The organism is Paenibacillus beijingensis (genome assembly GCF_000961095.1).
GTDB lineage: Bacteria > Bacillota > Bacilli > Paenibacillales > Paenibacillaceae > Paenibacillus_O > Paenibacillus_O beijingensis.
Map to the genome: position 1 here is coordinate 2,817,501 of NZ_CP011058.1, position 57,671 is coordinate 2,875,171.

33 protein-coding genes, 11 tRNA genes, 1 rRNA gene and 3 pseudogenes (2 of these 48 cut by a window edge) are annotated in these 57,671 nt (G+C 47.5%); 43 read left to right on the plus strand and 5 right to left on the minus strand.

What is annotated here, in order from left to right; genetic code table 11:
* The 34 genes and pseudogenes from VN24_RS12870 to VN24_RS28580 all read left to right on the plus strand — a co-directional run.
* Nucleotides 1-1,470, plus strand: a 23S ribosomal RNA gene (locus VN24_RS12870); it begins 1,462 nt to the left of the window's first position.
* 111 nt (nt 1,471-1,581) lie between these two features.
* Nucleotides 1,582-1,657, plus strand: a tRNA-Asn gene (locus VN24_RS12875).
* Nucleotides 1,658-1,660: 3 nt separating this feature from the next.
* Nucleotides 1,661-1,736, plus strand: a tRNA-Thr gene (locus tag VN24_RS12880).
* A gap of 17 nt (nt 1,737-1,753) precedes the next feature.
* Nucleotides 1,754-1,828: transfer RNA gene (locus VN24_RS12885), tRNA-Glu, on the plus strand.
* A 57-nt stretch (nt 1,829-1,885) separates the two neighbouring features.
* A tRNA-Val gene (locus VN24_RS12890) sits at nt 1,886-1,961 on the plus strand.
* Nucleotides 1,962-1,973: 12 nt separating this feature from the next.
* Nucleotides 1,974-2,048, plus strand: a tRNA-Gln gene (locus VN24_RS12895).
* A 7-nt stretch (nt 2,049-2,055) separates the two neighbouring features.
* Nucleotides 2,056-2,131: transfer RNA gene (locus VN24_RS12900), tRNA-Lys, on the plus strand.
* A 28-nt stretch (nt 2,132-2,159) separates the two neighbouring features.
* Nucleotides 2,160-2,239, plus strand: a tRNA-Leu gene (locus tag VN24_RS12905).
* A 923-nt stretch (nt 2,240-3,162) separates the two neighbouring features.
* Nucleotides 3,163-3,237, plus strand: a tRNA-Gly gene (locus tag VN24_RS12910).
* A 3-nt stretch (nt 3,238-3,240) separates the two neighbouring features.
* Nucleotides 3,241-3,317 (plus strand) — tRNA-Arg (locus VN24_RS12915).
* An 18-nt stretch (nt 3,318-3,335) separates the two neighbouring features.
* Nucleotides 3,336-3,412, plus strand: a tRNA-Pro gene (locus tag VN24_RS12920).
* 10 nt (nt 3,413-3,422) lie between these two features.
* A tRNA-Gly gene (locus VN24_RS12925) sits at nt 3,423-3,496 on the plus strand.
* A gap of 541 nt (nt 3,497-4,037) precedes the next feature.
* Nucleotides 4,038-6,842 carry a phosphoenolpyruvate carboxylase gene (gene ppc / locus VN24_RS12930; RefSeq protein WP_045670740.1) on the plus strand — a complete coding sequence of 935 codons (2,805 nt, stop codon included), beginning with the start codon at nt 4,038-4,040 and terminating at the stop codon, nt 6,840-6,842.
* 145 nt (nt 6,843-6,987) lie between these two features.
* Complete coding sequence (locus tag VN24_RS12935) at nt 6,988-7,902, plus strand: EamA family transporter (protein WP_045670741.1); 915 nt, start codon at nt 6,988-6,990, stop codon at nt 7,900-7,902.
* A complete protein-coding gene (sigW, locus tag VN24_RS12940; protein ID WP_082083745.1) occupies nt 7,899-8,471 on the plus strand; it encodes an RNA polymerase sigma factor SigW in 573 nt (190 codons plus the stop codon). Before VN24_RS12935 ends, sigW begins: the two co-directional genes overlap by 4 nt.
* 116 nt (nt 8,472-8,587) lie before the next feature.
* Complete coding sequence (locus VN24_RS12945; protein WP_045670743.1) at nt 8,588-9,214, plus strand: zf-HC2 domain-containing protein; 627 nt, start codon at nt 8,588-8,590, stop codon at nt 9,212-9,214.
* Between the two features lie 144 nt (nt 9,215-9,358).
* Nucleotides 9,359-10,198: a diadenylate cyclase CdaA gene (gene cdaA, locus VN24_RS12950; RefSeq protein WP_045670744.1), complete on the plus strand. Its 840-nt coding sequence runs from the start codon at nt 9,359-9,361 to the stop codon at nt 10,196-10,198.
* Nucleotides 10,191-11,627, plus strand: coding sequence for a CdaR family protein (locus VN24_RS12955; RefSeq protein WP_045670745.1), 1,437 nt, complete (start codon nt 10,191-10,193; stop codon nt 11,625-11,627). Before cdaA ends, VN24_RS12955 begins: the two co-directional genes overlap by 8 nt.
* A gap of 123 nt (nt 11,628-11,750) precedes the next feature.
* A complete protein-coding gene (glmM, locus tag VN24_RS12960; protein WP_045670746.1) occupies nt 11,751-13,097 on the plus strand; it encodes a phosphoglucosamine mutase in 1,347 nt (448 codons plus the stop codon).
* A gap of 704 nt (nt 13,098-13,801) precedes the next feature.
* Nucleotides 13,802-15,634, plus strand: coding sequence for a glutamine--fructose-6-phosphate transaminase (isomerizing) (glmS, locus tag VN24_RS12965; RefSeq protein ID WP_045670747.1), 1,833 nt, complete (start codon nt 13,802-13,804; stop codon nt 15,632-15,634).
* Between the two features lie 215 nt (nt 15,635-15,849).
* Nucleotides 15,850-16,194, plus strand: coding sequence for a helix-turn-helix domain-containing protein (locus VN24_RS12970; protein ID WP_045670748.1), 345 nt, complete (start codon nt 15,850-15,852; stop codon nt 16,192-16,194).
* 423 nt (nt 16,195-16,617) lie between these two features.
* Nucleotides 16,618-17,445, plus strand: coding sequence for a heteromeric transposase endonuclease subunit TnsA (locus VN24_RS12980; protein WP_045670750.1), 828 nt, complete (start codon nt 16,618-16,620; stop codon nt 17,443-17,445).
* Nucleotides 17,446-17,450: 5 nt separating this feature from the next.
* On the plus strand, nt 17,451-19,646 hold the full coding sequence (locus tag VN24_RS12985) for a Mu transposase C-terminal domain-containing protein (RefSeq protein ID WP_045670751.1): 2,196 nt from the start codon (nt 17,451-17,453) through the stop codon (nt 19,644-19,646).
* A complete protein-coding gene (locus tag VN24_RS12990) occupies nt 19,643-21,313 on the plus strand; it encodes an ATP-binding protein (RefSeq protein ID WP_045670752.1) in 1,671 nt (556 codons plus the stop codon). Before VN24_RS12985 ends, VN24_RS12990 begins: the two co-directional genes overlap by 4 nt.
* A gap of 10 nt (nt 21,314-21,323) precedes the next feature.
* Nucleotides 21,324-23,096: a TnsD family Tn7-like transposition protein gene (locus tag VN24_RS12995; RefSeq protein WP_082083746.1), complete on the plus strand. Its 1,773-nt coding sequence runs from the start codon at nt 21,324-21,326 to the stop codon at nt 23,094-23,096.
* Nucleotides 23,084-24,697, plus strand: a complete 1,614-nt coding sequence (locus tag VN24_RS13000; protein ID WP_045670754.1) for a Tn7-like element transposition protein TnsE — start codon at nt 23,084-23,086, stop codon at nt 24,695-24,697. Before VN24_RS12995 ends, VN24_RS13000 begins: the two co-directional genes overlap by 13 nt.
* 580 nt (nt 24,698-25,277) lie before the next feature.
* Complete coding sequence (locus tag VN24_RS13005; RefSeq protein WP_052702919.1) at nt 25,278-26,408, plus strand: sigma-70 family RNA polymerase sigma factor; 1,131 nt, start codon at nt 25,278-25,280, stop codon at nt 26,406-26,408.
* Nucleotides 26,409-26,412: 4 nt separating this feature from the next.
* Complete coding sequence (locus VN24_RS13010; RefSeq protein WP_052702920.1) at nt 26,413-29,667, plus strand: DEAD/DEAH box helicase; 3,255 nt, start codon at nt 26,413-26,415, stop codon at nt 29,665-29,667.
* Nucleotides 29,668-29,790: 123 nt separating this feature from the next.
* The gene (locus VN24_RS13015) at nt 29,791-31,329 is read left to right on the plus strand and encodes a restriction endonuclease subunit S (protein WP_238590896.1); all 1,539 of its coding nucleotides are present in this window, start codon (nt 29,791-29,793) and stop codon (nt 31,327-31,329) included.
* Nucleotides 31,316-32,839 (plus strand): class I SAM-dependent DNA methyltransferase, encoded by a 1,524-nt coding sequence (locus tag VN24_RS13020; protein WP_045670756.1) that lies wholly within the window; start codon nt 31,316-31,318, stop codon nt 32,837-32,839. The genes VN24_RS13015 and VN24_RS13020 overlap by 14 nt, the downstream gene beginning before the upstream one ends.
* Nucleotides 32,829-34,187: a restriction endonuclease subunit S gene (locus tag VN24_RS26320; protein WP_052702921.1), complete on the plus strand. Its 1,359-nt coding sequence runs from the start codon at nt 32,829-32,831 to the stop codon at nt 34,185-34,187. Before VN24_RS13020 ends, VN24_RS26320 begins: the two co-directional genes overlap by 11 nt.
* Before the next feature lie 17 nt (nt 34,188-34,204).
* Nucleotides 34,205-37,342, plus strand: coding sequence for a type I restriction endonuclease subunit R (locus VN24_RS13035; protein WP_045670757.1), 3,138 nt, complete (start codon nt 34,205-34,207; stop codon nt 37,340-37,342).
* A gap of 70 nt (nt 37,343-37,412) precedes the next feature.
* Complete coding sequence (locus VN24_RS13040) at nt 37,413-39,980, plus strand: AAA family ATPase (protein WP_045670758.1); 2,568 nt, start codon at nt 37,413-37,415, stop codon at nt 39,978-39,980.
* A 280-nt stretch (nt 39,981-40,260) separates the two neighbouring features.
* Nucleotides 40,261-40,353: pseudogene (locus tag VN24_RS28580) on the plus strand (heteromeric transposase endonuclease subunit TnsA); the annotation flags it as partial.
* A gap of 33 nt (nt 40,354-40,386) precedes the next feature.
* On the opposite strand, the gene VN24_RS13045 reads toward VN24_RS28580, so the two are convergent.
* On the minus strand, nt 40,387-41,115 hold the full coding sequence (locus VN24_RS13045; RefSeq protein WP_238590897.1) for a DMT family transporter: 729 nt from the start codon (nt 41,113-41,115) through the stop codon (nt 40,387-40,389).
* A 280-nt stretch (nt 41,116-41,395) separates the two neighbouring features.
* Between VN24_RS13045 and VN24_RS13050 the strand changes: the two genes are divergently transcribed.
* Complete coding sequence (locus VN24_RS13050; RefSeq protein WP_045670759.1) at nt 41,396-42,289, plus strand: LysR family transcriptional regulator; 894 nt, start codon at nt 41,396-41,398, stop codon at nt 42,287-42,289.
* Between the two features lie 498 nt (nt 42,290-42,787).
* A pseudogene (locus tag VN24_RS13055) lies at nt 42,788-43,177 on the plus strand (DUF5946 family protein); the annotation flags it as partial.
* Between the two features lie 150 nt (nt 43,178-43,327).
* On the opposite strand, the gene VN24_RS13060 reads toward VN24_RS13055, so the two are convergent.
* On the minus strand, nt 43,328-43,663 hold the full coding sequence (locus VN24_RS13060) for a DUF1904 family protein (protein WP_045670761.1): 336 nt from the start codon (nt 43,661-43,663) through the stop codon (nt 43,328-43,330).
* Nucleotides 43,664-44,261: 598 nt separating this feature from the next.
* Between VN24_RS13060 and VN24_RS13065 the strand changes: the two genes are divergently transcribed.
* Together VN24_RS13065 and VN24_RS13070 are read left to right on the plus strand one after the other, a co-directional pair.
* Nucleotides 44,262-45,560, plus strand: coding sequence for a sugar ABC transporter substrate-binding protein (locus VN24_RS13065; protein WP_045670762.1), 1,299 nt, complete (start codon nt 44,262-44,264; stop codon nt 45,558-45,560).
* Between the two features lie 151 nt (nt 45,561-45,711).
* Nucleotides 45,712-47,412, plus strand: coding sequence for a glycoside hydrolase family 13 protein (locus tag VN24_RS13070; protein WP_045670763.1), 1,701 nt, complete (start codon nt 45,712-45,714; stop codon nt 47,410-47,412).
* A gap of 31 nt (nt 47,413-47,443) precedes the next feature.
* Here VN24_RS13070 and VN24_RS13075 read toward each other — a convergent pair.
* The 3 genes and pseudogenes from VN24_RS13075 to VN24_RS13085 all read right to left on the minus strand — a co-directional run bounded on the left by VN24_RS13075 (nt 47,444) and on the right by VN24_RS13085 (nt 49,882).
* Nucleotides 47,444-48,605: pseudogene (locus VN24_RS13075) on the minus strand (MFS transporter).
* A 20-nt stretch (nt 48,606-48,625) separates the two neighbouring features.
* Nucleotides 48,626-49,021: a MerR family transcriptional regulator gene (locus tag VN24_RS13080; RefSeq protein WP_045670764.1), complete on the minus strand. Its 396-nt coding sequence runs from the start codon at nt 49,019-49,021 to the stop codon at nt 48,626-48,628.
* Nucleotides 49,022-49,084: 63 nt separating this feature from the next.
* Entirely contained in the window at nt 49,085-49,882 is a 798-nt protein-coding gene (locus VN24_RS13085) for an AraC family transcriptional regulator (RefSeq protein ID WP_052702922.1), read from the minus strand.
* Between the two features lie 147 nt (nt 49,883-50,029).
* Here VN24_RS13085 and VN24_RS13090 point away from each other — a divergent pair, with 147 nt between their 5' ends.
* The 5 genes from VN24_RS13090 to VN24_RS13110 form a co-directional block, all read left to right on the plus strand.
* Entirely contained in the window at nt 50,030-52,288 is a 2,259-nt protein-coding gene (locus tag VN24_RS13090) for an FAD-dependent oxidoreductase (RefSeq protein WP_045670765.1), read from the plus strand.
* 165 nt (nt 52,289-52,453) lie between these two features.
* On the plus strand, nt 52,454-53,476 hold the full coding sequence (locus VN24_RS13095) for a LacI family DNA-binding transcriptional regulator (RefSeq protein WP_045670766.1): 1,023 nt from the start codon (nt 52,454-52,456) through the stop codon (nt 53,474-53,476).
* 171 nt (nt 53,477-53,647) lie between these two features.
* Complete coding sequence (locus tag VN24_RS13100; protein ID WP_045670767.1) at nt 53,648-55,120, plus strand: MGH1-like glycoside hydrolase domain-containing protein; 1,473 nt, start codon at nt 53,648-53,650, stop codon at nt 55,118-55,120.
* Nucleotides 55,121-55,144: 24 nt separating this feature from the next.
* Entirely contained in the window at nt 55,145-56,890 is a 1,746-nt protein-coding gene (locus tag VN24_RS13105; RefSeq protein WP_045670768.1) for a right-handed parallel beta-helix repeat-containing protein, read from the plus strand.
* 12 nt (nt 56,891-56,902) lie between these two features.
* A protein-coding gene (locus VN24_RS13110) for an ABC transporter permease (protein ID WP_045670769.1) crosses the window boundary here: on the plus strand, nt 56,903-57,671 show its 5' portion. 125 nt of this gene lie beyond the right edge of the window; 769 of the gene's 894 nt are visible here — the first part of the coding sequence; the start codon lies at nt 56,903-56,905; the stop codon falls past the right edge of the window.

Sequence of the window (57,671 nt, forward strand, 5' to 3'; positions counted from 1 at the left end):
CTATGAGCGATGGGGTGACGCAGAAGGGTAGTGACGCGAGCTGATGGAAGTGCTCGTCCAAGCAGTGAGGCTGGTTGATAGGTAAATCCGTCAACCGTTAAAGCTGGGCTGTGATGGGGAGGGAAAATTACAGTACCGAAGGTCATGTGCTCCGGCTGCCGAGAAAAGCCTCTAGCCAGGAGAAGGTGCCCGTACCGCAAACCGACACAGGTAGGCGAGCAGAGCATGCTAAGGCGCGCGGAGTAACTCTCGTTAAGGAACTCGGCAAAATGACCCCGTAACTTCGGGAGAAGGGGTGCCTCGGTAGGGTGAATAGCCCGAGGGGGCCGCAGTGAAAAGGCCCAAGCGACTGTTTAGCAAAAACACAGGTCTGTGCGAAGCCGTAAGGCGAAGTATACGGGCTGACGCCTGCCCGGTGCTGGAAGGTTAAGGGGAGCGGTTAGGAGCAATCCGAAGCTGTGAACCGAAGCCCCAGTAAACGGCGGCCGTAACTATAACGGTCCTAAGGTAGCGAAATTCCTTGTCAGGTAAATTCTGACCCGCACGAATGGCGTAACGACTTGGGCGCTGTCTCAACGAGAGATCCGGTGAAATTTTAATACCTGTGAAGATGCAGGTTACCCGCGACAAGACGGAAAGACCCCATGGAGCTTTACTGCAGCTTGATATTGGACTTGGGTACGATCTGTACAGGATAGGTGGGAGCCTAGGAAGCCGGAGCGCCAGCTTCGGTGGAGGCGCCGTTGGGATACCACCCTGATCGTACTTGAGTTCTAACCCGCTACCGTGAAACCGGTAGGGGGACCGTGTCAGGCGGGCAGTTTGACTGGGGCGGTCGCCTCCTAAAATGTAACGGAGGCGCCCCAAGGTTCCCTCAGAATGGTTGGAAATCATTCGCAGAGTGCAAAGGCATAAGGGAGCTTGACTGCGAGACCTACAAGTCGAGCAGGGACGAAAGTCGGGCTTAGTGATCCGGTGGTACCGAATGGAAGGGCCATCGCTCAACGGATAAAAGCTACCCTGGGGATAACAGGCTTATCTCCCCCAAGAGTCCACATCGACGGGGAGGTTTGGCACCTCGATGTCGGCTCATCGCATCCTGGGGCTGAAGTAGGTCCCAAGGGTTGGGCTGTTCGCCCATTAAAGCGGTACGCGAGCTGGGTTCAGAACGTCGTGAGACAGTTCGGTCCCTATCTGTCGTGGGCGTAGGAAATTTGAGAGGAGCTGTCCTTAGTACGAGAGGACCGGGATGGACGTACCGCTGGTGTACCAGTTGTTCCGCCAGGAGCACCGCTGGGTAGCCAAGTACGGACGGGATAAGCGCTGAAAGCATCTAAGCGTGAAGCCCCCCTCAAGATGAGATTTCCCAGTATGTAAGACCCCTGGAAGACGACCAGGTTGATAGGTTCGAGGTGGAAGCGCGGCAACGTGTGCAGCTGACGAATACTAATCGGTCGAGGGCTTATCCTAATTGGTTTTCCAAGTGAGGAAAACCGCAAGGCATATGAATCAGCTAAGGAAGCACAAGCAATCTTTCGCATCCGGTTTTCAAGGTGTAAACCTTGAGTATTACACTCCTATTCCCTGATAGCTCAGTTGGTAGAGCACTCGACTGTTAATCGAGTTGTCACAGGTTCGAGTCCTGTTCGGGGAGCCATTTGCTCTCATAGCTCAGTAGGTAGAGTGCATCCATGGTAAGGATGAGGTCACCGGTTCGATCCCGGTTGAGAGCTCCATTTTATTTTTGAAATATGGCCCGTTGGTCAAGGGGTTAAGACACCTCCCTTTCACGGAGGTAACAGGGGTTCGAATCCCCTACGGGTCACCATTCCCTCAATTTTTTTCATCATTTACATAAGGAATAGGTTGCAGGGAACAATATTATGGACGCTTAGCTCAGCTGGGAGAGCATCTGCCTTACAAGCAGAGGGTCGGCGGTTCGATCCCGTCAGCGTCCACCATCATTGAATTGTTGGGGATTAGCCAAGCGGTAAGGCAACGGACTTTGACTCCGTCATGCCTAGGTTCGAATCCTAGATCCCCAGCCATTTACATGAGCCATTAGCTCAGTTGGTAGAGCACCTGACTTTTAATCAGGGTGTCGAAGGTTCGAGTCCTTCATGGCTCACCATTTTGTTCACTAAAGGACAAACCTATGCGCGCGTATGGCGGAATTGGCAGACGCACCAGACTTAGGATCTGGCGGGAGACCGTGGGGGTTCAAGTCCCTCTACGCGCATTCAATCGTGCTAACCTTGAGGAATCAAGGCTTTTTTTGTTTTTAAGGCTCCTTTTCCTTTCGGTTAATGTCTCCTTGCTAACGGTATTGCTAACATGCTCCAATTTAACCATCCAGTTTAAACTCAAGACACATTGAGCGCGCTAGTTCCCCAATGCTCACTCCATTCATGATGTTCTCCGTCAAAAGAAATCGAATCGAGTACACTCGGACAATAACAGAGAATGACTGTTCATTTTTTGTGACGGTATATGTCCTCTGACGTTATACGTCCAGAGACAGTTCAGACGGCCTCTAATCCGCCTTGTTGAGAAGATAAGGGTTATTTAGAGCCCTAATGTGCCCGAAGAACATAGGTGGCTTAACGCGTATAAGGGGCCTGTTCCTTGGCTTATACGACCGGAGATAATGCCTAGTAGAACGATCCTGAAAAGCCAAAAGCCGTATCATAACGGGTTGTTCTTGGCTGCTAACGGAAGCAGTGGACGTTATTCAGCTCATGTTGTTCGATTTGAAAATCTAACGGAAGTATCGGACCTTATTTCTGTTTTTCTGTCTGAAAATATACCATTTTAAAGTGATTAAGAGCTGTCAGTTCCGTTAGATATCCAAACGGGCTCATAAATGCAAAATAAGAGCACTCAGTTCCGTTAGATCATTAAATGGTAACGGTATTTTCGGAGAGATCTGACTAGTGTTAATCCTGTCTCTGGCTTGGCAAGTGAAGCGGGAAATCACTAATTGAAGGAGCTGCATACCTTGTAAGTACGCCACGCTGCGCTTCTTTCCCGTGTCGATCAACACGTTTACAACCGGACGTAAAAAAAGTTTTAAGTTTTTTAATAAAAAAGCTTGCATTGTGGGCGAATAGCTGATATATTATTACTTGTCGCGCTGAACAAAACCTTGGTGCGAAACAATATGCGGAAGTGGCTCAGCGGTAGAGCATCGCCTTGCCAAGGCGAGGGTCGCGGGTTCGATTCCCGTCTTCCGCTCCATATGTGCCCGTAGCTCAGCTGGATAGAGCGTTTGACTACGAATCAAAAGGCCGGGAGTTCGAATCTCTCCGGGCACGCCATTTAAACAATAAACACTTCGGGACGTAGCTCAGCTTGGTAGAGCACCTGGTTTGGGACCAGGGGGTCGCATGTTCAAATCGTGTCGTCCCGACCATATTTAAATTGCGGGTGTAGTTCAATGGTAGAACTCCAGCCTTCCAAGCTGGTAGCGTGGGTTCGATTCCCATCACCCGCTCCATAACATTACGTATCCAAGCTCTTCGCTTCTTGCAGCGGAGAGCTTTTTTGCACATTAACAGCGAGGAATGTAAACAGCCCGCTTTTGCAATGTATCGCATTTTAATTGGAAGGAAATTTTCCCGCACCGGATGAAACATATCTTTCGCCCTCCAAGCAAATGCTTAGAAGGACGGTATTATCGGTTTATTATTGTTGTACAGGAGACATTTTCCGGTGCTGCACAACGTGACATTATTCCGTAAGGTCTTCAACATGTTTCAATTTTGTAGTATGATGGTGAAAGTGAGGAAATACACTGCGGGGGCGCGTATTTTGATACAGCAGCGGTTTAAAGGATCAAAGTATAGTTGAGTCTTGAACTGGACTGCGACCGTTATTGGCGCAGATCGCGATTGCCGGCTGGCTTTGCCGAGCCGAGCGCAGCGGGTTTTGCGACGGCGAAACCGGGCGTATGCTTAACAACGGGTATTGCTTAAGGCAAATCAGAGAACTTGCTTACGAAACGGCTTTGCCTTCGGTAAACCTAAAGGAGGATCAGTATGTCGGAACAGGCTGTAACGACCCAGACAACAAATAGGCCGCATTCGAACAACTTACTGCGTCGGGATGTACGGTTTCTGGGAAACATTTTAGGAGAAGTTCTTGTTCATCAGGGAGGGCGCGAGCTGCTCGATGTGGTGGAGAAAATCCGCGAAACGAGCAAAGCGCTCCGTGCGGAATTCATTCCCGAGCTTTTCGAAGAATTCAAAAGCACGATTACGTCGCTTAATCCCGAAATTCGCCATCAAGTGATTCGCGCTTTTGCGATCTATTTTCAGCTGGTCAATATTGCCGAACAAAATCACCGTGTTCGCCGCAAGCGCGATTATGAGCGTTCGGTTGGCGAAACGGTGCAGCCGGGCTCGATCGAAGACGCGGTCCAAACGCTTAAAGAGCGCGGGATTGCCGTCGGAGAGGTCAACTCGATGCTGGAGGGCATTTCGCTCGAGCTTGTCATGACCGCTCATCCAACGGAAGCGACACGCCGCGTCGTTCAAGATATTCACCAGCGGATCGCAACCAATCTGATGGAACTGGACAATCCGATGCTGAGCTACCGTGAGCGGGAGAAGCAGCGGGAGAAGCTGCTGAACGATGTGCTCATTTTGTGGCAGACCGACGAGCTGCGCAATCGCAAGCCTACCGTTATCGACGAAGTGCGCAACGGCTTATTTTACTTCGATGAGACGCTGTTTGAAACGCTGCCGAATGTTTATGAGGAGCTGGAGCGTTGTCTTAGCAAATACTACCCGGGAGAACAATGGCACGTTCCGGCTTACCTGCGCTTCGGTTCATGGATCGGCGGCGACCGCGACGGCAACCCTTCCGTAACGGCCAAAGTGACTTGGGAGACGCTAAAACTGCACCGGCAGCTGGCCATTCGCAAGTATGAAGAGATTTTGAAGGATTGGATGGGGCTGCTGAGCTTCAGCACGAACATCGTCAGCGTGCCGGACGAGCTGCTGGAATCCATCAGCGCCGATCAGAGCGAAGTGGAGCTTAAAGGCATCGACATTTGGCGCAACTCCAAAGAGCCTTATAAAGTCAAGCTTTGCTACATGCTGGAGAAGCTCGCCAACACGCGCGACGGGTCGCTTAAAGGAACGCGCAAGCGTTACAACAGTCCTGCCGAGCTGAAGGAGGATCTGCTGCTGATCGACCGCAGCCTGCGGGCCCATTATGCCGATTACACGGCGGATTCGGTTGTGCAGAAGCTGATCCGTCAAGTCGAGCTGTTCGGCTTCCATATGGCCGCGCTGGACATTCGTCAGCACAGCAAAGAGCATGAGAACGCCATGGCGGAAGTTTTGGCGAAAAATAACATTGAGAGCGACTTCTCGGCCCTTTCGGAAGATGAGAAAATCGCACTGTTGGAACGTTTGCTCGCCGATCCCGGCAAGCTCACCTCGGACGATGCCGAATACTCCGAATCGACACGCGAATGTCTGGATGTGTTTCGTACGGTTTACGAGGCTCAGCAGGAATTCGGGACCGGCTGTATTACGAGTTATCTGATCAGTATGGCACGCGGCGCCAGCGATATGCTCATGGTGATGGTGTTTGCCAAAGAGTTCGGCCTGTTTCGTCAGGAAGAGGACGGTTCCGTCATCTGTTCGCTGCAGTCGGTGCCGCTTTTTGAAACGATTGACGATCTGCACGCGGCGCCGGGCATTATGAAACGGCTCTTTGACCTCCCCCTGTACCGCAAAGCGGTGGAAGCCAGAGGGGAAATGCACGAAATTATGCTTGGCTATTCGGACAGCAACAAAGACGGCGGCGTTGTTACTGCCAACTGGGAGCTGAAGCTGGCGCTTAACGAAATAACGGCTGCCGCAGCCGAGTACGGCGTGAAGCTGAAATTTTTCCATGGGCGGGGCGGAGCGCTCGGCCGCGGCGGAATGCCGCTGAACCGCAGCATTTTGGCGCAGCCGCCGCACACGATCGGCGCCGGTATCAAAATTACCGAGCAGGGCGAGGTGCTCTCTTCGCGGTATTCGATGCAGGGCATCGCCTACCGCAGCCTGGAGCAGGCGACATGGGCGCTTATTACGGCAGCCCGCCTGGTCAAATATCCGGAGCAGGAGACGGATCAGGAATCGGAATGGAACGAAATTGCCCGCAGCATGTCCGAGACGGCTCAGACGAAGTATCAGGACCTTATTTTCCGCGATCCGGATTTCATGACGTTCTTCAAGGAATCGACGCCGCTGTCGGAAGTAGGCGAGCTGAACATCGGCTCCCGGCCGTCCAAGCGCAAGAACAGCGACCGCTTTGAAGATTTGCGGGCGATCCCATGGGTATTTGCCTGGACGCAAAGCCGCTATCTTCTGCCGGCATGGTATGCGGCCGGAACCGCATTTGAGCAGTTTGTGCAGAATGATCCTGCCAAGCTGGATAAGCTGCGGGAAATGTATAAAGGCTTCCCGTTCTTCCGTCAGCTGGTGGACAATTTGCAGATGGCACTCGCAAAAGCGGATTTGAACATTGCCCAGCAGTATGCCGGAATGATCAGCGACGCCGAGGTGCGCGACCGCATCTTTAATCAGGTGAAGGAAGAGCACGCGCTCACGTTAAAGTTCATTCTCGACATTACGGGGCAGCAGGATATTCTGGATAACGTACCGGTTATTCAGGAGTCGATCCGCCTGCGCAATCCTTATGTGGACCCGCTCAGCTACATGCAGGTGGAGCTGCTGACGGAGCTGCGCAAGCTGCGGGAGCAGGAAGGCGACGATACGGAGCTGCTGCGTGAAGTGCTTTTGACGATTAACGGCATTGCAGCAGGCCTTCGCAATACGGGCTGATGCCAGGGGAGCAGCTCTTGTTAACGAAGCGTTCCCGATATATGTAACGGAGCCGGACAGTGCATACGCCGACGGGGCGTCTGCACTGTCCGTTTTTTGTAAAAAAAAGTATAAAGGTTCACGCTTTTCGAAAGGAGATGCGTAAGTGAAGCGCTCGTCTTCATACTGGTTGTCGGTTGTGCTTGTGCTGATCGGTGCTTCCAGCTTCGGGGTTATGTCTCCGGTGATCAAGCAGGTTTACGACCGCGGCTTCTCATTTGAGCAAGTGACGGTTCATCAGGTCGGAGCGGCAATGGTTCTGCTGTGGCTGCTGGTGCTCTGTTTTCCGAAGCAGCGGCGCAACCCGCTGCGCGGTTCGTGGCTGATGCTGGCGCTGACCGGAATCGCGGGGCTTGCTCTCTCCACCATCTTATTTAATAAGGCGCTGCAAAAACTGGATGCTTCGCTGGCAACCGTCTTGCTTTTTCAGTTCACGTGGATTACCATTTTGCTAGATAGTTTGCGGAATCGGAAAGTACCGGCAAGGAACCGGCTCTTGGCGGTCGTCATCGTCCTGATCGGTACGGTGCTGGCAGTGGGCCTCCTGGAAGGGCGGCTCGAGCACAATGATCCGGCCGGCATCGGATACGGATTGGCTGCCGCGGTTACATACAGCCTCTTTCTATCGCTGACAGGAAGCGTGAAGTCCAGTCTCGGCGTGCTGATGGACTCGGCGGTTATGCTGACGGGCGGATTTGTGTTTGTCATGCTGCTGATGGGAAGTGAGGCGTGGGCCGGAGAACGGGAGCCTTCCCTGCTGCTGTGGGCGCTGCTGCTAGCGCTGCTTGGACAGGTCGCCCCTGCCGTGCTGTTCAATGCCGGCATCCCGCGCATCGGCAGCAGCCTGGCGGCGCTGCTCGGTTCGGTTGAGCTGCCGGTCGCGTCCGCTGCGGCCTGGCTCATCGGAGGGGAAACGTCCAGCATCGTGCAGATCGCTGGCGTTATCCTTATCCTTGCGGGGATTGTACTGGCGCAGAGAACGGGCAATACGAACGATAAACCGGCAAGTCTGGAGGAATGACGTTGAAATCATTGGAAGCAAACCTACTGCGGATGTCGCTTAAAGGCGATCAGCGGGCGTTTGCGGAGCTTGTAGGCATGTACCAGGATAAACTGTACCATATGGCTTACCGGATGCTGTATAACCGCCAGGAAGCGGAAGATGTCGTCCAGGAAACATTCCTGCGCGTCTATAAAAATATGGAGCGTTACGACGAAAGCCAAAAATTTTCGACATGGATTTACCGGATTGCCACCAATCTGTCCATTGATCGGCTGCGCAAGCGCAAGCCGAGCTATTCGCTGGATGCCGAATCAAACGACCATGAAGGGCTGGACGGTTATTCGATGATTCCAAGCGATGACCGGACGCCGGAGAGCGAGCTTGTGCTGTCCGAAACGCAGCGGACGATCCACCAGGCGATTGAGACGCTTCCTCCGAAGTACAAGTCGGTCATGGTTCTCCGTTATTTGCAGGATATGTCGCTGCAGGAGATCGGAGAAGTGCTCGATATGCCCGTTACGACCGTGAAGACGCGCGTTCACCGGGGCCGGGAGTTTTTGCGCAAGCGGCTGGAGCACAAGCTGTAGAAGCGGACTAAAGCCCGGATAACCATTTTTGAAAAAAATGAAACATCGTCAGCGTAAATACGTATCGTATAACATGAGCATGATGTGCGAGCATTTTGAAGAAAGGACTGGCTGCCATGAATTGCAACGTCGCCATCGTATGGATTCGCGATTATATGGACGGGGAACTGCCGCGGAAAGACATTTTGACGCTGAAATCCCATCTGCTATCCTGTCCGGCCTGCCGCTCCCGTTTCGAGCAATTGGAACGGACGGAAGCGCTTCTGTTCACGGCCATGAAAGAAGAGCCTTACGCGACCGATCAAGCCGCCTCCGAGGCGCTGAACCGGCGCATTATGGAATCTCTTCCGAAGCCGAAACGGCAGCGGACCTGGACCCGGTGGGTCAGGCGGCACCCGGCGGCAGCGGCAGCGGCTGTATTCGTTCTCGTGATGCTGGCAAGCTTCACCTCCTCCTGGGACAAAAGCTCCGAGCTGATCGTAAGGGGAAGCGATCTGCAGCAGGTTGTCATTAACGGCGATACGGTTACGGTTCCCGAGGGCGTAAGCGTAAACGGCGATTTAACGATAGAGAACGGAACGGCGGATGTTCGAGGAGATGTGAACGGCAACGTCACCGTCATCGACGGCTCGCTGTATACCGCTTCAACGGCGCATATTGCCGGACAGACGAAAGAAATTGACCGGGCGCTGGACTGGTTTTGGTATAAAGTGACCCAGACGTTCAGCGGTTTAACGAATTGAATGCCCCTCTCCCTCCCGGGGGAGTTTTTTTTTGAAAAAAAAAGGATTCTGAAAGGTCATTCTAGAAAAGAATAAGGTTGATAAAATGCAGGTAGGGGTACTTCAATTGTGATTTCCGCATCACCGGAAGCTGGGGGTTGGCACATGAATTATTTTGCCGATACGACTTGGAAAGACTGGATTAAAGACTTAATCGACGTCGGTATCGTCAGTTATATTATATATAAGCTTATTTTGCTCGTGCGGGGCACACGCGCCGTGCAGCTCATTAAAGGGATATTCGTTTTGATCGCCACCTGGGCGGTCAGTACGTGGTTCAACCTGTATACGCTTAAATGGTTGATGAACCAGATGTTTACGTTCGGCGTCGTCACGGTGCTCATTATTTTTCAGCCGGAGCTGCGGCGGGCGCTGGAGCAGCTTGGACGCGGAAAGCTGTTTGCGCGCTCGACGTCGCTGGAGCGGGATCAATTGAATGACCGGATATCGGAAATCATTAAAGCGGTTCAATATATGTCCAAGCGCAAAATCGGAGCTTTAATCGTCTTTGAAAGAAGTACGGGGGTTAACGAACTGATTGAATCGGGCATTCCAATGGAATCGAAAATCAGCTCGGAGCTGCTGATCAATATTTTTATTCCGAATACGCCGCTGCATGACGGGGCGGTCATTATAAGAGGCGGACAGATCATGGCCGCGGCCTGCTATTTGCCGCTATCGGAAAATCCGTTCATCAGCAAGGAGCTTGGCACCCGTCACCGCGCCGCCATCGGCGTAAGCGAAGTGTGCGACGCCGTAGCCGTCGTTGTATCGGAAGAAACGGGACAAGTCTCGCTTGCGGTGGGCGGCATGATTGTGAGGGATATTAAGGAAGAGTCGCTCATCTCCAAACTGTTTGAGGAATTGAACCAAACGAACGGCACCAAGAGCAAATCGAAAGCGAAGGTTCCGTTCTGGAGACGGAAAGGAGAGAACCATGGATAAATGGCTGAGCCATCCCACGGCGCTCAAAATTTTGTCTGTCGTCATCGGCCTCCTGTTGTGGGGAGTCGTTCACTTCGATCCGACGAGCACGCCGAACACGGTGGCTTCGACGCTGGAAACGAAGGTCATTGAAGCGGTCAAAATTCAACCGGTCGGTCTGGACGACAAATCGTATTCGCTGAGTCTCATTGAGCCCAGCGTCGTCCGCGTCATGGTGAGAGGAACCCGCAGCGATCTGCTGTCGGCGTCGGACGGCGATTATACGATCAGCGTCGATCTGAATGGGCTGACAAACGGAGAGCATCTGCTGCCGCTCAATGTTAGCTTGCCGCGCGGGCTGCAGCTGTTAAGCTTGTCGCCGACCCAAGCTAGGGTTACGATCGACAGCCTGGATACAAGCACCTTTGAAGCGGGAGTCGTCACGCAAGGGCAGCCGGCGAAAGGGTATGAGGCGGGTGCGCCGACGGTAAGCACGAGCCCGCTTGTAAAAGTCACGCTGCCGGAGATGGAGATGAAACAGGTCGGATCGGTAAAAGTATTTGTTAACGTTTCCGGCGCCGACAAGCCTGTGACCGAGCGAAAAGCGAAAGTGAAAGTGTTCAGCAACTCCGGCGATGAGATGACGAATGCGGTCGTATCGCCTTCCACTTTGGAAGTAAACGTCCCGGTGACGATGCCAAGCAAGGTCGTGCCGCTCGTCATCGGTTATAAAGGAAATTTGCCGAGCGGGATAAGTATCCAATCTATCCATACGGACACGAAGGAAGTAACGGTAAGAGGAGCCAAAGAGCTGCTCGATAAGCTGGATAAGCTGGAAGCGGATATCGATCTGTCGAAAATCGAACAGTCCGGCGATGTGACGCTGGAGCTGCAGCCGCCGGACGGATTGTCCGCCGTAGAGCCGAATACTGTTACAGTAACGGTGTACGTCGTTACATCGGCGACCCGAACGATTAACGTCCCCGTTTCATTCGACAATGTGCCGAAGGGATTAAAGGCATCCGTCGTCTCGGGCGTTGGGGACGGCAAAGTGCCGCTGCAGCTTTCCGGCCCTCCGGGAGCGCTGCAGTCCGTTACAGCCGCCGATATTGCGGCTACAGCCGACTTGACGAATCTACCGGAGGGCCGGCATTCGGTCGGCTTAACGCTGTCGCTCCCCCCGAACGTAACGGCAGCGGGCGGAGAGGCGCCGCAGGTGACGGTGGATTTGAAGGCCGAAGAGGAGGCAACCGCGCCGCCTGCGGAAGACGGGACGACCGAACCCGGCGGCGGGGATACGGGGGCGTCCAACGATGCCGGCTCCGGCAGTGGGAACTCGCCGGGTAACGGCAGTGAGGACTCACCGGGAGCGGGCAGCAAGCCCGGATCGGAAAGCCCGGGCGGCCAGGGAGGCACTGGCAGCTCCGGAAACGGCATTGCCGCCCCGTAATAGATAATGCAGAAGGTGTTACCAGTTGTCGAAACCTGACAGATCAGGTAAAGTGTATTGAGGACATTTTAATACGACATGCATAAATATAATAGACTGAACAGAAATGGGGTACCTGTTTCAATGGGAAAATATTTCGGAACCGACGGAGTGCGCGGGGTAGCGAACCGCGAATTGACGCCGGAGCTTGCCTATAAAATCGGACGCTGCGGCGGCTATGTTCTTGCCGGCCAAGCGGACAAACCAAAAGTCGTTATCGGGCTCGACACCCGTATCTCCGGGCCGATGCTGGAGGCGGCGCTTATTGCCGGTCTGCTCTCCATCGGCGCCAGCGTCGTACGGCTCGGCATCGTATCGACGCCGGCAGTCGCTTACTTGACGCGCGAACTGAAAGCGGATGCCGGCGTCATGATCTCCGCTTCTCACAATCCGGTTGAAGATAACGGCATCAAGTTTTTCGGAGGCGACGGCTTTAAGCTTTCCGATGAGACGGAGCTTGAGATTGAGCGGCTGATGGACGCCGAGCACGATGAGCTGCCAAGACCGGAAGGCGGAGAGATCGGCACCGTTTCGACGGATGAAGCTGCGAAGCGGCGCTATCTCGATCATTTGAAGACGACCGTTGACACGCGGTTCGACGGGCTGCGCATTGTGCTGGACTGTGCGAACGGATCCGCTTATGAGCTGGCGCCGCAAATTTTCCGCGAATTGGGTGCCGAGATCGTTACGGTCGGCGCTTCTCCGGACGGACGGAACATTAATGACGGCGTCGGCTCGACCCATCCGGAATATTTGCGCGAGCAGGTGCTTGCGCATAACGCCAACCTCGGTCTTTCGTTCGACGGCGACGCCGACCGTCTGATCGCGATCGACGAGCAAGGCAACGAAGTGGACGGCGATTACATCCTCTGTATTTGCGGCGAAGCGATGAAGCGGGCGGGCAAACTGAACGGCGATACGATTGTGACGACGGTTATGGCGAACATTGGCTTTTTCAAGGCTGCTGCACGTTTGGGTCTGAAGACGGCAAAGACGGCGGTTGGCGACCGGTACGTGATGGAGGAGATGCGCCGCGGCGGTTTTAACCTGGGCGGCGAACAGTCCGGCCACGTTATTTTTCTCGATCATAACACGACCGGCGACGGCATTCTTACTGCTTTGCAGCTGGTGAACACGATGGTCCATTCGGGTAAAAAACTGGGCGAGCTGACGAGGATCATGCGCAAATATCCGCAGGTGCTGGTCAATGTGCGGGTAGCCGACAAAACGATGTACAACGATAATCCGGCGATCGCCGCAGCCATTACGGAAGTGGAGAAGGAGCTTGGCGATAACGGCCGTGTGCTCGTCCGCCCTTCCGGCACCGAATCGCTCATTCGCGTCATGGCTGAAGGACCGGATAAAGGGCAGATTGAAACATTCGTGGATCAAATTGTTAATGTGGTCAAAGTTGAACTTGGTGCAGGCTAAAGATTGACTACGTTAACCGTTGACGATGCCAGCTGATGACGGCAGATCATGTTATTCAGCTTAAAGCGGGGCGTTAATGGTTTAGGGGACGAATGAACCGGCGGTTTTTTTGCATATGGGTAAAAATCGCCGGTTCAGCTGTGCCATTAACAAACATTGGATGTTTTCGAGGTTGCGTGGACGGTTTAAATTGAATATGATAAGAAGTATGATTTCGGAAGGAAAGCGAGGGTAGAGGTATATTTTAGCAGTATAAGCGCCAGAGCTTGCTCGTAACGAGGGGCATCGCTTGAGTCATACCAAAACTCCCGTCTGTGAAGCGGGACTAAGTAATCGGAATGAAGCTTTTGCCTCTGAGCAAGGCAGCCGGGAGGGCGTGCCTTAGCAGAGGGAACAACAAAAGAATTTCATTTCTCCGTATGACCTGAGGCGATGGAGAGCAAGCTGACGAGGTGAAGGTGTTCGAATTATTCGGCGGGGACCTTCCGGTTAAGCATTCAAGCCGTAAGCCGATATGCGAAAAGGACGCGGGCAACCGGTCTCACAACCATTCGGCGGAATGCGTTATATTCATCCCGCTATGTCCAGGGTGACGCGTAAAGAGCGCCGCAAGGGCATGGAACAGGATTCATAGACCAGCCCGGCCGCGCCACGCGGACATCCGTACAGGCGGAATTATAACGTATACGGAGGTCTATTTCATTATGTGTGGAATCGTTGGCTATATTGGGAAACGGGACTCGAAAGATATTTTGATCGAAGGGCTGAAGAAGCTGGAGTATCGCGGATATGATTCCGCCGGTATTGCAGTCTTCACCGATCATGGACTGGAAATTCGCAAGTCGAAAGGCCGTCTGGCCGTTCTGGAAGATAAATTGCGTGACGAGCCGATCGAGGGTTCTGTGGGCATCGGGCATACGAGATGGGCGACGCACGGCAAGCCGTCGGATGTCAACTCACATCCGCATACCGACAATTCCCATAAATTTTCGGTCGTGCATAACGGCATTGTCGAAAACTATCTGGATCTGAAGGAAGAATTGGCGGAAAAAGGACACCGCTTCCTGTCCGAGACAGACACGGAAGTGATCTCGCACCTGATCGCCGACGAATACGACGGAGATATCGTTAAAGCGGTGCAGCGCGCAGTGAAGAGAATGCGCGGCGCTTTTGCGCTCGGCGTTCTGACCGAATATGAGTCGGACCGGCTTGTTGCCGTCCGTTTTGCCAGCCCGCTTATTATCGGAATCGGCGAAGGCGAGAATTTTATCGGCTCGGACATTCCGGCGATTTTGGAGCATACACGCAATGTGTATATTCTGAATGACGGTGAAATGGCCGTGCTGCGGCGCGGAAGTGTCGAGCTGATGACGACCGATGGCGAAATTATTTCCAAGGAAATATTTCATGTCGATTGGGACTTGGTCACGGCAGAAAAAGCCGGATTCGATCATTTCATGCTGAAGGAAATTCACGAACAGCCGCAAGCTTACCGCGATACGATGATGGGCCGCATTTCCGAAGACGGAAAATCGGTCGATTTGAAAGAGGTCGAAATGACCGACGAGCAGATCAAAGCGATCTCCAAAATTCACATTGTCGCTTGCGGTACGGCTTACCATGCCGGACTGGTCGGCAAAACCGTTATTGAAAGCTTGGCGCGCATTCCGGTCGAAACCGATGTCGCATCGGAATACCGCTACCGTTCGCCGATCATTACGCCGGACACGCTTGTCATCGTCGTCAGCCAATCCGGCGAGACGGCCGACACACTGGCGGCGCTGCGTGAAGCGAAGCGCAACGACGCCCGCGTACTCGCGATTACAAACGTCGTGGGCAGCTCCATCGCGCGCGATGCGGATGATGTCATTACGACATGGGCCGGTCCGGAAATTGCGGTCGCTTCCACCAAAGCCTATTCGTCGCAGCTGATCGCTTTTTATCTGCTGGGCTTATACCTGGCGCAGGTGCGCGGCACGAAAACGCAGGATGAAATTACCGAGGTCATCGATGCAATGAAGCAGCTGCCTGAACAGGTCGAACGCATTTTGGAGCAGAGCGACATTTACAAGCAGGTGGCGGAAGCCGTGTCGAAGCATAGCAACCTGTTCTTTATCGGACGCGGTCTCGACTTCGCGGTTGCCCAGGAAGGCTCCTTGAAGCTGAAGGAAATTTCCTACATCCACTCCGAAGCTTATCCGGCAGGCGAACTGAAGCACGGCACGCTGGCGCTGATCGAGGAAGGCATTCCGGTCATCTCGCTCGTTACGCAGGAAGAGCTGTACGAGAAGACGCTCAGCAACATCAAGGAAGTGAAAGCGCGCGGCGCCCATGTGCTGGCAATCGCCAACGCCGGCAGCGAAGCCGAAGTCGGCCGCTCCGTCGACGAGCTGTTCGCCATTCCGAAGACGCTGCCGATCCTGACGCCCGCTCTGTCGGTCGTCCCGCTGCAGCTGCTCTCCTACCACGCTTCTCTGGCCCTCGGCCACGACGTGGATAAGCCGCGAAATTTGGCGAAGAGCGTGACGGTGGAGTAAGTGGGTTAGGAATAGAGTGAAGGTTGTTCAGTGAAAATAAAGTATTAGACTGAAAAATAAAGTATTAGACTGCGAAAATAAAGGTTTAGACTGAGTAAATAAAGTATTAGACTGCTGGGTGAGACAGCATTTACTCCGAATAACAGACATCATGAGGTTGAACCCCGTAATTGTAACTAATTACGGGGTATTTTTGTTTTCTGGAGCTGATACAGATGAACCTAGGTGAGAAAGTCAGATTTATCCGAAAATCAAATGAGTTAAATCAGAAGGAATTTTCGGTCAGGATTGAAGTTTCTCAAGGAACACTGAGTGACATTGAACGCGGTGTTTGTCTCCCGTCATGCGAAACGATTATTGCTCTAAGAAATAAATTTAAATGCGATTTGAATTGGCTGCTTACAGATGACGTTGAGTCCTCTTTCATTCAAACCGATGTATCAAATGAAGAATTGGAACTGCTCGACAGCATCCGATCTCTCCCTGCTCGCGAAAAAAATGAATTGTTTGAAATCATACATATCAAGCTAAGGAAAAATAAATATCCGTTTACGGATTAAAAAATCCGAAAAGTGCAATCATGGTAACATTACCGAAAAATGCGGGGTGTTACCTTGGAAGAAGATAAATTGGATATAGGAATCGTAACTCCAAGCGGGATCTGGTTTGATGGGAAAATCTATTCTTGCTCTTGGGCTGTTCGACATCAATGGTTTAAGCATGCTGAGTTCATTGGAGGCTGGCCAGTATCCGTAAGAAGTCACGAGGAGCAAACAGATCAAATAGATGTCTTATTGGATGATGGCAATTCTGTCGTGTGCATAAGAATAGATCACATACCTGTTAATTCAGCGATACTCGATGCGTACTATCTGGAGTTTCAAAGGTTAGTGACTTTAAGGAAACAGCGGCAGGCTGTGAAAGAAACCATTCCAGAGGATCAGAGACATTCGGATGAGCCTACTAACAACTGAGGTGAATGAATGGCAAAACGAAAAAGGCAACTAACCGAAGCGAAAATTGAAAAGATGATCAAGGAAGGCAGAGGTCAAGGTACCGGTAAAGACTATCTTCCTTGGCTCAAGATTCAGGACGTTCCATCGGAAGGCAGAGCAACTCGTGGCGTAGGCTGGACTACAGGCCGAAGACACGAGCTTCTTTCGGATATTGAGCGTGATTATTGCTATCTGCTTGACTATGCAGATGAGGTTTCAGATATCCGTGAACAATTCCCGCTATTGCCACTTGAAGAAACCTTAATGATTGCGGAAAAAATCGGAGTAAATCATCCGTGCGATCCTAAGACTAACGTTCCAATTGTGATGACTACTGATTTCCTAATCACCCACGTAGACAAAGATGTTGCTAGGACTGTGAAGCCCTTTAGTGAAATGGAAGATGAACGAACGATAGCCAAGTTTGAGATTGAGCGGGTCTATTGGGAAACGCGTCATATAGATTGGGGCATTATTATTGACCGTGATTTACCTGATGTGCTGATTAGAAATATTGAGTGGGTCCATAAGGAGTACCATAACGAGGACGTATCTAATCTAGGTGTGTTTACTATTCGCAATTTAGAACAAATGCTCGCTGCCCGTTTAGACGAAGGGGAGGCAATATCGAAGGCTTGTTTAGCTTGCGATGAACGATTAGGACTAGAAGTTGGAACATCTCTTGCATTGTTCCGTCATTTTGTCGCGCGTAAAAAGTGGTCTGTAAATATGAATGAAAGAATCATTCCGACTCTCCCAGCGAAAGAGTTTATGATAGCAACTCCTGAATATAGATTTGAAGCAAAAGGCGGGTGATTATAATGCAGGCTATTTATGAAAATATGGTCGTGGAATGGATATCGTCTGATTCAGAGGATCGGCATTTAGAACGTATATTATGGATTTCCCCTTCTAACGACGTGGTCTTCAGTATTGCAATGGAAGATGACAAGGCTTTCCCCATCATGAAAACATATTTTGAGTATATTACAGGCTTCGAATCAAATCTTTGCAAGACAGTCGAATGGATAAATGGAAATATTCCTTTACTGGATAAGGACATTAATGAAGAGTATCTGACCATTAGAGATAAAGCTTGGGACGTAATTAAAGACATCGTTATGGATGAACCGGGCTGCTTCGATAAGAATTTCCGAGGCTCACGAGTAAGAGAATCGCAGGAGCGAACCGGATTACATAAAAGTACGATTTACCGTTATTTACGAAGGTATTGGCAAGGTGGAAAGATGAAGAATGCTCTTCTACCACACTTCAATAATAGTGGTAGTTATGGAACTGAGAGATCACCGGGAGATGTGAAGCGCGGTCGTCCGCGAAAGTTTGAAGATGAACCGGTAGGCATAAATATCGACGAGGAGACAAAACAATTACTACGGTCAGGCATCCGACTGTTCTATAACAATAAGCAGAAAGCTCCTCTCAAACATGCGTTCCAAAAAACATTGGAGAAGTTCTTTGCTAACGGATTTCGACAAGATGGACAAGCGTTGGTGCCGATCCTTCCTCCCCCTGAGAAGCTGCCGAGTTTTGGGCAGTACAGGTACTGGTTCAAGAAAGAAATGAATTTAGAGGATACGCTCAAAAGTCGGCTTGGAGAAAAACGTTATGCATTAGATTATCGGCCTATTCTTGGCAGCTCCACGTTTGAAAGTTTTGGCCCAGGGTCTAGGTTTCAGATTGATGCGACCGTTGCAGATGTGTATTTGGTCAGTGAGTACCGCCGGGAGTGGATCATTGGTCGCCCGATCATTTATATCGTTATTGATGTCTTCAGTCGCTATATTGCAGGTATTTACATTGGACTTGAAGGTCCAAGCTGGATTGGTGCAATGATGGCTTTAGCGAATACAACGGCCGATAAGGTAAAGTTTTGTGCCCAATATGGGATAGATATCGAACCTGAAGAATGGGTATCCAGTCATTTACCGCAGAAACTGACGGCAGATCGTGGGGAACTTGAAGGGGAGAAACCCAGTCACTTAATTGATGTGCTTGGTGTTGATGTGGAAAATGCCCCACCGTATCGTGCCGACTGGAAAGGCATCGTTGAACAGCAGTTCAGATTGGCGAACCTACGGAGCATTCAATTCATTCCTGGAGCGATAAAAGAACGCTATAGAGAACGTGGACAACGAGATTATCGTTTGGATGCAAAGTTAACGCTTCGAGAGTTTACAAAGATTATGATTCAAACTGTCCTTTATCATAATAATGATCATCACATGCTGTGGTATGACCGGAATGAGTTTATGGTGGCTGACGAAGTATCTCCTATTCCAAGAGACTTGTGGCACTGGGGAATCATTAATCGTAACGGTAGGCTTAAGAAACAACCGGAGCATATCGTTAAGCTAAATCTCATGTATCAAGGTGAGGCAACAGTTACTGCTGCTGGTATCCAGTTCAAAGGTATGCACTATAGTTGTGAGCTGGCTATGCGGGAACAATGGTTCGTAAAAGCAAGGGCAGGCAAGACTTGGCGAGTTAAGGTCTGCTACGATCCTCGATCCACGAATGAAATCTATTTATGGTTGGACGAAGGGCACCTTTTCGAGACTTGTATTCTACTAGAACGTGAAGAGCGGTACCTCAATAAGAGAATCGAGGAAGTTGAAGATTTGCTTGAGATTGAGCGGTACCAAGGACGACATCAGGAAGTGAACAACATGCTATCCAAAATTGAGCTCGATGCACAAACAAAGGCTATCGTTGATGAGGCAACCAAGAAAACGGATGCAGCCATCCAGCAAAGCGAGGAAAGCAACAGTATGCGTGTTAAAGGCACCAGACAGCGGCGTTCTAACGAGAAAGCGTCTAATCGTGAACAAGAAGCATTTCAGTTGTCTGAAAAAGTCTCGACACCAAGCAATCCAACAAACAACGTAGTTCCGTTGAAACTCGACGACAAGGCAGAGACCAAACAAGCCTATGTTCCTCCAGCGGACAAGTTATCTAAAATAAAAGCTTATTTGCTTGAAGATGGTGATGATGAATGAGCGAATTTGATGTCCCGTTATTCCATTTCAGCCGCGGCGAGTTTGTAGAAGCCGATTACCAAGATCCGCTTCTTGAAGATTATCGAAATAACCCACTGCTCGAAGCTCTCCCGCCGATTTGGGATGATAAGACGGTTGTGAACAAACTGGCGTCCAAGCCAATCTTCAATGCCTCGGAGCGTGACCTTCCCGTTCATCTCCGATTGCACTGTGTTCAACGTATATCACGCGACTTCTTTCGACCGTTATCCAGACATCTGGAGCTTCAGCAAAGCATTTCAAGGCTTATTCGTGACGGTTATGTGGGACGTAACCCTCTAACTCCAAATTACGCTTTAAGAGCTCGCAAAGACGCCTATGAGCTCATTATGCAGGGCAATACAAGTGGTTACCCAGTGAATACTCCTACCTCTGCTGGGTTTGCCTTAGTTGGCATATCCGGGATTGGTAAGTCCAGTAGTTTGTTGCGAATCCTGCAAATGTATCCGCAAGTCATTCTGCACCGCAAATATAGAGGGCAGGATATGCCTGCTCCTTTTCAAATTGTTTGGTTGAAGATGGATTGCCCTCATGATGGATCCATAAGAGGACTATGTCTAAACTTCTTGTTAGCAGTAGACAGCCTCGTCGGAACAAAATATTACAAGAAAAATGTAACCAAAAACCCGGATGAGTTACTTCCTCTGATGGCACAAGCTGCGGCAGTCCACTGCCTTGGGGTGCTTGTCATTGATGAAATTCAGAATCTTCAAGAAGCCAAGGATGACCGCGCTGCTCAAATGCTTAATTTCTTCGTTCAATTAGTTAATACCATTGGGCTGCCGGTTATTCTTGTCGGAACCTACAAAGCTCTTCCTGCATTGAACGGCGAGTTTCGTAATGCTAGACGGAATAGTGGTCAAGGAGATGCCACATGGCATCACTTCAAGAAAGATGAGGAATGGACCTGGTTGCTTCAGGGGTTGTGGAAGTACCAGTGGACGGACAAGAAAGTGGAGCTGGATCAAGAGTTCATTGATGTCATGTATGAAGAATCACAAGGCATATCGGATATTGCCATTAAGCTATTCATGCTAACGCAATGGAGAGCTTTGGATAAAGAACTCGAATCGGTTACGCCGGGGCTAATTCGCTCCGTGGCAAAGGATCGACTCACCTTGATTAGGCCAGCTTTAGAGGCTCTACGCTCAGGTAAGAAAGCTCAGATCCAGAAATTCGCTGATATTTATGATAGTGTTTCCATCGACGATTATTTGGATCGCATTGAAGCTGAACAAAGGCAAGCAGAGCGATTAGAAGTGATTCGAACAGAACTTGGCTATGACGTCACTGAACAGACGATAAACGAAGTCAGTGCATGGCTAATCGAGGCTGGTGTGACACAAGCCATAGCTTCTCAAGCTGCGGAAGAGGTAACGAAAATTCATCTTCATGAATTGGATGAAATCGATCTTCATAAAGAGGCGCTAAAAGTGGCATTGCAGAAGCAAAGTGCTTTGGTGAATAAATCATCGCAACAGCGTAGTAAGACGAAGCCAAAGGTCATACCGTCGAATCCAAACGACTTGCGGCTCATTGTAGCACAAGGCCGAAAGAAGAAAATGTCTGCTTACGATTCGTTGAAGGCTGCGGATTATATTAAGAATCCAATGGAGTTTCTCGGATAGGTGATGAAAGTTGAGTAAATGGTGTGCACTTCCAATCCCATACCCTGACGAATTGTTGTACAGTGTAATCGCCAGGTATCACATCAGATCAAATAATACGAGTCCCAAATGGACACTTAGAGAAGTTTTCGGTACTGACAATGTCATTCCTACGATCGATCTTCCGAGCCATCTGGATGCATTGTCAAGAAGAAACGTAGTTCAGATCATGGCTGATGAATGGATTAGGAAGCACACCTTTTATTCTTACTATGCCCCTTTCTTACCGGACTCCCGCGCTATGCGGGTTAAGGCACTTATGAGAAGCAGTGATGGATCGGGCATTCATGCTTTAGTAGGCATAACGGCAAGCACGATTGATCGGACGGATCGATTGTGGCTTTGCCCTTCCTGTTACGAACAAGACATTCAATTTTATGGTGAGCCCTACTGGCATCGAGTTCATCAATTACCAGGAGTATATCTCTGCCCTCATCACCGGAAAGTTCTACATAAGCTAACGAGTCCATTGTCGGATAGACATGGCTTAAATGTTTTGCCGATTTCTAGACATATGTTTCGCTCGATTGCTGTCATTGAAGATTTACCTGATAAACTAATTGATCGCCTGTCAGATATTGCTGAAGACATTCATTTACTCGTTCAGCTGGACAATCTGCCGGCTTTATATGACTTAAGACAGGCTATCCTGCCACGATTAGCAGAGAAGGGTTATGTTACTGTATCATCGCGTATCCGCCAACAGAAGCTTTGCGAGCAGCTTGTGCTATTCTATGGTCGAGAATTGTTAGATCTAATAGATAGTGACCCGACAGAAAGCAGATATTCGTGGTTAGAGCAATCAACGAGAACAGCGCGGCGAGCTATTCATCCTTTACGTCAGTTGCTTCTCATTCGCTTTCTATATGGATCATTTCGTGAATTTCTTGATCGCACTGACGGTACAATCGCTCCGTTCGGCAATGCACCTTGGCCCTGTCTAAATAAGGCAGCTGAACATTATAAGGAATTAGTTATTACGCAATGTGATATCACCCGTTGCTCAGATACGGGGCGACCTGTTGGCACCTTTGTATGTTCATGCGGATTCTCCTATTCTCGTCGTGGTCCTGATAAATCTGAGGCTGACAAGTACTACCGAGGAAGAATCAAGACTTTCGGCCCGATATGGTCAGATAAGCTAAAGCAGTACATGCAAGATGGGATGTCCTATCGCTCTGCTGCTGAGAGGCTTGGGGTGGATACGAATACTGTCATCAAGTATGCCAACGGTAAATTGCCTGAAAGAAGTGGTCCACTTAAACAAAAGCACGTTAAGAAGGCTACAGCAGCTCCTTCCTCGATAAATATAAGGAAGTCGCCTCGCATACGTGTTGACTGGGAGAAACGTGATTTGGAGCTAAGCTGGTTGGTTGAACAGGTATGTAAGGCCATCTTGGCCGAAAGTGACGCCAAACCTGTTCGCAATACAATTACTTTGCTTGGCAAGAGAATCGGGAAGCTTAGCTGGCTAGAGAAGTATCAACATAAGCTTCCAGTAACGATGAGTATTTTAACTTCGTATGTAGAATCTGTCTCCCAGTTTCAGATACGAAGAGTACGTTGGGCTGCGGAACGTTTGTCTGGAGAGTGGCCAATTAAAAGATGGAAGCTGGAGAAGCTTGCAGGACTAAGACCTGACTATTCTCAGGAAGTATTAGACGAAATTAATCGATGCATTGGTCAAAGCCGACTATTGCAACCATTCACATCACCAGAGGAGACTTCTTCATGGCAACACTGACGTTGAGATCCTGGCCTTTTCCAGAGAATCACGAGGCAGAATTAGTCTGGTTTGGATCGCCGTTTATGGATCATAAGGGAAACTGGAGAATTCGTGTCGCATTCAAAACTTCAGTCGAAGGGATAAAGGTAGTATCTTACCCCTGGGGGACGATTCCTTTTTTGCGTATTGGTCAAATCTATTCAAACGGGACTTATGACCAGATAACACCTATGAGCGGATCGGCATTCCACTTTACCATAGATGCTCTCAACCACGGTACTCTGACCAATGGTTTTAAGCTGCCTAAACGTTTGATTGACTTTGGTAAAAATCCTGAGCTCGGATTACAAAATATCATTCAGTATCAAGCGAATGGTCTCACATACTGTATACCGGTAATTGAATTGATTAGAGCTCTATTTATTAACTCGAGGTACTTAGCCTACTATTTGCTCCAACCTCATGGCTTGGATTTGTTAATTGATAATAGCTATTCATTGGCGGGAACATTGCATTTTGACTTGAGCAATCGAGTTCCAGCCAAATTGGCTACAGAAAGCAACGTTCGTCACCTCTCATGGATTTACACGGACCCGATGATTCGATCGTTGTGGGATTCTGTTTATCAGAGTTTGTTCAGTCATGCAGTTAAAAATTCACCCTATAATCCATCCGCTACTTTAAAGAAAGGTGTTCCTCTAACTATTGATCTTCCGCCCTTAGGCCCTATTGAAATGCATACCCGCGGGGTGCAATTTATCGATTACGTGTTAGTAAAAGAGATCATTGCCATCGGCGGATTTCAGCACCCATCAAATGAGATTCTCTTTTGGCATCCCTCTAAGAAACGTCGTGAATGGAGCTCGGGCGACAAGACGATTCGTATGATTCCTGGTTCTAAAAATACTGACTATGTGCTGAACGATCAAAGTGACAACGCCAAAGAGGATTTGAATCAAGATGTCGTAGAGACTTCACCTACAATAATGCAGTTTGCCAATTACCCTGTCGTGGAGACTCGTCGACCAAGTGTAAGACATTCGAATACAGGAAATGAAGTCATCGTGTCGACTGGACGCGGCGGAAAACATACGGCTGCTTCTGAAGAAGTTAGTACTCAGGATTCCATGGTTGGCGGGGATACCCCACCTATCGACTTCCAGACACTCGAGACGATTCCAGCATCCGATGCAATCGGTCTTGAACCATTTTTTCAGATGATTGAAATGTTGAAGAAGACATTCCAAGTGAAGGTAAGGATGTCAGTAGTAAGAGTGCCGCCTGGTAAGCGATTCTCTGTCTGTATGAACGGAGCTCGCAGAACATGTGCCATAGTTCAGGTAACTACTGAAATCACGACATCTTATATTGTCGAAGTGGCAAGACCGGATGATTGGTCGATCTCTACCCTTATTCTTCGTCCAAGAAATCAGTTGTCATATAGGATAATAGAGCGAAACATAAAGCAGCTTCTCGATGGATTGGTTCAAAAGGGTGGACATTGGGATCAGTCAGTTCTTAACCAATGTGATACCATGAATATTGAAAAACTAAAGCATTATCAGAGTGATACGATTCTTGAGTGGGCCTCTAGACTTGCAGGTAAGTTAATGATGTAAAGAATCGAATTGGTTCTATCTCAGCAATGAATTACCGCGATTGCTTCTAGCTGGATTTGATTACAATGCGCTATATTCTCACGTTCACGATCTTGCCTGGATTTTACCATGTTCAAGTCTCATGTGGAATTGCATTTTAAGTAAACTGCCCATCATTCACCAGAAATAAGTATACAACTGAGCCGACGAATTTCGGGTATCAATTCCTGATATTCGATCGGCTTTTTCTTATTTTGTTATGCTTTTGAGATATGAGAACGGGTGTGCGACTGACTACATAGGAAATGTAACAATCCGTCGCGACTTGATGACGATGCGCATATGAGAAAAAGACCTCAGGAACTCGACTTTAGATTCTTTTCCTGGAGCTGTACACTAAATAATTGGAAAGTCGTGTGCATGCCGAGCAAGTTATAGCTGTATAAGAGGCATCAAAGTGTGTATCAAATACGAAAAACCTCTTTTTCAGGGGAGTCATTCCATTAAAATTCTCACCGATCTATAATTTGATATTGAAATATCAAATGTCATTATGGTAATATTCGTATAGGGTGTTTTTGGTAATTAAGGAGGACTTCAAATGGGCAAGAGTATTCGCGAGGTACAGCAAGTGTTTGAACGTACTTTTCCTGATAAGCAGACAATTCCTTTTGCCGAGGCGAAGGCTCTTCTGCAATCCTTATCTGATGAGCAACTAGAGAACGAAGACGTCGAGATGTTTCTTGAGATTATGGGTTTCCAGAATATCCTGCACAATGACCAGTCCAAGGAAGCAAACGAAGAACCGAGTATTGATGACATTTTAAATATGGAATGGAAGCCGGTCTCTGACCCGAAAGTAATGGATAACTCATCCAGTCAGAGTGTTTACTCGAGAAATACTATCCTACTGAAAGGGTACCATGAGACTCGTAACGATCTAGAGTTCGAACAGCTAGTTGTCGATAACATGAAACTTGTTCATAAGTTGGCCTCGAAGTATTTAAGATATTCCAATCACCAACATTCCTATGATGACCTAGTATCAGAAGGTACAATAGGGCTAATGGACGCTATTAGAAAGTTTGATGTGAACAAGGATGTTCAATTCTCGACTTACGCTGTTTGGTGGATACGGCAACGTATAATACGGGCTATCGTCGATACGGGAACAATGATTCGAGTGCCGGTACATATGTTTGAACTCATTCAGAAGATCCGGCGGGAAGAACAAGCTTACGAAGTGGAGAATAACATCCCTGACCAACAGACGATAATTATGAAACTTGGCATTTCTGCAGCCCAATACGAGCGAGCCAAGATCGTTGAGCATCAGGTGTTAGGGATGACGTCCACCGAACAGAATATTTCGGAGGATGGTCAAGAGTCGGAACTAAGTCAATTTATAAGTCTGGAGACGCATCGGTTATTGGGCGAGTACAGTAAAATCTATTTTGATCCTGCACTTTTGGCAGAGCAGCACGACTTGAAGAAGCTGCTTCATGAATTGATAACCACTCATCTCAAACCACGGGAACAAGAGGTTATTCTGGAACGGTTCGGTTTTGGTGATTGCAAACCGAAAACACTCGAGAAAGTAGGGGAACAGTTCGGAGTAACGCGAGAGAGAATCAGACAGATTGAAGCCAAGGCATTGAAGAAATTAGCAAATAAAATGAGAAAAAGGGCACACCGCGATGACTACTACTGGCCAGAACCAATGGGAGGTTGACAGGATGAACAATTATAAAAGAATCGAACAAGATCTCTTGCGAATGATGCAGGATTCGAACCAAAAGGTGCTTTTTGTATTCAAAGGGTTTCCAGCTTCATTTTTCGAAACGATGCCTTTGCGCAAGCTGATTCCGTATTCAGTTACAATTTCAATTCATGAGCTCGATCAAGCCAAAGCATCGATTCTGCCGGAGATGTTCCAATCGCTTCACCAAATCAATCAGGCTGCTTGGTGCTCCTATGAGGAATATCAAGTCATAGGAACAGAAGTACTGTCCCTTTACTTCAACATTATGATCTATGAAAACAATGTTTATCACCGCACCTTTCCTTGTTTATATAGTATACCTGCCGCGGAGAGGTTGTTTATCACTTATTTCGAGGATGAGAATTCCACAGAAGAGCCTGAGCAGGATCCGGACTTTGAAATCTTTCAGAAATATTATGGAACGTTAAAGAAAATCGATAATAACTGGTTTATTGTATACGCTGATTCCGAACCGGCGATTGATTACTATTCAATTCCCGACCTCGAGCTTCCAGAGAGCAAGTTGGCAAATGACGACACAGCAGAACTTGAGCTTGTAGAAGAAGAAGATGTACTGGTTGGACTAATAGCACGAGTGTTATCGAATACAGCAACCGAGCAACAAGAAGTTCGGATCTCTTACACGGGAGATCTAAGTGTATCAATTCATCGTTATCGCGAGCGAATTCAGCTTCTACAAAGCCTACTTCCTCTTATTACGTTCGTACTTACTACCAAGACGACATCACTTGTACCTCAGCTATATGAGACAGAATATTTGCGCGTACTCGAGAAGTACTGGAATTATACGAGTTTCCGCGACTTACGAATGTACAAAGATATTCATGATCCTGAATTTAAGAAGGAAACGGTCTTTATTCCTCAAAGTCAGGTCATTGACAGCATCGTGCAGCAGGCTACATTAGCGCATCAGGGAGAGAGCTATCGCGATATCTTCGTGACCTCTCCAACCGGTGCAGGCAAATCGGTTATGTTTCAAGTACCCGCTATTTACCTTGCTGAAAAATATGGACTAATGACCATCGTTATCTCTCCGTTAATCGGATTGATGACGGATCAGGTACAAGGTCTGATGGATCGCAATGTGCACATGTCCGCAACGATTAATTCTGAAATTACGCCGGTTGAGAAGATGGGCATCATTGAACGGATTCGGACAAGAGAAATTTCCATTCTCTATATTTCACCAGAGACGCTACTTAGTCGCTCCGATATTGCGCAATTAATCGGAGACCGAGAGATAGGTCTGTTCGTGATCGACGAGGCACATATCGTCACAACATGGGGGAAAGCATTTCGCTCGGACTACTGGTATTTGGGGAGTTACCTCCAGCGCCTACGCAAGAAGGAAATGCAGTTCCCCATTGCTACCTTTACTGCAACTGCAATTTATGGCGGAGTAGAGGATATGTACGCGGAAACAAGAGACAGCCTGAATCTCATTAATCCCATTAGCTACTTTGGATATGTGAAGCGGGATGATCTGGAGGTTCGCATTAAGAAATCCAGTCAGTCGAAGGAAAGGTTTAAGGAATATCTGGAGGATAAATTCAAGGTGCTTGTATTCAGGTTAGAACAATACCTGGCCAAAGACGAAAAAACGCTTGTCTATTTCCCCACAGTCGGATTAATTAATCAGTTTCATGAATTCACCAAGATCTTTGCGAGCGAGCGATTGCGTCAACATCTTACGTCTTATTACGGTCCTCTCTCTAAAGATCTCAAAAACGGAAACTACAAACGGTTCAAGGAGGGTGACTCGCTAGTCATGCTTGCAACCAAAGCGTTCGGAATGGGTATCGATCTACCCGACATTGTGAATGTGTATCACTTCGCCCCAACTGGGAATGTATGTGACTATGTTCAGGAGATTGGACGTGCTGCAAGGGCACTGGAGCGGGGATACGCTTATTTTGATTTCTTGCCCAAGGACTTCGTTCATGTTAATCGACTGCATGGAATCTCGACAATTCGTAAACAGCAACTAGTTCAAGTGATGGCAAAGGTTGTTCAACTTATTAACGAAAATAAGCACAGCAGCAATGTGCGTCATCTTCTTGTCAATGCGGAGGAATTTCGATATATATTCCAGCAAGGCGCCGAGGCAAGTGATGAAGTCGATAATAAGCTGAAGACAGCTTTATTGATTATCGAGAAGGATTTTAAAGCCAAAATGGGGTACTCGCCTATTATCGCTCGTCCGAGAAGTGTATTTGCAAAAGAGTACTTTATGATACAGAAAGATCAAGAGCAGCAAATTCTGGAGCGATACGGTAGATACTTTAAAAAGGTTGCAGAAGGACATAAGACGGCGTATGGCAATATCTACACCTGTGATATGAAGAACTTGTGGGAATCGCGGTTTCAGAGCTTATCATTTCCTCAATTCAAATATAAATTTCATTCGAAAGATGAGGATCTAGGACTGCCTTTTTTAGTTAATCTTCTGCCCGTCTTACAGCTGGAACTTGTGCTTAAATCAGTACACCGTGATCAGTTTACGAATGAGCTGAACCATCAATTAGAGCAAATCGCGGATATATTCGGCGCATACGCCAAGGAACGAAGCTACTTCTCCATTTCAGAATTTGCGGCAGAGCTGAAGAAGAAAATAAAGGGCGATAAATATTTTTGTGAAAATCTGGCCTTAATTCTGATTCATAGTGCGGACCATTATGATCGGATTATGCAGAAACATTCCAACTTCTATCAGCGATTTATGAAGTATAGCGAATCGAAGGAGAAATACTCCATCCAGAACAGTGGGTATGCGGGATTTCTGGATTGGATCAAGATTGAGTGGAGACAAATCCTCAACCAAGGACAGCAAATCAATACCGAACCAAGTCACGTTACAATGTTCTTGCCGAAGGTAAACCCCGAGAAAGTAGAGAAAACATTTATTCTTCTTGGTATACTAGAAGCTCTGGGCAATTTGATCTATCGTGTGAATGGCGGGGATAATCCCGAAATATTCCTTCGTATCAACTCCCGTATGCAAATCGAACGCAGCATACAAAACCCAGCGAGATATATAAACTATATTTTGGAGAATGTAAAAGAAAGGCATTACCTATCGGTGGCGATGTTAACCCACTTGTTCGAAAATGAAGTGGATAACGATCGATTCTGGGAATACATTGAAAATTATTTTTTAGGAATAATTCCAGATGAGGTTTTGGCCAAAACCGGAAATTCTAGGTCCTAAACTTATCTTTCATTGAATATGCCATGCAAGAAAGAAGGTGATTGAGTGATTGAATCGTTTTGGAATTTATGCTTGCTTCATGAGATTCATTCAAGGGATCAGCTTTTGCGGGAGGCGATTCGAGTGAATCGCACCCGCCAGTCGATTGAGCGGCATAAAACTATCGAATGGGAACAGGAGGCGAGCGCAGAGGAACTATTCCAATGGATGAAAGAGCAAGTCGGTGAACGGGAGCTAGGGCATTTCCCTGGGGATCGGGATCTATTCCGCCGACTGTACCATGCGGGCAAAGAACTAGACCTGCTGGAGTATGCATTACGCACGCTGCAGCAGGATCGAATAACCGGGACGCTTATGGCACATCCCGGAATCATGGAACGCTTTATTGAAATGTGCACCCAAAGCCAGTTTAGCTCCATTCTCATAACAGAGACGGAGAAGTTTCTACAAGGTCTATACGAGACGAAATGCTACATGCGTGATCTTCACGTCACGTTGTTGTCGGAAAACTATATGTTCTGCCGTTTACTGAAAATATACTTTGAACTGAATCCTCGGATTACCGTAATTCAAGGGAGCATCTACCAACCGTTGCAAATGGAAGAGAGATTCGACGCGATTCTGTCCATTCCAAACTTTGGTCTAAAGCTTCAGGATGAAGATGAAATTTCGATTCGAGAATCGGAGGGGGCAGCTGTCAGTTTCCTGCTGCCTGTACTGCAGGAGAGAGGCAGACTAAGCGTGACTTTCCCGTCACGCATGATGTTCCAAGGGGGAGCAATCGCAAGCTGGAGACATGAGATGAACATGGAAGCACCAGTGCAATCGATTTATACGCTTCCGGATGGTTTGTTCAGGCCTTATACCTCGGTAAGGACGTATCAGGTGGAATTCGGTAAGGAAATTCCACAAGAGGTTCGGATAGGTAGATTGGTCATAAGGAAGCAAACTCTGGAGATTGATCGGGAAGTGATGATTCATCCAGATCAGTTCCAGCTATGGGACAATTGGAGGATCGATCTACTGCTCGACGAAGATCAGGAGAAGTTGCGCTCGTTCCAGCAGGCTGCCATGCCGAAGGAAAAGCTTCGCAACATAGCGGATATATTCCGCGGGAAAGCGATCTCGAAGCAAGAATTGAAGACAGGCAAGATTAGAGTGCTAAATATTTCTAATATGGATGATGGCGAGGTTAAGTTAGAAGAGCTTGAGACTATCGACGAAGAAGAGCGTAAGGTTAAGCGTTATGAAGTGCTTTCTGGTGATCTGGTCATGACATGCAGAGGAACCGTGATTAAACTTGCCATCTTCCCCGACAGCGAAGAAATGGTGATTGCTTCCGCCAACATTATCGTACTTCGGTTTAAGTCGAGTTTACTGGCTCAATTTGTAAAGGTTTTTTTAGAGAGTCCGACTGGGATGGCATTTATTCAAAGCTTTCAGCGGGGAACAACGGTCATGAACTTGAATCCTTCAGATGTTGGAGAAATCGAAATTCCTACACTACCAGAAGAGAAGCAGTATCAGTTGGTTAACCATTATTTGGACGAGAAGAAACGATACAAAGCTGTTATTCTGGAAGCCCACGTAAGATGGGAACAAGCGAAACAAGAAGTATACCAAAGAATATATAAAGAGGAGCTTGCTAATGGCAACAGCTAATTTAGGTTTTGAAGAGAAATTATGGAGCATGGCTGACAAGCTGCGCGGCAGCATGGATGCTGCGGAGTATAAGCACGTCGTGTTAGGCCTGCTATTTCTTAAATATGTTTCTGATGCATTTGAAGAGAAGTATGACTCACTGAAGAATGAACCTTATGCGGACCCCGAAGATCGGGACGAGTATGTTGCCGCGAATATCTTCTGGGTACCTAAGGATGCTCGTTGGAGCCACATCAAGAACAATGCGAAGAAACCGGAAATTGGCCAAATCATTGACCAAGCAATGATCGACATCGAGAAGGAGAACGCTTCACTGAAAGGTGTTTTGCCGAAGGACTATGCAAGACCTGCTCTAGATAAAACTCGCCTGGGCGAAGTTATCGATTTATTTTCTTTCAAGGTTGGCGATGAAGATAGCCGCTCCAAGGATGTGCTCGGCCGGGTATATGAATACTTCCTTAGCAAGTTTGCCAGCGCTGAGGGCAAGAATGGCGGCGAGTTCTATACGCCAAACAGTGTTGTCCGCTTGCTCGTTGAGATGATTGAGCCATTCAAAGGCCGTGTCTATGACCCGTGCTGCGGCTCTGGTGGCATGTTCGTTCAGAGTGAGAAGTTCGTTGAAGAACATCAAGGCAAGCTAGGAGATATCGCAGTTTATGGCCAAGAGTCGAACCCCACAACGTGGAAGCTATGCAAAATGAACTTGGCGATCCGCGGAATCGACAGCAACTTGGGTGAATATCATGCAGATACGTTCCACAATGATCTGCATAAGAACTTGAAGGCCGATTACATACTGGCCAATCCTCCGTTTAACATTAGCGATTGGGGCGGTGAGCGCTTAACAGAAGACGCCCGTTGGTCTCATGGTATACCGCCAGCAGGTAATGCCAACTACGCTTGGATTCAGCACATGGTAAACAAGCTGGCTCCAAGTGGTGTAGCCGGCTTCGTCTTAGCGAACGGCTCAATGTCTACGAGCACAACAGCGGAGTTTGAGATCAGGAGTAAGATGGTCAATGCGGATTTGGTGGATTGCATTGTTACGCTTCCAGGGCAGTTGTTCTATTCGACGCCGATTCCAGTCTGCCTTTGGTTCATGTCAAAGAACAAAGCTCCAAGAGGGTTGCGTGACCGCCGCGGCGAGATCCTTTTCATCGATGCTCGTAAAATGGGACAAATGGTAGACCGGACGCATAGGGAGCTGACTTTGGCAGAGATTAATAAGATTGTGAATACTTATCACGCATGGCGTGGGCAGTCTGAGGCCGGGACGTATGAGGAGATTAAAGGCTTTTGCAAAGCAGCGAAACTTGCTGAAGTACAAGAGCATGAATATATTTTGACACCTGGACGTTATGTAGGGATTGAGGATGTCGAAGAGGATAGCGAGCCGTTTGAGGATAAGATGACTCGATTAACATCGGAATTGGCAGAGCAATTTGCTAAATCGCGGCATCTGGAAGATGAGATTCGCAAGCGGCTTGGGGGGATTGGATTTGAATTTTAGTGAATGGAAAGAAGTCGCACTGGGTGACGTTGTTGATATTATAAGTGGTGGTACTCCAAAAACAGCACACAACGAGTATTGGGAACCAGCTGAAATTGATTGGATTACAGCTAAAGATGTTTCAGAGTGTGAAAATCGAACCATAAAAGAAACTAGTCGGAAAATCTCTAAAAAGGGTCTCGAACATAGTGCTGCTAGAATGCTGGAGCCACTAACTACAGTATTAATTGCACGCGGTGCAACTACAGGTAAGGTAGCACTGAGTACTGAGAACATGGCTATGAATCAAACGTGCTACGGGCTTCAGGCAAAAAAAGGAAATGATAAGCTATTTATATATTACTTGATGCTCTCGAGATATAACAGTTTTAGATCTATTGCCAATGGTAGCATATTTGATACGATTATTGGTTCTGGAATTAAATCTATTAAGGTACGAATACCAAGTTTGCCAACTCAGCAATGGATTGGGGAAGTACTGGCGTCTCTTGACGACAAAATAGAACTCAATAATTCCATTAACAAAAACCTTGAAGAAACGGCCAAAGCACTATTTAAACATTGGTTTGTCGATTTCGAGTTTCCGAATGAAAATGGGGACCCGTATAAGAGTAGTGGCGGCGAATTTGAGGAAAGTGAGTTGGGGTTGATTCCAAAGGGCTGGAAAATAAGTTCTTTAGGACAGGTAATAAAGGTAAAGCATGGGTTTGCTTTTAAGAGTGAAAATTTCTCGGAAGATAAGACAAATAGAATTTTGCTAACACCTGGGAATTTTAAGATTGGAGGAGGTTTCAATGATAAAAAGTTGAAGTACTATTCCAATCAAGCAGATATCCCTCTTGATTACATTCTAAAAACTGGTGATATGCTTATAACGATGACTGATTTAAGTAAGAGTGGAGATACCTTGGGATTTCCAGCGGTAATACCAATAATATCTGACTCAGAAGTATTGCATAATCAGCGTTTGGGTAGAGTTATCTACTGCACGGACCTTCCAATTAAGGGCTATGTATATAATTTGTTATGCTCAAAAGAGTATAGAGGTTACATCTTAGGTTCTGCGACAGGGTCAACAGTAAAACATACTGCACCCAGTAGGATTGAGAGTTATAAAATAATAATTCCTAATAAAGATGTGTTACTCAAGTTTGATAATATTATGTCAGATGTATTTAATCAGCTATCACTAAATTATTCTGAAAATAGTAATTTATCGATGCTAAAAGACACTATCCTCCCTAAAATTATGTCAGGTGAAATACAAATCCCCATGGGGAGAATATATAGTGAATCAACTGACCTACCACTTGAAGAAAAAAATAAAGAGCAATACTCCACAACCTAACCGAAGGAGGTGCATCCATGGCTCAGTACACCACATCCTACACTGAAAGCGACCTCGAACAGGCCACTCTGGAATGGTTTGAAGAATTGAACTATAACAAAGTCTACGGCCCTGAGATTTCGCCTGAAGGGGAATATCCGGAAAGGCAATTTTATCAGGATGTTATTTTGAAAGAACGCTTACGTGAAGCGCTCATTCGCATCAACAAGCATCTGCCGCACGAGGCTATCGAGGAAGCGATTCGAATCATCGAAGTGCCTCGTAGCCCGAGCTTGATGCTCAACAACAAAGCGTTCCAGAAAATGATTACGGATGGTATTGATGTTCAGTATAGGAATACCAATGGTGATTATCCGACCGAGAAAGTTTGGTTGTTCGATACGCATCCAGACCGCATCGACAATAACGATTTTCTTGTTGTGAATCAATTTACGGTCATTGAGAACCAGGTCGATAAGCGCCCGGATGTTGTGGTGTTTGTTAACGGTCTTCCGATTGCAGTTCTGGAGCTGAAGAGCGCCTCCAATGAAGAAGTGGGAATCAGTGATGCGTACAATCAGGTGCAGACCTATAAAAAGGCGATTCCGTCCCTGTTCACGTACAACGCCTTCATGGTAATCAGTGACGGGGTCAATGCTAGAGTAGGCACGCTGACGGCTGACGAGGAAAGGTTCATGATGTGGCGCACCATTGATGGCGAGGATGTGGCCTCCTCCTCCCTGCCGCAGCTTGAAGTGTTGATTAAGGGCATGTTCGAGAAAAGTCGTCTGTTGGACATCATCAAGCATTTTGTTCTGTTTCAAACTGATGGCGAACGTCTATTCAAGATTTTGGCTGGCTACCATCAGTACCATGCCACCAATAAGGCGATTGCCGCTACGGAAAGAGCGACACTTAAGGAAGGCGACCGCAAGATCGGAGTTATCTGGCATACACAAGGCTCGGGCAAGAGCCTTTCCATGGTCTTTTACGCAGGCAAACTGGTTCTAACACTCGATAATCCGACGATTGTTGTCGTAACAGACCGTAACGATCTCGACGATCAGTTATATGCTACATTCAGCAAGTCTAAAGATTTACTCCGTCAAACGCCTCAACACGCCGAAGACCGTGCTCATTTAAAACAGCTGCTTTCAGTGGAGGCAGGCGGAATTATTTTCACAACGGTTCATAAGTTCACGCCTGAAGAAGGCGAATCCAAGTACCCTGTACTCACGGACCGCCGTAATGTCATCGTAATGGCGGACGAAGCACACCGCAGTCAGTACGGCTTTCAAGCTGAAATGGTCGCATCGGATGAGGAAGCAAGCATCAAGTACGGCTATGCGAAATATATGCGTGATGCATTGCCAAACGCTTCTTACATTGGGTATACCGGAACGCCGGTTGAGTTGACGGATAAGAACACCCCGGCTGTATTCGGTGATTATATCGACATCTACGACATGACCCGGGCTGTGGAAGATGGTACGACTGTAAAGATTTACTATGAGAGTCGTATCGCACGGTTGGAGCTATCGGATAATGAGCGCCCAGTTATTGATGAAGAGTACGAAGAGATTACTGAGTATCAAGAGTATTCTCAGCAAGAGAAGCTCAAGTCCAGATGGGCGCGCCTAGAGGCGCTTGCTGGTTCGGAGAAACGGATCAAAAAGGTCGCCAAGGATATGGTTGACCATTATGAGCAGCACAAAGGAGCTATGTTCGGCAAAGCGATGATCGTCGTTATGTCGAGACGTATTGCCATCGATCTCTACAAAGAGATTATTGCGCTTCGTCCGGACTGGCATAGTGACGATGACAATGAAGGCAAAATCAAAATCGTCATGACCGGAAGCTCAAGCGACCCTGCTGAATGGCAGCCTTATATCGGGACAAAGCGGCGTCGGGAACATCTGGCCAAGCGAATGAAGGATTTGAATGATTCTCTGGAGATCGTCATTGTGCGAGATATGTGGTTGACCGGGTTTGACGTACCAAGCATGAACACAATGTACATTGATAAGCCAATGAAGGGTCATAACCTGATGCAGGCTATTGCTCGCGTCAATCGCGTATTCCGTGACAAGCCGGGCGGGCTAATCGTGGACTACATCGGTATTGCAGATATGTTGAAGTCGGCACTCCAGCAATACACGGAAAATGATCGCAAAACTGCTGGTATCGACACCAATCAAGCTGTCGATTTCATGCTGGAGCGGATCCAACTCATTCGCGAACAATTACATGGCCATGACTTCTCAAAATTCGCATCGGAGAAAGCTTCTGATCGGATGAAAGCAATCGTCGAGACGATAGATTATGTGCTCGGACTTGGCGACCAAGGCAAACGCAATTTCGTCAATTGGACGACGGAACTGGCGAAGGCCTATGCGCTGTGTGCCACGACCGAAGCCGCGGAAACGGTCAACCTGGAAATCAGCTTCTACAAAGCTGTGAAATCGGGTATCGTCAAAATCATCACGACGGAAAACATGAAGAAAACGACAAATGAGCTGGATGCGGAGTTAAACCAGTTGATTTCTAAGTCGGTCATGTCAGATGAAGTTGTCGACATTCTCGAAGCGGTCGGCTTACAGAAACCGAACATTGCGATCTTGTCCAATGAATTTCTGGAGCACGTTCGAGGACTGAAGCAGAAGAACCTTGCGGTCGAATTGCTGAGAAGACTTCTTCAAGGCAAAGTAAAGGCCGTTTCCCGCACGAGCATTGTGCAGTCAAAAAAATTCTCTGAAATGCTTGAAGAAGCTATTCGTAAATACAATAATCGTACTATTGAGACAACGCAGGTAATTGAAGAACTGATTCAGATGGCCAAGGAGATGAATGCTGCCGTCAAGCGTGGCGAAGACCTCGGGCTTATCAAGGAAGAAGTAGCCTTCTATGACGCGTTGGCTTCTAATGAGGCTGCAAAAGAGCTAATGGGAGATCTAGTCCTTAAGCAGATCGCTCACGAGTTGACCCAGGCGATCAAGAATAATATCAAGGTGGATTGGACTCTGCGGGAGAATGTACGGGCTCAGATGCGGATTACGGTCAAGAGACTCTTGAAGAAATATGGGTATCCGCCGGATCTTGAGAAAATGGCAATTGATTTAGTACTTCAGCAGGCTGAATTGATGGCTCAGGCAGAGACAGAAGAATTTAAATACTAACAGACATCAGGCGTAGCAACATGAATTTTATGCGGCTACGCTTTGTGTATTATTGATGAGGAGTGAGTTGGTGAATACAATTTTTCTTGATGTTGAACGATGGTTAACTCAAAGACCCAAATGGTTGCAAAACGCCGCGTCTCGAATTGTACAAAAGAAATTGTCTGAGGAAGATATTAAAGAACTTATCAATATCTGCAAAGGTGAATCAGAGTCAGATGTCTCAAGTTATTCGGTGGGAGTGTCTCCACTAGGAGGCTTACAATCAAAAAGCGAATCGAATTTCTTGAAATTGACATCTATAAGTGATGTAAATGGAATCAATGCTTTGAATCCCAAGAAACCGTTGCAATTTAATTCAAATCAATTATCTATAGTTTTTGGTCATAATGGTTCTGGAAAATCAAGCTATATAAAATTGCTGAAACATGCATGTGGAGCACGTGAGTCCGGTAAACTACTTGGAAATGTCTTTAATGATGGACAAGTTGAGAAGCAAGAATGCGTTTTTGTTTTTAATGATGGCCAAGAGAAACAAGTTAAATGGAGTACAGAACACGGAACTATACCGCAACTGAGTAGTATACAACTTTATGATACAGCATGTGCCAATGTTTATGTAAATGAAGAAAATGAAATTGCTTATGAACCATGGATATCATCATTCTTTACTGAGTTAACAGAAGTATGTCAAGTCATTGGACAAGCACTTAAAGAAGAAAATGATGGAATAGTAATCAAACCGTATAATCTTCCAAATGAATATCAGGGCACTTCAGTAGGCAAATGGCTTCAGAAAGCTAATTATAGAACCTCTTCTACTGAAGTCGATGAAAATAGCCGTTGGGGTATTGCGGAGGAGGAATCTCTTAATACTTATAAATTGCTTTTAGGAGAAATAAACCCTGTCGATACGGCAAAAAAACAAATGCAATTAGCGAGAAATTCTAATAACCTTATTGCCAAACTACAAACCCTTATTGACACTTATAATAATGAAAATTGTAATAACTATTTAGATTCTAAGAGTGAAATGGTTAGAAAGAAAAAGGTAGCAGAGCAAGATGCTGCGAAGATTTTTGCAAATTCTTCATTTGATGGAATTGGAACGGAGAGTTGGAAGCTGCTTTGGCAACATGCGCGTGACTTCTCTGAAAAGCATGCATATCCTTTAAGAGCTTTTCCAAATTTAGAAGATGAATCGAAATGTGTCTTGTGCCATCAGCCATTAAATGAGTCAGCAAAAGAAAGGCTTAGTGCTTTTGAAAGTTATGTTAAAGGTGCATTGATGATTGATGCTCAAGAAGCTGAAGAACGATACTTAAAGCATAAAGCTAGATTAATTGACATCCCGACGCCTGAATCAATTGTGCTCCATCTTAATTCAATTGGACTGACAGATGAGTTAGATACAACTGATTTTATTGAGTTTATTAACTTCCTAGAAAAACGCAAAAAGGATTTGGAAAAAGTACAATCCATAGAAGAACTAAATATTGTGCCGCAATTCGCAATTTTTAGTTCTTTAGCTCAGATTGCATCGACCTATGAACAACAGGCATCAAGTTTGATGGAACTTGCCGAACAGGATAACCGCAAGGAACTGTCTGATAAAATAAAGGAGTTGGAAGCCCGTAAATGGGTTTCACAACAACGTAATCTTATTTTCGAAAATATTGAAAAATTGAAAAATAAACATAAGATAGAGCAAGCGATAAGATTAACAAATACTCAAGCTATTTCTACAAAGAAATCTGAACTTTCAAATGAACTAATTACGGCCGAGTACATACAAAGATTTAATCACGAACTTATTCAATTGGGAGGCAACAGAATAAAGGTTGAATTGGTTAAATCAAGGGTTCAGAGAGGACATATATATCATAAGATTCAACTCAGAGATTGCAAATTTCCAGTAAAGACAGCAGAAGTATTAAGTGAAGGGGAATTTAGATTAGTTTCGTTAGCAGGATTTTTAGCTGATGTTGAGTCTAACCCGAACAATACACCATTCGTATTCGATGACCCAATATCGTCTCTCGATCAAGATTTTGAAGAGGCTACAGTTGAACGACTCGTTAAACTCAGTCAGAAGAGACAAGTTATTGTTTTTACACATCGAATTTCATTGTTGACATTGTTATCAGAGAAGGCGAAAAAGAAAAACATAAACTATGATTTAACCAGCTTAAGATCCGAGTTTTGGGGTGCTGGTGAACCCGGTGAACTCCCGATTTATGCAAATAACACAGAAAAGGCTTTGAACACGTTGCTAAACGAAAGACTATCTAAGGCTAAAAAAATTCTTAATGAGGAAGGTCAAGAAGCATATGCCCCATATATGAAGGGGCTTTGTAGTGATTTTCGCAGTCTGCTTGAAAGAATTATTGAAAATGATCTAATGGCCGATGTAGTACATCGATTCAGAAGAGCAATCAATACTATGGGCAAAATTTATAAATTAGCTTTAATTAAATATGAAGATTGTCAACTATTTGATGAGCTGATGACCAAGTATTCAAGATATGAGCATTCACAATCAATAGAAGCACCTGTTCAATTACCATTTCCCGACGAATTGAAGAATGACATGGACATTGTAAAATCATGGCTAGAAGAATTTAAGAACAGAAAGTAGATCTTTAAAAATCACTGCTGTTAGTCTAATACTTTATTTTCTCGCAATCGTTTAAAATTATTTTGAAGCATATTCTCAGTCTAATACTTATTTTTCAAAAGCTGACGATTTTCAAACTCGAAAACCGCGTCAAATCAACAACTCCAGTCTAGTACTTTATTTTCTTCTAACAAAGGTTGTAGATTTGAAATAAAGATGTACCGTTTATAAAAAAAATGTACCGTTTGAAGAAAGTTATACCGTTTTACCCCTTTGGATATTGTCTAAAGGGGTGTTTTTTATGTCAAAAAGAAAGAGAACATCTAAAATTGAAAAGTGGATTAAAGAAGGTCGGGACACTGGTATTGGAGCAGACTATAACCCATGGCTGAAGGGATAACTGCCCTTATAAGCCCGGCTTCTTATTTTATTTTCTAACAGAAAGAGCACTACCGCTATGTTTTTTTCTTAATTTGAATTGTATGTTAGTTACAAATGTAACACTTAGTAGGATTATGATCAATCCAAGTATTGTTCTTAATGAAATAGACTCTTTTAAGAACAACCATCCCCATAGAATTCCGAAGAACGGTACTAAAAATGTGACACTGAGAGTTTTCACTGGGCCTACACTACGAATAAGATAGAAATATAACAAATACGCTAGCGATGTCGAGAGAATCGCCAAGCCTATAACTGCCAATATCACATCTCCTCCTGGAGTTTTTTGTGGCGTGAAGAAAATAGTTATCGGTAACAATAACAATCCTGCAGCAATCTGTTGACCAATCGTTAAATTTAGTGGAGTCTCTCCTTTAAACCCCTTTGAAGAATATATCCCTCCGATAGCGATAAATAATGCTGCCAAAAGGGATAAACCCGCCGAAATGAAAAAAACTGTACCCATATTTTGAGGGTTCCAGCCGACAAGAATACCTACCCCCGACACCCCCAATATAAGACCGAGTAATTTTTTTAAATTGAAATGATCCTGAGTCCAAATTCGAGCAACTAACGCGGTAAACAAAGGGGTAGTTGAATTAAGAATAGCCGCCATTGATGAGTCAATATGAAGTTCTGCTACAGCTATTAGGCAGAAAGGAATAGCAGCATTTAATGCTCCAAGTAAAAGGTATTCCTTCCACTTATGTAACAATCGGGGGCGTACTTCCAAGCAGCAGCGTATACGATCAAGGCTATCCCGGCGATCAAAACACGAAGATCAATTAAGAGAATGGGACCTAGTACAGGAGAAGCTATTCTTATGAACAAAAAAGAAGCTCCCCAAAGTGATGCCAATAACATTAAAATTCCAATGTCACGTAATTTCAAAGTGCATACCTCCATTCGTTTCTATATACTTCTTGTTTAATTATAAATTCTGATATATTATAAATAAAATTGATTCTATTCATATTTAACATGAGGAGATGCTCATGACATTTTCACAATTACAAGTGTTCACTAAAGTTGTTGAAACCGGAAGTTTTACAAAAGCTGGGGAAGCACTACGTATGACTCAATCCGCTGTCAGTCATGCTATTGCAAACATGGAATCGGAACTTGGAGTACCTTTAATTATTCGTGACAAAAAACAAGGAATTATACTGTCTGACTTTGGGAAACATATTCTAAAATTAGCTGGGGAAATTTTGAATCGAATAGATCAAATCGAACAAGCAGCGGCCTCAGAAAAAGGGCTTGATGTAGGTACGATTCGAATTGGTAGTTTCCCAAGTGCTACTGCTCGCCTACTACCGAAAATAATTTCTAAGTTCAAACAGCAATACCCGAGGATAGAAGTCGTCCTTTTTGATGGGGATGATCATGAGGTTTCGGAATGGCTTAATAATCGAGTCATTGACGTTGGTTTTGTAGCCCAACTTGGTAGAAATGATAAGATGATTCCTCTAACCAAGGACAAGATGGTTGCTGTGATACCTAAAGGTTATCAATTCGGAGATGCTCAAGCGATTCCTGTTTGGAAGTTATCCGATAGTCCTTTCATCATGTCAAAGGGTGGGTGTGAACCATTTATTCGGGAGATTTTTGCTCATGCCGGTTTGTCCCCCTCTGTACAATTTGAAGCAAGGGACACGAATACAATGCTGAACATGGTCCAAGAAGGATTAGGTATCACAATTGTCCCTGAATTAGCGTTACCAGACAAGCTTCCCGACATTGAAGTTAGAGATTTGGATCCAACTTTTTGGAGATATTTAGGTCTTTACTGTCCTCATGTAGATGAAGTAACACCAGCCATACAGAAATTCATTTCAATGGGACAATCTTTGTTTCAAGCTTTGGAACAAAAGGTTGAAGATGTATAAGTTTATCATTTTAAGAGTAGGGAATATGATAGGGGCAGATATATGTGCTTACATTTCCAAACAATTTTCCAAGTATCTTTTTTATAAAAAGCTTCTGTTTTGATCAAACTTTTTTATAAAAAATCATTCGTGTGTTTTAAAACAAGAAATCTATTTGATCAAACTTTTTTCAAAAGAGATTTTTTGTGTTTGGTCTAAAATATGGGTTTCCGAAGTGTTTTTGATCAAACTTTATTTTAAACCTACAAGTAGTTGTCCGGTGATAAAAAAGTGTGGAATCACTTATAAAACATCATGGGCCGTCCTACAAGGTGAGGACGGCCCAATTTTTGTTTCGAATGGAGGATTAGTTATGAATACAATAGGGTTAGAATGAAACGCGTTATGATGCGGATGTTTACCGAGTGATGGTCACTAAGTAGTATAAGCGGACGCTAGCACTAGCCTTCTGTTCAACTATCGAGAAACTATAGCTCAACCGTTCACACTGGGGAGAAGACATGCGAATCGATTTTCGGCGAATTGATGGCATTCGAGTTCACTGATCCCGGTTATGGACGGGTTCATTTTCTCACCATCGCCTGTTACATGGTTCAACATGAGGGCTACAGCGATGAATTGTATGTCTGGGTGCAAACCGCGCTGCGAAAATACCTGGAGGAAGGCCACACCACGGAGATGATTCGCCAGGATTCCGCCCAAGGACCCGGACGCACCAAGGGGATTCCAATGCCGGCGGATGCGCCGCCGCTTCCCAAGGTGGCCTGGTCCATGACGGTCGCCGGTGTGGCCTCGCAGATGCAGGATGCGGAAAGTTATTGCAAGCTTATTGAACAATGGGGACATACAACGCTGCAAGAGATGGGACCGCTTGTTTTGAAAAGATGATAGGATGGGTTATAGTACAGCGATGTTACAAAGAAAATTAAAGTAACAGGAAACGTTAGCTCAAAAGCCCGGCCACCTCGTCCGGCTTTTGCAATGCGTATATGTTTGTGTCGCACAGGCGCCGCTTAAGCGCAGACCGGCAAGCCACTGTCAAAGCTTATCGCAGCGCACGCCATTGATGTAATAACCGTCCTGGCTGTAGACTTTGAAGGCGATTTCTACCTCCCGAACGCCCGCTGTAAGAAAGTGCTTCATTATCGTTTCGGCGAAAAGGTCTCTCGTTTGCGATCCGCGTTCGAACCAGGCGACTTCGACGAACGGATACGTATCCACTCGCTTGCCGTCCATCGCAGAAACAGTCTGCAGGCAATCCAAGGTAAAATTGTCCGTGCCGCAGCCGCATACGTCGGCCAATTGTTGTACCATCGCTTCACTGATCGCAATCACTTGCTCCGGCGCAATTCCTCTTATCGTCAATTGGGGCAATATAGTCGACTCCTTTTTGACCAGTATACCATGAGTCAGTTATGTATGATAATTTTGCCGAATCGAAACGGCGTATTTGAGCTACCATCAATCCAAAAATGCGATCCAATAGTTTCCTCTAGAGAGTGACCAAATGATTCGGGGAGATTTCAATAAATAGAACTTGTAACAAGCAAATATTGCTGCCGATTCGCAAAAATCATTTGGAAGGTTTAGCGAAGTTTGATCGGGTTCAGGCGCAATTCAGAATTAATGAATTGCGCCTTTTTGTATGGCAAATTAACTCTATAGAGGGAAGAAAGTTAAAAGTTTTCACTATGCTCTGTTCCCAATTTGATGCATGTTTTGTCCCTGTTTTTCTCGGATTCTTGTGACGACTTTGATTGCAGTTCAAAGTAAGGCCCCGAACCTTTTTTAGCTCGATGTAAATTTACCTGACACGGAGACGTTCTTTTTCATTGACAAAGATTTAATCGATAAGATAAGATGTAAAACATGATAGAAACGTTTTATGTAAAACATGAAAACGGGGTTTTGAAGCCTGAGGCAATTCATCTTTAACCGATTAATGACAATGATGAGGAGTTGTGAGGTTACGATGACCAGAAAAACAATTGTTATCGCCTTAATTTGCATGATGGTGTTTACGCTTGCTGCATGCGGCAGCAACAAGAGCGGAAGCTCTTCGAATGAACCGTCGACCGGCGGTCAGACGTCCGCCAATGCGCCTGCGGCAGGAACGGACAGCGAAGAGCTGAAGCCGGAAGAAGGAGCGGAGCTGGTTCTTTGGACGATTGACAATGAAGCCATCCAGAATACGGCTAAAGAGTTTGAAGCGAAATATAACGTCAAGGTGAAGGTTGAAAATGTGATGTATTGGGATTCGATCGCCCGTTTGACGACGGACGGTCCGGCCGGCACCGGTGCGGACGTGATGGCATTCAACCATGACGCGCTCGGACAAGCGGTAAAGTCCGGTCTTGTTCTGCCGAACGACCAATTTGAAGAAGAGACGAAGAGCAACATGACGAAACAATCGATTGACGCTTCTTCGTTCGAGGGAACTCTTTACGGATATCCATTCAGCGTCTTTACGCATGCATTGTACCTCAACAAAGATTTGGTGAAAGACGCCAAGCTGGACTCCTGGGACGATATCAAAGCGTTTGCGAAGCAATTCAACGATATTCCGAACAACAAATTCGGTTTCATGTACGAAGCAGGCACCATGAACTATAACTATGAGTGGATGTCCGGAAACGGCGGTTACGTGTTTGGCAATAACGGTACGGACAAAAACGACATTGGCATCAATAATGAAGGCGCGGTTAAGGGAATGGAGTTTTTCCGTTCGCTGAAGGAAATCCTGCCGCTCGATTTGAGCGATCTTACCGCAGACGTCAAGAATGGACTGTGGGAGCAAGGAAAAGTGGCGATCAACATGGACGGCACCTGGAAAGCGACCGATTACAAAAAACTGCCGTTTGAAGTAGGTCTGATCCCGCTGCCGGCAATGCCGGGCGGTGCAGAGCCGTTGCCTTTCTCCGGTGTCACTTCCTTCTATGTGACGGCGTATACTAAATATCCGAACGCATCGAGACTGCTGGCCCACTTCCTCACAACGAAGGAATCGCTGCTGAAGCATTATGAGGCGACCGGTATTATTGCTCCGTACGCAGGTTTCGAAAACGAAGAAAAGGTTCAAAGCGACGAAATTATGCAAGGGTTCCTGAAACAAGTTGCCAACACCCAGGTGATGCCTAACATTCCGGAAATGAAGTACTTCTGGCTAAGTGTCGATCCGGTGCTTACTGAAGTATGGAATGGCGCGGACATCAAGACAACGCTCGACAAAGCTGCAGCGAACATGAAAGCAAGTATTTCTTCCGCAAAGTAAGCTCGAATAGACTGGCAAGTGCCAAATGAACTGATCACCCGGCATGTCGAACGGGTGATCAGTTTCATTATTTCTAGAACAATTCAAACTCATTTCCGTTATCAAATTTCTCGCGTCAAGCTGGCGCCATGAGAAGAAGGAGATTTCAGCAATGACTCAAGCATGGTGGAAAGAAGCAGTTGTCTATCAAATTTATCCCCGCAGCTTCATGGACGGCAACGGGGACGGGATCGGCGATCTGGCCGGCATTACGTCGCGCCTGGATTACTTGCAGGAGCTGGGGATAGACGTTATTTGGCTCAGTCCCGTCTATAAGTCGCCCAACGACGACAATGGCTATGATATAAGCGATTACCGCGACATTATGGACGAGTTCGGCACGATGGAGCAGTTCGATACGATGCTGGAGGAAGCGCACCGGCGCGGCATCAAAATCATGATGGATCTGGTCGTCAATCATTCCTCCGATGAGCATGCGTGGTTCATGGAAGCGCGCAAGTCCAAAGATAATCCTTACCGCGACTATTATATATGGCGTCCCGGCCGTGAAGGCGGAGGCGCACCCAACAACTGGGTCTCTTGCTTCGGCGGTTCGGCATGGGAGTATGATGCGCAGACGGATGAATACTATCTCCATCTGTTCACCCGCAAGCAGCCTGATCTGAACTGGGAGAATCCGCGTCTGCGCCGGGAAGTGTACGACCTGATGACGTTTTGGCTGGATAAAGGGATTGACGGCTTCCGGATGGACGTCATCAACTTTATTTCCAAGGTGGAAGGACTGCCCGATGCCGCGCTTCAGGAAGGGGCGGAATATGCCTGGGGCGGCGAATACTTTTTGAACGGACCTCGTATTCATGACTACTTGCAGGAGATGAACCGCGAGGTGCTGTCTCGCTATCCGGTCATGACGGTCGGCGAAATGCCGGGCGCGACGGTGGAAGAGGCTAAGCTGTATACCGGCTTGCAGCGCAACGAGCTGCAAATGGTGTTTCACTTTGAACATGTTAACGTTGGAGACGGCAAGTTCGGCAAGTGGACGCCCAATCCGTGGAAATTGACCGAGCTTAAAGCGATTCTGTCCAAGTGGCAGTACGGCCTGCGCGAAGACGGCTGGAACAGCCTCTATTGGAGCAACCATGACCAGCCAAGGGCCGTTTCACGTTTTGCATCCGACAAGGAGGAGTACCGCTTCGTTTCTGCCACGATGCTGGCCACCTGCCTTCATCTGCATCAGGGAACGCCTTACATTTATCAGGGCGAGGAAATCGGCATGACCAATGTCGCTTTCGACAGCATCGAGGACTACCGGGATGTGGAAACGCTCAATGCGTACCGCGATCTGGCCGGGACCGGGAAGCTGACGCACGAGCAGATGATGGATGGCATTCACCAGCGCAGCCGCGACAACGGACGGACTCCGGTGCAATGGTCGAATGCGCCGCACGGCGGGTTTACGACCGGAACGCCTTGGATTGCCGTCAACCCGAATTTCACGCATATTAATATGGAGCAATCGAGGCAGGACCCGGATTCGATTTATCACTACTACCGGGCGCTGATTCGCCTGCGTAAGGCGAATCCCATTATGGTGTATGGGGACTATGACTTGCTGCTGGAAAACGATGAGCAGATTTATGCGTTCACCCGTACGCTTGATGCGGAGAAGTGGCTTGTCTTGTGCAACTTCTCGGACCAGACGGTGCTGTTCTCTGCTCCGGAGGAGCTCGCTTCGTATACCGCAGATCAGCTTATCATTGGCAACTATGAATCGAATGGGGATGAAACGCTGGGCAGCATCACACTTCGTCCGTATGAAACCCGGGTTTACCGGTTGGGAAATGAAACCTAAAACGATGAAAGAGCCAGAAAATAGTTTACATTTAAATCTTGGCTCCTTTTGGATCAAAGAGCCTGATTTTCACTCCAATACAGATGAATGCAAGCGTCAGAAACAATAGGCCGCTCCATACAATCCGGTGTGTTCCCATTTGGGATAGAAACCAGCCGCCCGAGGCGGTGCCTAGCGTGACACCCAGATTTGCAAAGGAAACGAACAAGCTATTGGCAAACTCGGCTGCTTCCGGGGCCTCGGAGGTTAGCCAAGTTTGGCTTACGATGAGACCGCTCGTAAAAACAGCTCCCCACGCAATGATGATAAGGATCATCGGAATCGTGTAATTTCCAGCATAAAATACAAGCAAATAAATGATTCCGAGCAGCAGGGGATACAAAAGGGTTGTTTTAACGATATTCTTGCTTAATAGTTTGGCTGCCTGCAGATTACCAAAAACACCGCTCGCTCCGAAAAGAATGAGCATGATACTTATCGTTTTACCATTCATGTTTGTCACGACTCCGAGATATTCGGCAAAATAAGAGTACACGGAGTACAATGCTGCAAGAATGAAACAAGCGGCCGCAATGTTAAACCACAATTGGGGCTTGACCAAAATGTTCAACTGTTTGCCATAGGATAACTTTTCTTTTACGGGCATGGATGGAATCCATGTGATGATCCCAATAAATGTAATCGCATTAATGACAGCTGAAAAGAGAAAAGCAGCTTCGAGCGAAAACTGATCGCCAATGAATGATGTGATTGGAACGCCTAAAACCATTCCCACAGTCAATCCTGTAAAAACTTTGGCGACCGCTGCTGCACTTTGTTCTTTGGGAACAGAGCCGGCTGCTGCCGTAAATGCTACCGAGAAATACACCGGATGGAGAAAAGCAGGTAAAATACGACAAAGCAAGAGGACAGGATAGTTTGGGGCGAATGCTGAAACTAGATTGGAAATTGCAAAAACAGCAAGTACTCCTGCCAAGATTTTTTTTTCGATTTATTCCGGAACAAAATAAAATCATGAACGGGCCGGAGACGGCTATGATTAGCGCAAACAGGCTTACTAGCATTCCTGCTTGCGAAATGCCGACTTGGAATTGATTCGAAATCTGCGGTAAAATACCGACCACGCCAAGTTCGGTATTAACGATTCCGAATACGCCAAGGGCAATGATATAGGTTACAAATGATTTTTTCATATGGATGTGAAATTCTCCTTTTATTGCTCCATCTTCTGTTCTAATGCATAATTCTTCTCCATCTCTTTATAAATAACGATTTTATGGGCAAGCATATCTAGATTTTTCTGAAGCTCGATCATATGTTCTTGAACTTCTTTATAATGCTCTTCGAGAAGTATCCTCCTTGTCGTTAAAGTTGAATCGCCCTGCCTCCTCAACTCGGCGATTTCGATCATTTTGTTGATTGACATTCCTGTAGCTTTCAATCGGGTCAAAAACTCAATCCAGGTAATATCTTCCGATGAATAACAACGGTAGCCATGTTTATTCCGGTGGATTGAACTGAGAAGACCAATATTCTCGTAATAGCGAAGCGTGTGAACCGTAAGCTGTGTAACGTCGGCAACCTGTTGAATCGTGAGTAACTTTTCCATGAAGACAGTATATACCTTCGAGTGAACTCGAAAGCAACACTTAATTTTTTGTGTACATTGACGCTACAACCGATTCATCTTCCGGAACCGGGACGGCGCGATCTTCACGACCTTCGTGAACACTCGGCTCAAGTAGAAGCCGTTCTCGTAGCCGCAGTTTTCGGCGATATCGTCGAGCGTCATGTCGGTTTCGAGCAGCAGCGACTTGGCCCTCTCGATCCGCAGCGATGTTAAATAATCGATGGGCGTGCGCCCCCACGCCGCTTGAAAGCGTCTTGTCAGCTGAACCGGATTAATGTAAATGGCGGCGGCGAGATCGCGGATACGTAGTGGCTTGCTGGCATGTTCCTGCAGCCAGCGCGCCGCCATCAGCATCTGCTCGTCCTGTACCCGGTTCCGGTTCAGCTCTCTGCAGATTAAGTGCCAAAGATCGCCGAACAGCGATTGGATCGATGCAAGCTGCTGCTCATCCTCCAATCCGGAAAGCTGCTTTAAATAAAAATAGTTTGAAGATAAACGGCTGCGGTCTACAATTTCGATGTTCCCTACTGGCCGGGGCTCCGCGCTCAACGGATCGTTCGGCAGCGAAGGAGCGGGCTCCCAGCGGAACCGGTAAAAATGAAACGATACCGGCTCGATCGCCTCGCGGTGAAATGGCGTTTTGGGAGGGCAAAAGACGATATCGCCAAACCCGGACACCCCCTCCGCCACCTCGATCCGGTAACGAAACCTGCCTTCCGTCACGGCAAAAAGCACCCATTCATCGTATGTATCCACCTTCATTTCGAACTGCTCCTTGCGATTCCAATAAACATGTGAAATCGCGGCAGGAACAAACCGCCACGGTTTGTTCATCATCATTAGCCACCCGCCCGTTCATGAAATTATGGATATGTTTATCATAATTGCGTGCATTAAATCATGCCACTTATTTTGCTAACATAAGGATTGAGAGCTGATAAATGAATTCATCAGTTTCGAAAATGAAGATAAACGGAGGCTTCGAATATGAGAAGCGAAACGGTAAGCACGGATATTGCCGTCATCGGCGGGGGTCTTGCCGGTGTATGCGCAGCGATAGCAGCCGCAAGGCTCGGCCAGACCGTTGCACTGGTACAGAACCGCCCGGTGCTCGGCGGAAATTCCAGCAGCGAGGTGAGGGTGTGGGTGTGCGGGGCGACCGCGCACGGGACGAACCGGTACGCCCGCGAAACCGGCATTATGGGGGAGCTGTTCGTGGAGAACCAATTCCGGAATCCGGAGGGCAATCCGTATTTCTGGGATCTGACGGTGCTGGAAGCGGTAAAGGCGGAGCCGAATATTCAGCTGTTCCTGAATACGGATGTGCACGAGGTCGAGGCGGGCGGAGAAGAGCACGAGCGCACGATCCGCTCCGTCACCGGCTGGATGATGGGCTCTGAGCGGCGCATCCGTTTTGAAAGCAGGATGTTTCTCGATTGTACGGGCGACGGTCTCGTCGGCTTCCTGGCGGGAGCGCGATACCGGCTTGGCCGGGAGGCAAGAGACGAATACAACGAGAGCTGGGCGCCGGAGGTCGCAGATAACATCACGCTCGGATCCACGCTCCTTTTCTACACGAAAGAGACTGGACAGCCGGTTAAATATAAGCCGCCGGGTTTCGCCAAAGATATCGCCAAGACGAGCATTCCGCTAAAGAGGGTCATCCGCAGCGGCGACAACGGCTGCGCCTACTGGTGGATCGAATGGGGCGGGGAGCTCGACACCGTGCATGAGAACGAGCGCATCCGCGACGAATTGTGGTCGGTCATTTACGGGATTTGGGATTATATTAAAAACTCCGGCTTATTCCCGGGTTCGGAGACGATGACGCTGGAATGGGTCGGCTCGCTTCCGGGCAAGCGTGAATACCGCCGCTTCATCGGCGATTATGTTCTGAACCAGAACGACATCATCGCCCAGCGGGAATTCGAGGACCGGGTCGCCTTCGGCGGATGGTCGATTGACCTTCATCCGCCCCAAGGCGTCTATTCGACTGAAAGCGGATCCAAACATCTTCACGCGGACGGTATTTACCATATTCCGTTCCGCTCGCTCTATTCGGTCAACGTATCGAACCTGCTGTTCGCCGGCCGCAACATCAGCGCATCGCACGTCGCCTTCGGCACGACGCGGGTGATGGCCACTTGCGCGGTCATCGGCGAAGCTGCCGGCACAGGCGCGGCTCTGGCCGTAAAGAAGGGCGTGGCGCCGCGCACCATTGCCGCCGAATATATGGAAGAACTGCAGCAGACGATGCTTCGTCAAGACGCCTCGATTATCGGCTTGAGAAGCACCGATTCCGCAGATCAGGCGCTCCGCGCTTCGGTAAGCGCGTCAAGTACGCTTCGCCGGCTCGCTGTCGAGGGGGATGCCGTACCTTATCCGCTTAAGCAAGATATCGGCCTGCTTATTCCGGTATCGCCGGAGCTGCGGCAGCTGGAATTTCTGCTCGATTGTTCATCTGCAACTACGCTGCAGGCCGAGCTATGGAGCACGGGGAGGGCGGAGAATTACGTCCCGCACCGGCTGGAGGTGCAGGCTGAAGCTTCGGTGGTTCCGGGCGAACGCCAGTGGATCACCGTGCCGCTGGCATGGAAACCGGGGAACGCCGCGAACGCATTCATCGTCTTGAAGGCGAACGAAGCCTTGACGCTGTTCTTGTCCAAGGACTCCCTGACCGGTGTGCTCCCGTTTGAAAAAGGGAAGAAGCCGAAAGTGTCCGATTCGCTGGAGGATCACGATATCGAGCAGCCGGTTGTGCAATGGCGCATGCGCGAATTGTCGCGCAAGTCGTTCTGCTTCCGCGCGGCTCCGGACACCGATGCCTTCACGGCGGATAATGTCATTGACGGATATCTCCGTCCGTACGGCGGGCTGCACACATGGGTGTCGGAGCCGCTCGCGGCCGGCGGGGAAGCGGTGCTGGAGCTGGAATGGCCGACAGCGGACCCGGCAATCGTACGGGAGGTTCATCTCATCTTCAACGACGACGTCAATGAGGATCTGATCAATTTGCACCACCATCGAACGCCGTTTGAAGTCATTCCCGAACTCGTGAAGGATTACCGGATCGAGGCGGAAACCGCGCCGGGAGAATGGAAGGTGCTGCACCGCGAGACCGCGAACCGTAAGCGCAAACGCGTGCACCGGTTCGAAACGCCGATCCTGACAGCCGGCATCAGGGTCGTCGTTGAAAGCACGAACGGCAGCCCGGCTGCCGAGATCATCGCTATTCGAGTCTATTAAACATTCTCATAGCCAAGAAGGCAATCATAAGAACCGTCCCAAACGTCATCGAAGATGGCTGTGGGACGGTTCTACTTTTTTTAAACAAAAATTTTAGTTTATTTTTACATCAAACAAATGTATATTAAATAGTATCAGAGCACCAAGATTTGAAAGGAGAACAAGATGTCCATTACGTTGAAAGATATTGCAAAACGAGTTGGAGTATCGGTTACGACGGTTTCGCGCGTCATTAACTACAACGACCGGACGATATGCAGCGAGGATACGCAAAAATTGATCTGGTCTCTGGCGAATGAGCTTGGGTATCAGCCCAAAAATAATAGAACGCTGGAAGAGAACAAAGAAACGTTAAAAATCGGATACGTTCTATCCACGGAAATCATGTCCGACCCGTATTATTCCCAGCTGCTGAGGGGGATCGAATCGGAGGCGCTGCGGCAGGGAGCGACTATCGTATTCGGCTGTCTTGCGCCGGATCTGTACAATCCGGAATCGTTCCGGAAGATCGTGAATGAATCGAAAGCCGAAGCCGTCATTTACTTGAACGGAGCCGGGGATCTGTTTGCGGAATTGATCAAAGAGGATAATCTGCATATTGTGATGGCGGGAATGGAGCAGAACAGCCTGGCGAAAAGCATGCCGGACCATATTCGGAGAAACTATGATTATGTAGGCGTCGATTTCTATAACGATACGCTCCATTGGCTTTTGACCCGATTATTGAAGCGCAGCAGGCACAACGGATATATCGGTCCGAAGCGAAGCGCCCGCTGTTCCGCGTTTCTCGAGGCGCATCGAATCGCAAATGCGGAAATCGATCCGGATTGCATGTTGTTTACAGAAAACTTCAAAGCGGAATCCGGCAAGGCGGTTGTCACGGAGTTTTTGACCAAAGGCAAGAAACCGCCCGAAGCGTTCTTTGCGGGCTGCGATACGCTGGCGATCGGAGCGATGCAGGCTCTGAAGGAGCATCAATATGATATACCGAAAGATGTGAAGGTGCTCGGCTTCGACAATATCGATATGGCAGGGTATGTATCGCCGCCGCTGACGACAATTGAAATTCCGATGATCAACATCGGCAGAGCGGCGGTGAAGGCGGCGGCTGAACGAATCAGGGGAGAAAGGGATTATCAGTTAAATTACATCCTTCCCACCAATTTTGTCGAAAGAGAATCGTTATAATGAACTCAGTGCAGCCGGCCAAGGCTGCTTTTTTTTCCCTGATCATACGACGACAGGGTCTGCCTTCTCAGGAGTAATCACACGGAAAATAAACTAAATTGTATTGACTATTTAACTTAAAAATGATAAATTTTAAGTGTAAATACAGCGCTTTCATTATGGAGGGTGCCGATGACGATCTCTTTTACTACGGACAATCCATTGTTGAACCGGAAGGTTGAAGCTGCCATACAAGGGTTGATCTCCAATACACGCCCGTTATTCGGTTATCGCGAGCCCGTTCTGATCGAAGGAGGAATATACGCAGGTATATGGCTCGAATGCGGTCCGTTGGAAAGTACGGTGTACGGGATGATTAGGCCGGATATTGCCCGAGCGTGCCACGATATTTTTTTTGCAAACCAGAGAGAAGACGGTTACATCCCGGCCGTCATCTTCAAGGACCGCTGCCTGGAAGGCCAAATTCAAATGGTCGTTCCAATCGCCGCCACCGCTTATGAAACCGCGTTGAAATTGGAAGATGAGGCGTTTTTGGAACGTTCCTATCTGGCTTGCTCCCGTTGGGACCGATGGCTCGGCAACCATCGAAATACACGGGGGACCGGCTTGTGCGAATTGTTCTGCGAATGGGACAGCGGACACGACAACAGCCCGCGGCTGACCGGTATTCCGCATGCTTGCCCGGAGTTTAATGCAGCCATATGCAATGATTCGGAAACGCTTCCATACCTCGCGCCGGATCTGTCGGCTACGGTTTACGGCGGCCGAATTGCTCTGGCGGCAATGGCTAATCGGTTGGGCAGGCATCAGGAGGCCTCGGAGTGGAGCCGCAAGGCGGAGCACATTCGCGCTGCGATTCTGAAGTATTGTTTCGACGAGGACGAACTGTTTTTCTACGATCTGGACAATAAAAACCAGTTCGTGCGGGTGAAGGGAGATATCATCACCCGGATATTGGGCGAACATGTTGTGGATCAGGAGATGTTCGAGCGAATATTCCATCGGCATATATGCAATCCGGAGCGGTTCTGGAGCCCATTCCCCTTTCCGTCCATTGCGCTGGATGAACCGGCATTTAACCATGATTTCAGCAGCAACGCCTGGTCGGGAGCATCGCAAGCGTTAACCGCGCTGCGAGCCCCCCGTTGGATGGAGCACTACGGGAAGCCCGCTCATTTAAATGAGTTGATGAAGCGCTGGGTATCCGCGATTGTTGACGATGACGGTTTCAAGCAGCAAATGAATCCCTGGACCGGGCAATTTCACGAGTCAGAGGGTTATTCTCCAACGATGTGCGTCCTGATTGAATTTATATCCCGATTGTATGGCATACGCTCGCGTGACGGGCTGCTGGAATGGAACTGCCACATGCCGGCAGGTACAACCTGCTCGCATTACTCTCTTTCCACCGTCGCAGGGTTGGCTGAAATGAAACGTACGCGTGAAAAAACGACCATCCTTTTGAATGGAACGGCTGAGTTTGAGGTGTCCGGAAGCTGCCGCGTTGTTACCGACCGATGGGGCGAGGTTGATTCGATAACGGGTACCCGGTTGAATGCCGAACAAGTATCCATCTCATGGCCGGACAGCACTATCATTCATCTAAGCGTGGAGCCTAATGAAACGGTCAAAATCCAAATTTAACAAGGAGCAAGGAGCCTGCCATCGATGAAAAGAACGATACATGCATCCGAATTCGGAATCAGGCCGGATACGATGCAGGATGTGACTTTTCAAGTCTATCGGATGTTAAGTCAAGCTCGTACGGACGATGAATTGCATTTCGAAAAAGGAAGGTATGATTTCTGGCCCCATAAAGCCTTCGAGCGGTTTTACTTTATATCCAATCATGGGAACAGCGGCTTGAAGAGATGCGCTTTTCCGCTAATCGGGTTCAACAACCTGACCATCGACGGGGGCGGGGCCGAGTTCATCTTCCATGGAGTGATCAGTCCGTTTGTCATCGAAGGCAGCAGCCGCATTACGCTGCGGAATTTCTCTATTGATTGGGAGAGACCGATGCTGTCTCAAGGCGAGTTGATTTCAGTAGAGTCGGAGCATTTCGATATCTATCTGCCGGAGCAATATCCGTTTGATGTGGTGAATGATAGAATGATATTCTTTGGGGAAGATTGGAAATATGAATTGAGCGGATGGATTGAAATGGACGCGCTCACCAACAGTCCGGCCTATCAAAGCGGAGATCATCCCTTCGGATCCCGCCTGGATGCATTCAAGGCGGTGAGAGTATCGGAGCGGGTTGTGCGATTCGAGGGGGAGGTGAAACGGCGGCCGCGGCTAGGCAACCAGCTCATCCTGAAGCATGGCCCAAGACTCAATCCCGGCATTCTGATTACGGATTCCTCCAATGTCGGGATTCGGGACGTTGCGATCTACTCGGCTAACGGGATGGGGGTTATTGCCCAGAGATCCGGTCATATTGACATTCATGCCGTGAACGTAATTCCAAATCCCCTCACGGACCGGCGGTTTTCGGTTTCGGCCGATGCGGTGCATATTGTGAATTGTAGGGGAGAAATCAAGCTTACGTCCTGCACATTCCGGAACCAAATGGACGATCCGCTTAATATTCATGGCATTTACGGGAAAATAGCACAGCGGATCGATGACCGCACGCTGCTGGTTGAATGGGCGCATGAGGAACAGAAGGGGGTGGAGATCGCAGCGGCCGGAGACTGGATCAGTCTCGTCCGGGGAGACAGCTTTGCCGAGTTTGGCCGTTTCAGGTGCAAGGACATGACGACATTCAGCAAAGATTACATGATGATACAATCGGAAGCGGTTATCCCGCCGGACATTAAGCCGGGCGATGTCATTGAGAATGCTTCGTGGATTGCGGATCTCGTATTGAAGGATTGCACGATGGCCGGCAATCGGGCCAGAGGCCCGCTCCTTACAGCATCCGGCAAAGTTCTCGTTGAGAATAACACGATCAACGTGCCCGGTGCCGGAATTTTCATCGAAGGGGATGCCCATTATTGGTTTGAATCGGGCAAGGTGAACGATGTCACCATTCGAAACAATCGGTTTGAGGAATGCACTTATTGTCCGCAATGGGGGATGGCAGTCATTGTCATCTCGCCGAAAATAACGAATCCTTCGATCGAAGGCTATCACCGTAATATACACATACACGACAACCGCTTCAAGATGTTTGACAGCAATTTGTTAAAAGCTTCCTTCGTCGATCATCTCCGGTTTGAGAATAACCGGATTGAAGTCAGCGAGGCGTACGAGAAGCACGGGAAAATGAGCCATATCGTTGAGGTGCACCATTGCGTAAATGTCGTGGTTTCAAACAACAAATTAGAAAGCGGTTTCAATAATATTGGCCTTGTAAATGGGGAAAAGGTGGATATCTCCCTCCGTCATCCACGTGGCGGGGGCGGCTAGGAGAGTGTTCATTTGAAATATTTACGTCAGCACAAATGGCTTTATATTTTTCTCATTCCCGGCTTTCTATATTTGCTGATCTTCAAATATGCTCCGATGTTCGGAATTGCAATCGCTTTCAAAGATTTCAATTTTGTCCGCGGCATATGGGGAAGCGACTGGATCGGCTTCGATAACTTCCGTTACCTGGTTGCCTCCGACCATTTTTTCCGGGTCTTAAGAAATTCATTGCTGCTCAGCTTGTATCAGATCGTATGGGGCTTTCCGGCGCCGATCGTCGTTGCGCTGATGCTGAATGAAATCCGCCATATGCTCTTTAAAAAAGTGACCCAAACGGTCTTATACTTGCCGCATTTCATCTCCTGGGTCGTACTGGCCGGTATCGTAAGCAATTTTCTTTCTCCCTCGACGGGGCTGTTCAACTTCGTCGTTTCATTCTTCGGATTTGAGAAAATACCGTTTCTGTTAAAGCCCGAATATTTCAGAACCATTATTGTCAGCGCGGAAGTGTGGAAGGAAGTCGGTTGGGGGACGATTATTTATTTGGCCGCGATGACCGGGGTCGATCCGACGCTGTACGAATCGGCTACAATCGACGGAGCTTCCCGATTGCAGAAGATCCGATATATTACGCTTCCCGGAATCTCTGCGACGATTGTGATCTTATTGCTGCTCAAGCTTGGCAACATTCTGGATAACGGGTTTGAACAGGTTTATCTGCTGTATAACCCGATGACATATGAAACAGGCGACGTGTTTGAAACTTATACCTATCGAATCG

Bases quoted from the DNA above. Each gene is read 5' to 3' on its own strand.
- ppc (WP_045670740.1), top strand. From the start codon at position 4,038: ATGTCGGAACAGGCTGTAACGACCCAGACAACAAATAGGCCGCATTCG.
- sigW (WP_082083745.1), top strand. From the start codon at position 7,899: ATGACGTTGAAATCATTGGAAGCAAACCTACTGCGGATGTCGCTTAAA.
- VN24_RS12945 (WP_045670743.1), top strand. From the start codon at position 8,588: ATGAATTGCAACGTCGCCATCGTATGGATTCGCGATTATATGGACGGG.
- cdaA (WP_045670744.1), top strand. From the start codon at position 9,359: ATGAATTATTTTGCCGATACGACTTGGAAAGACTGGATTAAAGACTTA.
- VN24_RS12955 (WP_045670745.1), top strand. From the start codon at position 10,191: ATGGATAAATGGCTGAGCCATCCCACGGCGCTCAAAATTTTGTCTGTC.
- glmM (WP_045670746.1), top strand. From the start codon at position 11,751: ATGGGAAAATATTTCGGAACCGACGGAGTGCGCGGGGTAGCGAACCGC.
- glmS (WP_045670747.1), top strand. From the start codon at position 13,802: ATGTGTGGAATCGTTGGCTATATTGGGAAACGGGACTCGAAAGATATT.
- VN24_RS12970 (WP_045670748.1), top strand. From the start codon at position 15,850: ATGAACCTAGGTGAGAAAGTCAGATTTATCCGAAAATCAAATGAGTTA.
- VN24_RS12980 (WP_045670750.1), top strand. From the start codon at position 16,618: ATGGCAAAACGAAAAAGGCAACTAACCGAAGCGAAAATTGAAAAGATG.
- VN24_RS12985 (WP_045670751.1), top strand. From the start codon at position 17,451: ATGCAGGCTATTTATGAAAATATGGTCGTGGAATGGATATCGTCTGAT.
- VN24_RS12990 (WP_045670752.1), top strand. From the start codon at position 19,643: ATGAGCGAATTTGATGTCCCGTTATTCCATTTCAGCCGCGGCGAGTTT.
- VN24_RS13000 (WP_045670754.1), top strand. From the start codon at position 23,084: ATGGCAACACTGACGTTGAGATCCTGGCCTTTTCCAGAGAATCACGAG.
- VN24_RS13005 (WP_052702919.1), top strand. From the start codon at position 25,278: ATGGGCAAGAGTATTCGCGAGGTACAGCAAGTGTTTGAACGTACTTTT.
- VN24_RS13010 (WP_052702920.1), top strand. From the start codon at position 26,413: ATGAACAATTATAAAAGAATCGAACAAGATCTCTTGCGAATGATGCAG.
- VN24_RS13020 (WP_045670756.1), top strand. From the start codon at position 31,316: ATGGCAACAGCTAATTTAGGTTTTGAAGAGAAATTATGGAGCATGGCT.
- VN24_RS13035 (WP_045670757.1), top strand. From the start codon at position 34,205: ATGGCTCAGTACACCACATCCTACACTGAAAGCGACCTCGAACAGGCC.
- VN24_RS13050 (WP_045670759.1), top strand. From the start codon at position 41,396: ATGACATTTTCACAATTACAAGTGTTCACTAAAGTTGTTGAAACCGGA.
- VN24_RS13065 (WP_045670762.1), top strand. From the start codon at position 44,262: ATGACCAGAAAAACAATTGTTATCGCCTTAATTTGCATGATGGTGTTT.
- VN24_RS13070 (WP_045670763.1), top strand. From the start codon at position 45,712: ATGACTCAAGCATGGTGGAAAGAAGCAGTTGTCTATCAAATTTATCCC.
- VN24_RS13080 (WP_045670764.1), bottom strand. From the start codon at position 49,021: ATGGAAAAGTTACTCACGATTCAACAGGTTGCCGACGTTACACAGCTT.
- VN24_RS13085 (WP_052702922.1), bottom strand. From the start codon at position 49,882: ATGATGATGAACAAACCGTGGCGGTTTGTTCCTGCCGCGATTTCACAT.
- VN24_RS13090 (WP_045670765.1), top strand. From the start codon at position 50,030: ATGAGAAGCGAAACGGTAAGCACGGATATTGCCGTCATCGGCGGGGGT.
- VN24_RS13095 (WP_045670766.1), top strand. From the start codon at position 52,454: ATGTCCATTACGTTGAAAGATATTGCAAAACGAGTTGGAGTATCGGTT.
- VN24_RS13100 (WP_045670767.1), top strand. From the start codon at position 53,648: ATGACGATCTCTTTTACTACGGACAATCCATTGTTGAACCGGAAGGTT.
- VN24_RS13105 (WP_045670768.1), top strand. From the start codon at position 55,145: ATGAAAAGAACGATACATGCATCCGAATTCGGAATCAGGCCGGATACG.